The sequence below is a fragment of the Chitinophagales bacterium genome (assembly GCA_017303415.1).
Lineage (GTDB): Bacteria > Bacteroidota > Bacteroidia > Chitinophagales > Chitinophagaceae > SpSt-398.
Genome location: JAFLBJ010000001.1, coordinates 1,095,756 through 1,153,426 on the forward strand (window position 1 = coordinate 1,095,756; position 57,671 = coordinate 1,153,426).

The window sequence follows — 57,671 nt, forward strand, 5'->3', positions numbered from 1 at the left end:
AAGCCTGCCGGTTCAGGAATTGTGAACCTTCCCTATTTGGATCGTGCGGCAAGTCCGGAAAAAGGAGCCCTGGTGTACACTGCCAAATGTCAAAGTTGTCACGGAGCCGATGGTCAGGGACAAATTGACCCCACTGCTTACGGTTATGCCTATCCGCCTTTGTGGGGAAAAAACAGTTACAATACCGGGGCTGGAATGTTTCGCGTGTCACGATTGGCCGGCTATGTGCGGGATAATATGCCCTTTAATCAATCCAGCCATGGTGCGCCTGCCCTCACCGATGGGGAAGCCTGGGATGTAGCGGCCTTTGTCAACTCCCAACCGCGACCGGTAAAGGATCTTTCCGGTGATTGGCCGGATATTTCAAAAAAACCATTGGATCATCCATTTGGTCCTTATGCCGATGGATTTTCTGAACAGCAGCATAAATACGGGCCGTTTGGACCAATCGAAGCAGCCCGTAAAAAGAACTAAGCCCGGTTTTCACAGTTAAACGATTGCTATGCCCCAACCTCATGTCCCCCAGTGCCGGTGTAATTCCTGTGAGCAGGAAGTTATTTCCCGGGCAGAGAAAGAGATACATGTAAAAAATTCCTTGCAGGGTCGTCGCGATTTTTTACGCCAGGCCGGAAAGGTAGGACTGGGAATTGGAGGTGGTTTGGCGCTATCACCCCTGGCCGCTTCGGCCATGAACGGTGAAGATGCCCGGTATCAGCAACAGCAAATAGATAAAAGCCATGCCATTCGGGATGGGAAGGCGCAAAGACTTACAATTCTTCATACGGCCGATATTCATTCCCAGTTGATGGTCCATGATGAATTTTTTTGGGAAAACAATGCTCCGGTGTATCGTTCCCGAGGAGGTTTTGCCACCTTGAAATCCATGATCGACACCCTGCGAAAGAAAAATCCGGGAAATACACTCGTAATAGATGGGGGCGATTGTTTTCAGGGTGGAGGTGTAGCAGCCCTAAGCGAAGGCAAGGCCATTGTACCCTTGATGAATCATATCGGGTATGATATCATGCTCCCGGGAAACTGGGAAGTAGTGTATGGCAAAGAGATGATGATGAAAGATATGTTTGGCTATGATGGGGCAAAGGTTTGTGCCAATATGTTTCATGAAACCGATGATGAATTCAAAGGGGACCTGATCTTCCCGCCTTACTATGTACAACAGATAGCGGGGTTACGGATCGGGTTTATCGGATACAATGACCCACTCACACCTAAGCGTCAATCGCCAGCGTATAGTGCGGGAATCCGCTTTACCGCACCCGAACAGAATGTAGCCAAATACATTCGCTTGTTGAAGGAGTATGAACAGTGTGATATGGTATTCCTGCTTACGCATATGGGTCTTGCCCAACAGATCGGGCTTTCCAATAAACAGGAGGTGAAAGGGGCTGACTTTATTTTGGGTGCAGATACACACGAACGTGTACGTGAGCCCATTTCCGGAGCCTATTCCAAAGTTACCGAACCAGGTGCTTTTGGTTCCTTTCTGGCCCGGTTGGAGGTGGTGGTGGAAAAAGGCGAAGTAAAGGAAACGAATTACCAATTACTGGATGTTGACCCGGCACGGTACAAACCCGACAGGGAGATGCAAAGATTGGTGGAGAAGGCCCGGGAACCCTATAAGGAGAAACTGGATACGGTGATAGGGTATACCAAAACACCGCTGGTGCGGTATTTTGTGATCGAGACACCGATGGACAATTTCATCACAGACGCCATCATGTGGAAGTTCAGTCCGGATATTGCGTTAAGCAATGGCTTCCGATTTTGTCCCCCATTGGTTCCAGACCCCGAAAAAGGGGTAGCACCCATTACCCGTGATTATCTCTGGAGTATGTTGCCCGTGGATAGCGAGGCCAAGATCGGTCGTATTACTGGTAAGCAACTGCTTGACTGGCTGGAGAAAGAGCTGGAGAATGCATTTGCTACCGACCCGGCCAAACGGTTTGGTGGCTGGGTGGTCCGGTTCAAGGGCATGGAGGTCAATTTTACCATTGGGAATGCCAGGGGAAAAAGGGTAAACAGCGTAACGGTCAAAGGTCAACCGGTGGAACCGGAGAAGACCTACACCTTTGTTGCCTGTGAAAGGGAAGGAGATCCTGATACAACGATTTGCCGGGTAGATGGGGTTAAAGAACCACGCCGGTTGGGAGCCACCTTACACACCATAATCGAAGAATATCTGGCCGTTCATTCCCCTGTTTCACCAGTACTGGAAGGCCGGTGTACCGCAACCGACGCTCCGCAAACCCTGCTGACCCAGTTGATGGGCTTTGGCTATGAATTCAGATAGGCAGGACCCTGAAATCAAAATAGACCCACCTGCTTTTTTCTTTGGTGACAGTTATCACATAAGGGAACTATTTTTCCCTAAATGACACCGAATCATTTTACTGTTTGATACATATCATTCCTGTCAATGAGGCAACTCGTTATACGGGAACTATTCTGGTTGGAATTTTACGCTACAAAACACAACCAGATGAAACAACTTGTCATACTCGGTGCAGGCACAGCGGGAACCATGATGGCCAACCATCTCACTCATGAACTGGATACCGATCTGTGGAAGATCATCGTGATCGATGAAAAGACCGAACACCACTATCAACCCGGATATCTTTTTCTACCCTTTGACATTTACAAACCTTCCGATATTGTAAAGACCATTGAGGAGTTCATTCCCAAGAAAGCTGAATTGGTCAGAGGCACCATTGACCGGATCGACCCTAAGAATAACCGGGTGTTGATGACCAATGGGACCGAGATCGATTATGAAGTACTCATTGTGGCAACCGGTGCCAAAATTGCCCCGGAGGAAACCGAAGGCATGAAAGGTTCGGAATGGCACAAATCGGTATTTGATTTTTATACGTTTGATGGGTCACTTGCACTTCGCGATAAACTCCGTCATTGGGAAGGTGGTAAATTGGTGGTACATATCACTGAAATGCCGATCAAATGTCCCGTGGCGCCCCTTGAGTTTGCCTTCCTCGCCGATTCTTTTTTCAAGAATAAACACATGCGCGATAAAGTGGAGATCACCTATGTCACTCCCTTAAGCGGGGCCTTTACCAAGCCCAAAGCCACCGATGCCCTGGAGCATTTGTTGCATGAAAAACATATCCAGATCGAAAGTGATTTTGCGATCGAGCGGGTGGACAATGAAAATAAAATGATCGTTGACTATGGTGGTCGCGAGATACCATTTGATATCCTGGTAACCGTTCCAACCAACAAAGGTGACGAAGTGATCGAACGTTCGGGAATGGGAGACGATCTGAACTATGTACCCACCAACAAGGCAACGCTGCAAAGCAAGGCGTATGAAAATGTATTTGTATTGGGTGATGCCAGCAATATTCCTGCCTCCAAAGCCGGATCGGTGGCTCACTTTGAAGCAGAGATCCTGACCGAGAATATCCTTCGGTATATCAAAGGCGAGCCCCTGAAAGAAGAGTTTGATGGCCACGCCAACTGTTTTATTGAAACCGGAAACGGAAAAGCCCTGCTGATCGACTTTAACTATACCCATGAACCGGTGGAAGGTTCATTTCCCTTCCCGGGTGTAGGACCCTTGCGGTTGCTCAAGGAAAGCCGGATGAACCATATGGGTAAACTGGCCTTTCGCTGGATCTATTGGAATGTATTGCTGAAAGGCACCCATATTCCCTTTGTTTCGCCAACCATGTCGGAAGCGGGAAAACATTATGAATAACATTTTTTAAAAATTATAAACTACTAATATGGAAAGAGTCATTGCCGGCAAAACAATAGCCGTAAACGAAGAAGGATACATGACCGATTTTAAACAGTGGGATAACAGCGTAGCTGAAGTATTGGCCTCTGAAGCCGAGATCACACTGAGTCCAAGGCACTGGGAAATTCTCAGCTATCTGCAGACCGAGTTTAAAAATGAGGTTCCTCTGAGTATCCGCAAAATCGGGAAAAGCGGGGTGGTAGACATCAAGGAGTTCTATCAATTGTTCCCCAAGGCTCCGTTGAAAACAGCCACCAAGATCGCTGGAATTCCGAAACCCGCAAGTTGTATCTAACCTTAAAATTCAATTTTATGAGCGAGAATAATGGCGAGATCCGAAAAATGATGATCATCCTTTCCAAAGCGACCCTGGAGAATGTGTATGCTGCTTTTGTTTTAGCCAATGGGGCCCGGATGGAAGGCATTGAAGCCGAACTGTTCTTCACCTTTTTTGGACTGGAAGCCGTACACAAGAAAAAACTCCAGAACCTGCACGTGGCTACCGTTGGTAACCCGGCAATGCATATTCCGACGATGATCGGAGGCCTGCCTGGCATGGAAGCCCTGGCTACAACCATGATGAAAAAGGAAATGGACAAGATCGATATGCCGGGTGTGGGAGAATTCCTGGAAATTCTCTCCGATTCAGGGGTACGGATGTGGGCCTGCCGTCTGGCCATGGATATGTTCCATTACAAGAAAGAGGATCTGTTTGAAGGCGTTGAAGAAGTAATTACTGTGGGGGATTTTTATAAGAAAAGTGAGGGAGTTGGAACACATATGCTGTTTATTTGATTCCTGATCCCAGGCTTACTGCTTAATACACCGGCCCAATGCTTGCATTGGGCCGGTGGCGTTATGAACCACTTGGTGGATATTTGAAATATATTTTGTACTTTAAGGTAACAATTAAACCTTTGCTACGGTTAATGCTCTGCTGATGTAGTGCCTCTGGTGTTTAGAATGAAAATGTACCTTATGCTTTGCACCGGTATCAGCCCTTATTTTTTAATCAACATGAGTGGAAAACGGAGGTAACTCACAAAAGCACGAATCATGAACGAAGCCATAACTATTCTCATCGCGGATGACCATAAACTCATCCGCGAAACCTGGTCCTTTCTACTCAATGCCGACCCCCGATTTAAAGTCATCGCCGATACCGGGGACCCTAACGAAGCCATTGAACTGGTAGCAAAACATAAGCCCCAGGTCATTTTATTGGACATTAATATGTCACCCATAGACGGGTTTGAAGTCGCTCACCAGATTCATGAGCGAAATCCTCAGGTTCATATCATCGCTATCACCATGTTTTCCCAACCCGCCATTGCCAAGAAAATGATGAAAAGCGGGGCATCTGCATATGTCACCAAACAATCCAGCAAGGATGAGATGATCCGCGCTATTTTGGAAGTGGTGAATGGGCAAAAATATGTTTGTGAGGATATCCGTAACCTATTGGCTGAACAAATGATGGCGGAGAAAGTAACACCTTCGGTGAACGACCTTTCCCAACGGGAATTGGAGATCGTTACCTATATTAAAAAGGGGCTCTCTTCCAAGGAGATCGGCGCACAGTTGCAGATCACCACCAAGACCATTGAGGTACACCGCTATAATATCCTCAAAAAATTAAGGTTGAAGAATACTGCCGAATTGATCAATGTGGCTATGCAGGCCGGACTCTGAGCTACATATAGATCCTTTCAATCGCGTCCTTATATTTCTCCATGATCACCCTTCGTTTAAGGGAAAGTTTCGGGGTCATTTCACCTGTTTCCACACTCCATTCATTCGCGAGCAGTTCAAAGCGTTTCACCTGCTCAACATGGTTAAAATATTTGTTGAAACTATCCACGAGGTCTTTATAAAAGTCAATAACCCGGGGGTGGCGGATCATTTCTTCATTGGTTGTATACGCTACATTATTGTGGCGGCACCAATCCTGCAGGTTGGGGAAGGAAGGAACAAGCAATGCGCCAACGAATTTTCTTTCCGGTCCAACTACCAGTGCCTGTTCAATGAAGAGTGATTCCTTCAGCCTGTTTTCGATCGGTAAGGGGGCTACATATTTGCCTCCGCTGGTTTTAAACAGTTCTTTTTTACGATCGGTGATCTTCAGGTATTTGTCCTCTACCATGGTGCCTATATCTCCTGTACAGAACCATCCATCCTGAAAGACCTCCTGAGTCAGGTCGGGCCTTTTGTAATAACCCATCATGATATTGGGGCCCTGGCAAAGGATTTCTCCATCCTCAGCGATCTTAACCAACACGCCATCAATAAGTGGACCTACTGAGCCAAACATCCGATTGCTCTCTTCAAAACGGTTTACGGCTATCACCGGGGAAGTTTCAGTCAATCCATATCCTTCCATAATGGTGATCTGTGCCGCGGTAAAGATCCGGATCAACCGGACCTGACAAGCAGCGCCCCCGGTTACGATACATTTGATCTCGCTTCCCAGGCCTTCCCGCCATTTACTAAATACCAGTTTATTGGCCAGGGCCAATTGAAAACTGTACCAGGAACCCTGGTTTTTGTTGATCTCAAATTTCTCTGCCAGTTCATGCGCCCAGAAAAATAATTTTCGCTTTAATCCGGTGAGCTCATTCCCTTTTTGCATGATCTTATCATACACTTTTTCCAGCAGCCGGGGAACCGTTGTGAACATATGAGGTTTTACCTCTTTCAGATTTTCTGCGATCGTTTCCAGACTTTCTGCATAATAAATGGAGGTACCGCGGAAAAGATAGAGATAGGTCACCATCCGTTCGAAAATATGATTGAGGGGGAGAAAGCTGAGAGACCTCATTTGGTCACCCGGAGGAAAACAGGGAATACAGGAGATCACATTACTCAGAATATTTTCATGCGAAAGCATTACCCCTTTGGGTGTACCCGTAGTTCCGGAGGTATAGATCAGCGTAACGAGGTCTTTATACCCGATCCGGTCTGAAATGGGTTTGATGGCCTCTATCCGTTCGGGCGTTGATAATTCAAGCACCTCTTTCCAATGACGGGCATTGGGGACATGGTCAAAAGTGAATATATCCGCCAGACTATGCACATGATTTTTGATACTCAGCACCTTCAGGAATGAATCCTCATCACTGACAAAACAATATTTTACGTTGGAGTCTTTGAAAATGAATTCGAGATCATTTACCCCGATGGTAGGATAAACGGGCACCAATACCGCACCGATCTGTTGTACGGCCAGGTCCAGCAGGACCCATTCGGGACGGTTGCGGGAGATGATGGCGATCTTATCTCTGCCCTCTACCGACATATCATTTGGACCAACACCCAGGGCCAATAAACCCGCACTGAGCTTGTCTACCAGGTCTTTAACATCGGCAGTGCTGTATTTTTTCCATTCTCCTCTTTCTTTCCCCGCCAGCATATCGGGTAAACCTCCTCTGTCTGCCTGGACAGCCAGGCAATCAAACAAACGTGTGGGTTGGTTCATGCAATCGTAGATTAGAAAGACAATTTATTGAAAAAAAAATTAATGGAGAAGGGGGGGGTGGGTGTTGGATGACAGATGACGGAGGACAGATGTGGGATGTTGGATGTTGGATGACGGATGACGGATGACGGATGACGGAGGGCGGGGGTGGCTGTGCGAGACCTCCGGTCTCGCACCATTCTCCCGTCGCCTCTGGCGACAAGCCTTTAAGGGCTAATTCAAATATTTGAACTAAACTCGAGTCGCCGGAGGCGACAAGAGAGAAGTGCGAGACCGGAGGTCTCGCACAGCCACCCCCGCCCTCTGTCATCCGTCATCCGTCATCTGTCATCTGTCATCCGTCATCCCTCATCCAACACCCAACATCCCCTCCCCCCACCACAAATCCCCCTCATTTCCTACCTTTGACCCCCATGAAAATGCATAATTTCAATTCCGGCCCATCGGTCTTACCTCAGGAGGTTTTCGAACAGGCAAGCCGGGCCATTCTCAACTTTAATCATACAGGTCTCTCGATTCTGGAAATCGGCCATCGTACCCCACTCTTTCAGGAGGTGATGGATGAAGCCATTGCGCTTGTAAAGGAATTGATGGGGCTTGATGAATCACATGAAGTACTTTTTCTTCATGGTGGTGCTTCAACCCAGTTCTTTCAGATCCCCATGAACTTGTTGGATGATAAAGCAACAGCCGCCTATCTGGATTGTGGCACCTGGGGTACCAAGGCCTATAAGGAAGCCAAATTGTTTGGTAAGGTGGAGGTTGTGGCCAGTTCTGCGGATAAAAATTATACCTACATACCCAAGGATTATCAGATACCCGAAGATGCTTCCTATTTCCACTATACCACCAATAATACGATCGAAGGGACCCAAATGCATGCGATACCCGATACGCATGTTCCCCTGGTGGCCGATATGAGCTCTGATATCCTGAGCCGGAAAATGGACTGCAACCGGTTTGCCCTGATCTACGCCGGAGCACAAAAAAATATTGGTGCCGCGGGTGTCAACCTGGTCATCGTTAAAAAGGAAATCCTGGGCAAAGTTAGCCGGGCAATTCCTTCGATGATGGACTACCGCAACCACATCACCAACGGGTCGATGCTGAATACACCTCCCGTATTTGCTGTATATGTTTGCCTGCTAACCCTGCGCTGGTTAAAAGCACAAGGGGGTGTAGGAGCCATTGAAAAAAAGAACGAGGAAAAAGCAAAACTCCTGTACGATACCCTGGATTCCCTTCCTCTTTTTCAACCCAAAGTAGCCCGGGAAGACCGAAGCCTGATGAACGTGGTGTGGACCATGGAAGACGAAGGTCTCGAGAAGGAGTTTCTGGCTGCCTGTAAAGCGCAGGGTATGGTAGGCGTAAAAGGCCACCGTACGGTAGGAGGATTTCGCGCCTCCCTATACAACGCATTGACCCTCGATAGCGTCATAGCCCTGACCGATCTGATGAAAGATTTTAGTAATCGCTACGCCAGCTAAACCGGATATAAAATTGTAACCCCATGGCCCTTATTCAACCTTTCCGTGCCTTAAGACCCAAGGAAGAACTCGCCAGGCAGGTCGCCTCCCGGCCTTATGATGTACTTAATTCAGAGGAAGCCCGCGATGAAGCCCATGGCAATCCGCATTCCTTTTTACATGTGACCAAATCGGAAATAGACCTTCCTGCAGGTACAGATATCCATAGCCAGGTGGTCTATGATCAGGCGGCCAAAAACCTGCAGCAGATGATCAGCACGGGTGTTTTGGAACAGGAAGCAATGGCCTGCTATTATATTTATCAATTGATCATGCCTGCGCGTCCCGATCTCGGGGTAGATGGAAACGCGCAAACCGGATTGGTTTGTGTGTCCTCTGTAGAGGATTATTTTAATGATGTGATCAAGAAACATGAATTCACGCGCCCTGAAAAGGAGAAAGACCGGATCGATCATATGCGTACCATTCGGGCGCAAACCGGAAATGTATTCCTGGCCTATCGCGATGTGACCGAGGTAAATGGATTGATCAATGGTTGGAAAACAGCCAACAAGCCTGTTTATGATATCACTGCCGATGATGGTATTCGTCATACTGTATGGTGTATCAATAACCCCTCCGTGATCGGTTCCATCACCCGGCTTTTTGAAACAGCAGTACCGGCAACCTATATCGCCGATGGACACCACCGCTGCGCCTCGGCCGCCAAAGTAAGCCAGTTCTTTCCGGAGAAACCCAATGCACAATACTTCTTAACTACCATTTTTCCTGAAAGCCAATTGGCAATCATGGATTATAATCGTGTGATCAAGGACCTGAATGGGTATAGCCCGGAAGAATTCCTCAGCGCTTTGCAGGAAGATTTTTCCCTTACCCAAAGTCCCGTACCGGTAAAACCCGCACAACTTCATGAGTTTGGCCTCTACCTGGATGGGAAATGGTATATCCTCACCGCTCTTGAAGGAACCTATGCCCATGATCCGATCGGTGTGTTGGATGTTTCCATACTTTCCAACAATGTATTGGACAAATTGCTTGACATAAAAGATCAACGCACGGATAAACGGATCGATTTTGTAGGCGGTATCCGGGGTTTGAAAGAACTCGAGAAAAGAGTGGATAGCGGAGAAATGAAACTGGCATTCAGTTTGTACCCTGTTACCATGGCCCAGCTTTTCGCCATTGCCGACAGCGGAAACGTTATGCCCCCCAAAAGCACCTGGTTTGAACCAAAACTGAGGGATGGATTGCTAACGCACCTGATTGACTAAAGGCAGTTTTCCTGTAACCCTAACTTTTGCATTTTTATAAAAGATCACCAGGATCAATTTCACTAAATTGCATCTATGAAGCCTATTGGCCTGATAATAACCTTGCTATTCAATGCCTTTCTAGCCTTTGGCCAGGAAAGCTACCTGGAAACAGCCCGCACTTTTATGCGGTCCGGAGATTTTGACAACGCTATTGTTGTGTTGAACCGGGGATTGCAGCAGGACAAAAAAAGCCTGGAATTACAAAAGGAATTGATCCAATGTTATTATTTCAAGCGTGATTATGTCAAAGCAGTGGAAGGGGTTAAATCCATCATTGATCGTGAAGATGCGGATGTGATTACTTTTCAGATAGCGGGCAATGTGTACAAGGCTCTTGAAGATGCCAAGGAAGGGGATAAAATATATAAAAAGGGCTTAAAGAAATTTCCCAAAAGCGGCCCACTTTATAGTGAATACGGCGAATTGCTCTGGGCCAAAAAGGACTATGCCGCCATTAACTGGTGGGAGAAGGGCATTGAGCTGGACCCCGGATATGGCGGGAATTATTATAATGCAGCCCTGTTCTATTTCTATACAAAAGACAAGGTATGGAGTCTTATCTATGGCGAGATCTTTGTGAATATGGAGAGTCTCTCCCGCCGGGGAGCCGCCATGAAAGAACTGCTGCTTAAAGCCTACAAAGAGAAATTATTTGCCGAAGTAGACCTGCTCAAAGGAGAGGAAAAAAACAAGAGCCCTTTTGCCAAATCGTTTCTTGAATGCATGGGCAAACAAGCTTCCCAACTGACCCAGGGCGTTAATACCGAATCCCTGACCATGATCAGAACCCGTTTCATACTAGAATGGTATGAGAACTATGCAGGTCAGTTCCCTTTTCGTTTGTTTGATTTTCACCAGCAATTACTCCGCGAAGGGTTGTTTGATGCCTATAACCAGTGGTTATTTGGTGCTGTAGAAAACCTTCCTGCTTTTGATGCATGGACAAGAACCCATGCAGAACCCTATGCCCTTTTCACCAAACTCCAAAAGTCAAGCGTGTTTCGGATGCCTGCCGGGCAGTATTATCAGGTGAGGTAGCGGGTGGTGGATGACGGAGGACAGATGACGGAGGATAGATGACAGATGACGGATGACAGATGACGGAGGAGGGATGTTGGATGTCAGATGACAGATGACGGATGACAGATGAGGGAGGAGGGATGTTGGATGTTGGATGTCGGAAGGGAGTTGAAGGGTGGAGGGAGGCTGCGTAAGACCTCCGGTCTAGCACCATTCTCTCGTCGTCTCTGGCGACAAACAATTTCAAACTTTTTTATTAGTTAGAGTATTAAACTCGGGTCGCCGGAGGCGACAAGACAATCGTGCGAGACCGGAGGTCTCGCACAGCCGCCCTCCGCCCTTCAACTCCCTTCCGACATCCAACATCCAACACCCAACATCCAACATCCAACATCCAACGTCCAACATCCCTCCTCCCTCATCTGTCATCCGTCATCTGTCATCTGACATCCAACATCCCTCCTCCGTCATCTGTCATCCGTCATCTGTCATCTGTCCTCCGTCCTCCGTCCTCCCCCCTAAGCCTAAAACCCCTCCTCCTTCAACACCGGCATCCCTGCATCTACCCAGGCGGTGAACCAGAAAGAGGCTACGGCCAGTATGGAGGCACGCATACGCCGCTCCACCATACCCTTCATGCGTTGATCATAGGCCTGGGAAAAGGCGGAAGAATATTGTCTGATCAAAACTCCTTTTCGCTCTTCGAAAGCAAATTTCTGATCAGGTGGAAATTGGCTGGTCAACTGCCGTTCCATGGTCAACACCGTATCTGAAGCCTTTCCACTTTCCTCCACCCTTTCCCAGATGAATTTACCCGGGTCATCTATATATATAGCCTTACCTATAAAGAAATCCCATTCTTTTTCGGCCAACAGTTCTGGAATTCGACTCTCCCATAATCCGTGAATTCCTTTTTGACCGGTGTATTGTCCGTTGTGGTTGCTACAGGCATGCAGGGGTACATGTGCATCAGCGATATAATGCCCGATCTCGGCAGCTAACTTAAGCACCCGCTTGGGGTCATGGTCATGAAATGCTTTGGTCAGTCGCCGAAGCATGGTCTGTACCCACCAGGGAACGATCCCATGCTGTTGTAAACTATCGGCTGAAAATTTCTCCACCGCTTTTGACCAGGACCGCGGCAGGGAATCCCAGGGAGGTACACCATATCGATCGAGATCGATATAATGCCGGGGTCCTTCCTCAGGTATCATATACCGGCGATTGTCTGGATCCACCGCATGCGTGGACAGGTATTCAATGTGTGGTTTGAAAAAGACCACCATCTCCGGGGGCAATAAGTAAACAGCATACCGGTTGATCAATTGATGACCATAAAATCCCCAGTATAGAGGTGTGGTCATGAATAATATAGGTAAAGAATAGGGCACGGATCATTATTTCCGTACAAAGAAAGCAAGGAATTGAAAGTGGTGTTCGAAATTGAACCCGGAAGAAAATGATATTATCCTCGTGACTTAACGAGGATTTTCCCCTTCATGTGCGGTGACAGGATCCTGTATATGCACCACTCCACCGGTGACGGCAAATTTCATGGCATCACCCGGGGCAAGATCCTCCAGACGACGTATGCGGCTTCGCCTGATAAGATAGACCTGTCCGGCAATATTATAACCCTGAGGCACATACGCGGATACATATTCTGCCCCTAATTCAAACTGATGAAGATCCTCATTTGTCAAAAACCCTACCATCCATACCTCCTCGGAATGTACATTGACCAGAATAGGTTTATCAAATTTTCGCTTATCCCCGGCAAAAGCTTCAAAGAAATCCTTTACCGAGGTATAAATGAATTTTATCCCCGGGGTACGCTCCAACACCTTTTCAAATATTTCTACAAAACGCCCCACCACAAAGAAGGAGGAGATATAACCAATCAGGATGATGAGGACCATGATGATACCAAAACCAATACCCTTGGGCAAACCTTTGACCGTTTTTATCTCCAATACCCCATCCCCGTTTGAGTCCACCGCAATTTGTTTAGTGGTACCCAATATTTGCGGGAGTAATTCGTCAAGAAAATTGAACAATGCCACGATGGCCCAAAAAGAAATGGCAATGGGGGCCATGATCAGTAAACCCTGAATGAAATATCGAAGTAATTTCTTATATGTAAAGCGCCCAATAGCTGAGGGTTTGGGGTTCATCTTTTAGGATTTAGATGTAAATATAAGCTGTGCAGGCCCAAACCGCCTGTGAAACAAGAAAGCCGCCCATCCAAAAATTGTAAAATTAATACCGGAAACTTTGGCAACGTTAATAGTTTCCATAGTTTTGCCCCCCGAATATTACAAATGGAGGTAAAAGACAGAATACAGGAAAAGGCGCTTGAGATGTTCATGCGGTATGGGATCCGGTCGGTGTCGATGGACGAGATCGCGGGTCAATTGGGTATGAGTAAGAAGACCTTATACCAACATTTTGTCGATAAGGATGAACTGATCGAGGCGGTGGTAGCGGATGATGTGAGCAAGGGGGAGCAGGATTGCCTGAACAGTTGCCAGATGGCCGGGAATGCGATCGAAGAGGTTTTCATCCTGATGCAATCGGTACTGAAGCAGATCCGGGAAATGAATCCGGTAGTGATCTATGACCTGCAGAAATTTCATCCCAAGGCCTTTCGTCATTTTGAGAAGCATAAGAATGAGTTTATCCTGTCCATGGTAAAGCAAAACATGGAAAGGGGGATCAAAGAGGAATTGTACCGGGAGGATATTTCGATCGATATCCTGTCACGCTACAGGCTGGAGAGCATGTTCATCCCTTTTAATATGGATGTGTTCCCTCCGTCAAAGTATGAAGTGGCCTCTGTGACCCGGGAGGTGATGGTGCATTTCACTTTTGGCATTGCGACATCAAAAGGGCATAAACTGATTCAGAAATACCTAAAAGAATTTTCTATTTAATAAATAAGGATCTATGAGGACACTACAATCAACTGCTACCTTACTCCTAATCCTGGCCCTAACGATCATTGGAATACGATCGGAGGCGCAGGAGCGGCATGAATTCTCACTGGCGCAGTCGGTGGAATATGCCAAAAAGAACAGCGCCCAGGTAAAGAATGCCTTACTGGCGGTAAAAAATCAGGCCGAGGTGAACCGCGAGGTGACCGCCGCCGCTTATCCCAGTATCAATGGTACCCTTGGAGCCACTTATAACCCCAATGTGGCTACTCAGTCATTTCCCAACTTTATTGCCGCCGCCACCTATGGTGTTTTGGAGGCAGAAGGAGTGAAGGACGGAAACGGGAATACCATTGTTTCCCCGGCTGATTTTGGGTTTATCCAGGCTCAATTCGGTACAAAATATTCTTCCAGTGTGGGTTTAACCCTAAACCAGCTCTTATTTGACGGGCAGGTATTTGTTGGTCTACAGGCCCGGAGAACCACGATTGAATGGGCTGAAAAGAACGTGGAAGTAACGGAAGAGAATATCAAAGCCAATATTCACAAGATCTATTACCAACTCCTTGTCAGCAAAAGACAATTGGAATTGCTGGATGCGAATATCGGATTGGTGGACAGCCTGGCCCGTACTACCCGGATATTGTATGACAATGGCTTTGCGGAAAAACTGGACATTGATAAACTTCAGGTACAAAAATCAAATCTGCAAACAGAAATGACCAAGGCCCTGAATGGGATTGAAACCGGTTACCTCGGATTGAAAGTGCTGATGGGAATGCCGGTAAAGGATACCCTGGTGCTGACCGATGTACTCACCGATGATATGATCAAGGAAGGGGGATTGGAACTGGGTCAATTCAATTACACCGACCGCCCCGATTACCAATATGCGGAAATCAGCCGGAAGCTGAGTGAGTTCAATGTACGCCGGTACAAACTCAGCCAGATACCAACGGTCAGTCTTTCGGGTGCCTATTTGAAGAATGCACAACGGAATAAGTTTGATTTCTTTGGAAGGGGTGACTGGTTTACGATCTCCAATGTCAACCTGAATATCAATGTGCCCATCTTTAATGGATTTTCGACCAAGGCCAAGATTGCACAGGCACAGATCGCGGTACAACAGGCCAATATCCAGATTGATGCGATGAAAAACATGATCGATCAGGAAGTGGAAGCGGCCCGAATCAGTTATCGCTCCGCGTTGATCACCCTGGATGAGCAGAAGAAGAATATGGAACTGGCAGAGAAAGTGTACCAGCAAACCAAGAAGAAATTTGAAGTGGGAACCGGTTCAGCGCTGGAGATTACGCAGTCACAGACCGAATTAAAATCGGCCCAAACCAACTATATCAGCGCCCTGTACGATGCTATCATCGCCAAGGTGGATTTTCAAAAAGCAACCGGAAAACTCTAAACCAACTACCATGAACGCTAAAAAATATCAAATGCATACGCTGATCAAAACTACAGGGGCTGCCCTGTTTCTTGTATTCCTCGTATCCTGCGGGGGAGCCGGCAAAGACGAAAAGTCTGCGCTGAATGATAAAAAAGCCACGCTGGAAAAATTAAAAGCAGACCAACGGGGTATGGCCGCAGAAATTTCCAAACTGGAAGAGGAGATCAAAAAACTCGATCCTTCTGCCGCACGGGAAGAAAAAGCCAAACTCGTAGCATTGACTACACTGACCAATGGCGATTTTACTCATTATATTGACCTGCAAGGAATGGTCGAGTCGGAAAATATCGCTTATGTCACTCCACGTGGAATGGGCGGACAAGTAAGAGCTATTTATGTAAAACAAGGGCAAATGGTGAAGAAGGGTCAGTTGCTGTTAAAATTGGATGATGCCCTTGAACGTAAACAGATCGATCAGGTGGAAAGCCAATTGGTTTTTGCGGAAGACCTGTACAAACGCCAGCAAAACCTGTGGAGCCAGAACATTGGAACCGAGGTTCAATTGCTATCCGCGAAGAATAACGTGGATCAGTTAAAGAAACAACTGGCCCTGGCCCAGGAGCAACTCTCCTATACCAATGTATATGCCGAAATGAGTGGCGTAGCTGACCAGGTTAATATCAAAGTAGGGGAAACCTTTTCCGCTACTTCCGCTGCCATGGCAGGTATCCGCATCGTGAATTCCAATAACCTGAAGGCGGTAGTAAAAGTTCCGGAGAATTACCTTGGAAGGGTAGGTGTAGGAAGTGTAATGGAGGTTGTTTTACCCGAATCAAACAAGACCATCAATGCACGTATCAATGTGGCTGGTAAGATCATCGACCCCCTGAGCCGTTCCTTCTATGTAGAAGCACCGATACCAGGAAATAATTTCCGTCCCAATCAGATCGCCCTCGTTCGTATTCAGGATTATTATACCAAAAATACGATCACGATCCCGGTGAATACCTTGCAAACCGATGTGCAAGGGAAGTTTGTACTGGTAGCTGTAAAGGAAGGAAACAGACTTACCGCCCGCAAAAAGCGCGTAGAGATCGGAGAAATTTATGGGGATAAACTGGAAGTGAAGAGTGGATTGGCAGAAGGCGACCAACTGATCGTCGAAGGTTTCCAGGGATTGTATGATGGGTTACCCCTGACCACTTCGGCGAAATAAAACCGTCTCAACCTTTAATCAACGTTTATGAGTGCTATCGATAAAATAAAAGAAAAATTCAAGGAGTTCAAACCGACGACCTGGAGTATCCGAAACAAAACCTCGATCTATCTGATCATGGTCTTTGTTACACTCGCTGGTGTTTTTCAGTTTGTTACTTTACCCAAAGAGCAGTTTCCAGACATTGTTATCCCGACAATCTATGTGCAAACGGTTTATGTAGGGAACTCCCCCAAGGATATGGAAAACCTGGTGACCCAACCGATCGAAAAAGAGATCAAAGGGATCACCGGTGCCAAGATCAACAAGGTAACCAGTAATTCGCTTCAGGATTTCTCGGCGATCATTGTTGAGTTCAATACGGATGTCAAAACAGATGTGGCCTTGCAGAAAGTGAGGGATGCGGTAGATAAGGCCAAGGCCGATCTGCCAACTGATCTGACCCAGGAACCAACTGTACTGGAAGTGAGCTTCTCCGACCAACCGATCATGTATGTGAATGTGAGTGGGAACTATGATGTGGTTCGTCTGGATAAATATGCGAAAGACCTGCAGGATAAACTGGAAGAACTTACCCAGATCAATAGGGTAGATATTGTCGGCTCTCCCGAACGGGAATTCCAGATCAATGTAGATAATAATCGGCTTCAGGCCTCAGGGGTCACCTTTGACGATATTGCCAATGCAGTAGCGCGGGAGAATCTCGATATATCGGGTGGTTTGCTGGAAGTGGGAAATATGAAACGCACCCTTCAGTTGAAAGGACAGCTCAAGACCGTTTTTGATATTCAGAAGATCGTACTGCGGAATAATCAGGGTTCACCTGTTTATCTGAAAGATGTGGCTCAGATCAAGGATACGGTTAAGGAAAAAGAAAGCTATGCGCGTTTGGACGGTACCAATGTGATCACCCTCAATATCATCAAACGTTCAGGGGAGAACCTGATCGAAACCTCGGATGCAGTGCGGAAAGTGGTGGATGAATTAAAAGGCGCCCAGTTTCCTCCCGATCTGAATGTGGTGGTTACCGGCGATCAAAGTACAGCGGCGCAGACCTCCTTTAACGACCTGGTGAATACGATTGTACTCGGGTTCATATTTGTATTGGTGATCCTGATGTTCTTCATGGGTGTGACAAATGCCTTCTTTGTGGCCCTGTCGGTGCCATTGAGTATGTTCGTTGCATTTATCTTTCTGCCGGCGGCTGACCTTATTGTTGGGTCACATGTTACCCTGAACTTTATCGTGTTGTTCGCCCTGTTGTTTGGATTAGGGATCATTGTGGATGACGCCATTGTGGTGATCGAGAATACCCACCGGATATTTGTACAGGGCAAAGGAAAGATCAGTTCCGAGAAATCGGCGATCATGGCGGCAGGAGAGGTATGGATACCTGTATTAGCGGGCACACTTACAACGCTTGCGCCATTCTTCCCGCTCCTGTTTTGGCCTGGCATCATTGGTAAGTTCATGATCTATCTGCCAACGATGCTGATCTTTACCCTGACCGCCTCGCTTATCGTGGCCTTTATCATGAACCCCGTGTTTGCGGTGGATTTCATGAACCATGATGAAGAAGATAATAAGAAACCCCGGTCCGCCATCTTCCGCAGTCCCATCTTCTGGGTAGCTGTAGGATTGGGCGTTCTGCTTGATCTTGCCGGGTTTACTTTCCTCGGTAACCTCATATTGTTCCTGGCATTGTTGGGTGTATTGGATAAGTATTTGTTGGAAAGAATGGTAAAATATTTCCAGGACCACGCGCTTCCCTGGATCATGGGTCATTATGAAACCCTGCTTCGCTGGGCGTTGAAAGGGTGGAGACCTGTTTGGTTGCTGGTAGGTACATTTGGATTGCTTATTTTTTCCGTTGTATTATTTGCAGTGCGTAAACCTCCGGTTGTTTTCTTCCCCGGAGGTGATCCCAACCAGATCTATGTTTATCTGAAACTGCCCGTAGGTACCGATATTGAATACACAGATTCTGTGACCAAGTCGATGGAGCAAAAAGTGTTCAAGGTACTGGGTATGGAAAATAACCAGAAAAACCCGCTGGTAGAAAGCGTGATCGCCAACGTTGCCGTAGGTGCGAGTGACCCCACTTCAGGGGATCAGAGCACACGTCCGGAACGTGGACGTATCCAGGTCTCTTTTGTAGAATTTGAAAAAAGACATGGAAAATCAACTGCTCCATACCTGGATTCCATTCGTGCGGTGATCAAAGGCGTACCTGGTGCAGAGATTACGGTGAGCCAGGAACAGAATGGCCCGCCCACCGAACCTCCTGTCAATATTGAAGTAGCGAGCGAGAATTTTGATGAATTGATCAAGACAGCCGTTTCACTTAAAAACTACCTTGATTCAATTCAGGTTCCCGGTGTGGAAGAATTGAAAATGGATGTAGACCTTACCAATCCGGAGATCACACTGACCGTTGACCGGGAAAGGGCATTGATCGAAGGGGTTTCCACCGGACAGATCGGTCAACAGATTCGTACGGCCCTGTTTGGACGAGAAGTCTCCAAGATCAAAGATGGCGAAGATGAATATAAGATCCAGTTGCGCACCCAGGAATTGCAGCGTAAAAACCTGGTTGACCTGCTGAATATGAATATACGCTTCCAGGATATGGCGGCCGGAGGAGCTGTGAAAAGCATCCCCATGACCTCATTGGTAAAGGCGGAGCTTACAAGCACCCTGGGTAGTGTAAAAAGAAAGGATCATAAACGGGTGATCACGCTTACCTCCAATGTATTGGAAACACAAGGGTATACCCCAACAGCGGTGAACGCCGAATTAAAGAACTATATCGCTGACTTTAAAGGCAAACCCGATGGGGTGAATATCGCTCAAACCGGTGAAGGCGAGCAGCAGCAGGAAACCGGGGAGTTCTTAGGAAAGGCCCTGGTCATTGCCCTGATGCTGATCCTGTTTATCCTTGTTCTCCAATTCAACTCCATCAGTAAATCGGTGATCATCCTGACAGAGATCCTGTTTAGTGTGATCGGGGTTTTGCTTGGATTTGCCATAACAAAAATGGAGGTGTCAGTGGTTATGACCGGTATCGGTATTGTAGGATTGGCAGGGATTGTGGTGAAGAATGGTATCCTGGTGATCGAGTTTGCCGATGAACTTCGGGCACGTGGTATGCGCACACGGGAAGCTGTGATCCAGGCAGGACGCACGCGTATCATCCCTGTGTTGCTGACTGCAGTTGCGGCCATCCTGGGGCTTATTCCCCTGGCAGTCGGATTGAATATCAATTTCGTGACCATGTTCTCGGACCTGAACCCGCATATCTTCTTTGGAGGTGATAACGCCGTGTTCTGGAAGCCGTTGTCCTGGACCATCATCTTCGGGTTGATCTTCGCATTCTTTATGACCCTGATGATCGTACCGAGTATGTACCTCATCGCGGAAAGACTGAGAAGACCCATGCGCCGGCAGTTTGCAGGTAAATGGATATCCTTCCTCGGTATACCTCCGCTGACCTTGGTATTTATCCCCTTGATGTTCATCTCCATGTTCATCCACCGCGCATCGGTTGCACGCCGTCGCAGGAAACTGGGGAAAGGAGCGGATGAAGCGTTTGTGGGAAGCTGGTTCTAGGGAAATAGAAAATAAGGAACAGATAAATAAGAAATAAGGAAGTAAGGGAATGACCTCTTACTTCCTTATTTCTTATTTATCTGTTCCTTATTTTTTTCCTCCCATGCAGCACCCCCGGGGCCATGAGTGTCTCTAATACATAGTTGGTTTTACCCGGCTAAGGCCGGGAAGGTGAAATATAAGCGACCCCCAAACTCTTTTCTGACTGCTTATGCTTATCCGGGGGTCGCTTTTTTTATGACTCTCCTCTTCAAATTAAGTCTCCGCAAATTTTTTCCGCAAATTTCTTCCCGTTAAATACCCGCCATACGGTATTGCCGATATCCTTCTCCGATAGGATATTTATTCCCTAAATAATTAATCATGAAAGGAACGATCTGGATCGGCCTGGCGCTGTTGGGTGCCACTGCCTGTAACAATGCCGAAGTAAAGGTAACGGCAGGGAAAGAGTCACTGCCCTCCAAGCCAGCGGATATGGCCTCTGTAAAGGGTATATTGAGTGGCCACACTTATACCATGGCTAAAACAGGGGCGTTATCACCCTTTGATTTAGATAAAGAAAAGGAGGTGGAGTGGTTTGATGACCAAAAGGACACAACCCGTTTCTTTCGTGAATTTCAGGCGGGTCTGATGAAGACTGCATTCCGGTTTGAAATGGATTCCCTGGTCGAGTATAATAATGAGGGCAAGATGATCAATGGGAAATGGAGTCTGGATACCCTTTATGATGAGGGAGAGGACCCCGGAATGCGGTTAAGGGTGCATTTTCTCGACAGTACAGGTAGTTTTGGTTTCCCTGGCTCAAATGGGCCGATGGAAATGACCTATAGTTTTCGGGTTCTGGGGTGTGATGAAAAGGGGTTGTTGCTGGAATTACCCCGGGAGTTCAACCGGAGAAAGGTTGTTGGATTGTTGAATACGAAATGAACCACATTGATCTAAATAAAAAAAGGTGCACCGGAGGGTGCACCTTTTTATTTTGAACGTCAGGGTTTTTTAGAATCCTTTCTGCGATTTCACCGGTTTGCCATCCACATCCAGTTCGATGATCTCGTAACCGAATTTTTCGAGGGTGGGTAATACTTTGGCTTTATCTCCCACGAGCAGGATATTCATCTTGCTGAGGTCGATCCATTTCTTAGCAAAGGCGCTCAGTTCCTCTTTTGTCATGTTCTTGAGGATCTGGTTTTGTTTATCTACATAATCAGCAGGCAGATCATATTCCAAAATGCGACCGATAAATCCGGCTTTTTGGAATCCGGTTTCATACCGAAGGGCATCGATCTGTCCCAGGGCACTTTTCATAAAGGTCATTTCATCATCGGTCAACCCTTTTTCCTGGAAATCTTTTAATTCCTTGATGACTTCACTCAGGGCGCTGTCGGAGGCGGCGGCTTTGATACCGGCGCTGAAAGAAAATTCTCCGCTGTATTTGTCGCCACTGAATCCGGAGCGTGCTCCGTAGGTCCAACCTTTGTCTTCACGCAGGTTCAGGTTCAGGCGGCTGTTGAAGGCTCCACCCAGCGGATAGTTCATCAGGAATGAACGATAATAGTCGCCTGTTGCATCGTATTTCAGGTTGGTCAGATAGCCAACACGGAATTCGGATTGGGCGGCATTCTTTACATCAACAAAATAGACCTTTGTTTTTTCAGCAGCCGGAGCTGTTTTGATCTCAGGAATAGTGATCTTCTTGTTTGGCAATTTGGATAAGAAGCTCAGCTTAGGTAAAACTTCACTTTCTTTTACATCACCCACCACTACTACATCCACTCCTTGTGAGGTCATATAGTTATCATAGTATCCCTGAACATCTTCGATGGTAAATGTTTTGACGGTTTCTTCTGTGCCGCTTTCACTAATACCCAAGATATTATTCTCGCCGTAGTTGATCTTATCAAATACAGCAGAGGCAATAGCGGCTGGTTGCGATTTTATCTGCTTAAAGCTTTCCAGCGTTTGGCGCTTCAGGCGGCTAAAGGCGTCATTGGTGAATTTGGGTTGGAGGATACGTTCTTCCAACAAGGCCAGGGTGGCATCCAGGTTCTTGGTCAGCGAGAACAACTGGAAGGTAATGCCATCGGTGCCACTAAACACACTGATCGTGCTACCCAGTTTCTCCAATTCTTTGCTGAAATCCTCGGCGCTCCGCACTTTGGTGTCTTCATCCATCATGCTGGCAAAGAAGGAAGCAAGACCTGCTTTACCCAGGTTATCAGCCTGCATCAGGTGACCACCAGGTATTTTCACCGAAATATTTACGGTTGGGAGTTCATTGTTTTCAGCACCGATCACCCGTACTCCACCATTGATATCTTTTTTCCAAAAAGCGGGCACTTTTACCACGGGGTTGGGTCCGCTTGATGGTTGTTTGGTGCGGTCAAATTTATCCTTGGCCTTTACATATTTCAAACCATCGTAGCCATAAGAGGGAGGGGTATAGTTATCGGGGTTCACCTTATAGTTGTCGTTACCGGTAGTTTGCGCTTCCTGACCTTTGGTGAGTACACTCAATACTACACAATGTTTGTTCTTCACGTATTGTTTGTACACCCGCATAACATCTTCTTTTGTTACGGAGCGGTACATGTTCAATTCCTTACCGATCAGGTTGGGATTGTCATGGAAGGTTTCGTAAGCGGCCAATTGCGCAACTTTTCCCGAAACACTTTGCAGGCTGTTCATATACTGTGCCTCCCGTTGGCCAATGAATTTGGCGATATCCTCATCAGTGATACCACGGGCTTCAAAGCTATCCAATGCGTTGTTCAGCAGGGAGTACATATAGGCCAGTGATTTGCCAGGATAGGGAACAACCTGGAACATGAATTCACCGGAGAGTTCGGAGTTGGAATGGTTAACACTCGCCGCAAGAGCCAGCTGTTTTTTTACGAGTTGCTGATAGAGTACCGAGTTATTGCCTTGTCCAAGTACTTCGGCCAGGCAATCCAGGGCAGCCATATCAGGATGCTGATCGGCCACGGTAGGGTAGGCTTTCAGCATTACGGGTACACGGGCATAATTATCAACGTAAGAAACAAAACGGTGCTGGTTCAGTTCAGGAATCATCTTTGGCATATCATCCACACGGGGGCCGGAAGGAATGGAACCAAAATATTTTTCTACCAGTTTCACTACTTCTTTGGGGCTGACGTCACCGCCAATGGTGATCGTGGCATTATTCGGGCCATACCAGCGAAGGAAGAAATTTTTCAGGTCGTTCACATCCACACGATCCAGGTCTTCCACATAACCGATGGTCAGCCAGCTATAGGGGTGACCGTAGGGGTACATGGCCTGGGATAATTTTTCAAAAGCCAGTCCGTAGGGACGGTTGTCGTAGTTCTGACCTCTTTCATTTTTTACAGTAGAACGCTGGATCTCAAATTTTTGCTGTGTTACGGCATCCAACAGAAATCCCATCCGGTCGGCTTCGAGCCAGAGCATTTTTTCCAACTGGTTGCTGGGAACTGTTTCAAAATAGTTTGTCCGGTCGCGGTTGGTGGTTCCATTCAGGGTACCGCCCGACTCGGTTACGATCTTGAAGTGCTGCTCATCGCCTACGTTGTCACTTCCCTGGAACATCATGTGTTCAAAGAAGTGGGCAAAGCCGGATTTTCCGATCTCTTCACGGGCAGAACCTACGTGGTAGGTCACATCCACCCGAACCAGGGGATCTGAATGATCCTCATGGATGATCAGGGTAAGCCCATTTTTCAATTTGTATTTCTCATACGGGATAACGATCTCGTCTCCCTTCCTTGTTACTTTTTCCACCAGTTTGGTCTGGGCCAGCAAAGAGCTGCTCAGTACCAATGCCAAACAGGTAGATAGGAAAGTACTTTTTTTCATCTGATGAACTTTTGGTTATTAGAATGGGCAGGTCTGCCCGGGGCGGCAATTTAAAGGAAACCCCGCTTTAATCCATGCCATTTATCACAATAATAACTATGTGGAGCCTTGATCTTCGGTATTTTTGCTAAAAATTACACAGTTATGAGCGAATACAGCCGAACAAACCATGAAATAGACTACCGGATCCTTGGGGAGGAGATGCAATGTGTGGAGATCGAACTTGACCCCCGGGAAACCGCGATAGCGGAAGCGGGGTCGTTTATGATGATGGATGACGGGATACAAATGGAGACGATTTTTGGAGATGGCACAGGGCAGGAGAAAGGTTTCCTTGGAAAACTTCTCTCAGCCGGCAAGCGCGTGCTCACCGGGGAAAGTCTTTTCATGACCACCTATACCAATACCGGTTCTGGAAAGAAGCGGGTGAGTTTTGCTTCTCCTTATCCCGGTAAGATCATTGCGATGGACCTGCTTCGCCTGGGAGGAAAAATGATCTGTCAGAAGGATTCATTCCTTTGCGCTGCCAAAGGCGTTTCCGTGGGAATTGAATTTCAGCGAAAACTGGGAACCGGTTTGTTTGGTGGAGAAGGGTTCATTATGCAAAAACTGGAAGGGGATGGAATGGCTTTTGTCCATTCCGGCGGACATGTGATCGAGCGAGAATTGCAACCCGGAGAATTACTTAAGATCGATACCGGATGTATTGTTGCTTTTACCCCCTCCTGTGATTATGACATCCAGTTTGTGGGAGGAATCAAGAATACGTTATTTGGAGGAGAAGGGGTTTTCTATGCCACCCTGCGCGGACCAGGTCGTGTCTGGATCCAGTCGCTTCCCATTAGCCGTCTTGCCAGTCGTATCCTCGCTTACGGTACCTACAACAGAAAAGAAGAAGGAAGCTTGCTGGGAGGATTAGGGAATTTGTTGGATGGGGATGGTAGGTAAAAATCGTGAGATGTGAATCGTGAGACGTGAGAACAAACTCACCTCTTACGATTCACATCTCACGATACTTCTTATGGCTGCGCAAAACTATTCCGCGGTCCGCCAGTTGCAAAGGTGGCCAGCATACGGGATTTCTGCCCTAAGCTGAACATATACATACAAGCATCATCGGAGTAGTCCATATAGTTCATGGTCATTTCTACGGGAGTTCCTGTACAGGTGCTCTTATGACCTGCAGCGGGGCAACCATAGTTAGCCGTGTTATGCAGCGGGGTATCACCCACCTGGTCGTTGCCACAAGTAGCATCACCCCAGATATGGCGGAGGTTCAGCCAATGGCCTACTTCGTGGGTTGCAGTACGGCCTTTGTTGAAAGGCGCAGCGGCAGTACCAGTACGGCCGGTTGCATTATCATCCAATACCACACCATCTGTAGAGGAAGCACCACCGGGGAATTGAGCATAACCCAGGATACCACCACCCATGTTACATACCCAGATATTGAGTTTGGTTGTGGGGCTGGTAGGATTGATACCACCTTGCGCAGATTTTTTCATCGCATTGTTTGTGGTCCAACTTGTTTTGTTGGTCTGTTTACGGATCACCTGATCAAGTACAAACCGGATCTGAATATCGCCCGACTTTACACTTTGGTAAGTAGAGGTCAGGTTATAGTCGGCATTGGTTGCACTATAATCTTCGTTCAATACATCGATCTGTGATTGTAACTGGGCCAGGGAAACATTTTGTGCCGCTGTGCGATACAATACATTGAAAACAACCGGGATTTCAATGATTCCATTGGCGAGCAAACGTTGTGATTCCGGGCTCTCAACGAATTGTTGCGTAAAACGTTCGATAGCCGCCATCCGGTCAGCCAATCCCGGATCTTCCTGTAATTGTTGTTGTAAAACTTCATTCGAGAAACAGATCCTTTGCGAGATAGCCGATTCTTCGGCCTGGATCTCTTCTGCAGGGCCTGCGGATTTTTTACAAGCCGCTACGAGCAAGACACCTCCTAAGAGGAAAGCAAGGGTTTTTTTCATAAATACGCGTGTGGTTTGGTTAAAAAAAATGATTCATCAATATATATTTTTTTAAATTTCATATAACAACTGTTAGCCAAATATTATAACAACAATGTTGCAAACCGTGAAAAAAGGTAGCTTTGCTAAGTAATTCTTCTTAATCCATTTGCACGTATGGAGTCATTTTCCGGTATATATTATCTCGGCGAGGGTCAACCGCAATCAGTGCGTGTTTCTTTTGGGCTACAAAAAATGACCATCCATTTTGAGGATGGCACGGGACGTGAGGTATTCTGGTATTATGACAAAATTCTCCGGCAGGCATTTCAGCAGGTGGGTACCACCCGGGTCAAATACCTGGGCATTCCGCTTCAAACGATCGAGGTGAACCACCCAGGGTTTGCCGAGGCTTTGCAACAAAAATTGGGGAAGAATGACCGGTCCTGGTTACGTAAGACATTTGGGAATGGAGCCTCGACGCTGGTAAAGGTCCTTCTGGTCCTACTGGCCTTGATGGTTTCTTTTTATATCTGGGGAATTCCATTTTTGGCGGAAAGGCTTGCGAGGCGGGTGCCTGTTTCATATGAGGAAAAACTGGGGGACGGGATGATGAGCACCCTGCTTTCCGGGTATACCACCAATGACCGACAGACCCTGCTGCTCAATGATTTTTTTGCTGAGATGAAGATCGAAACGGCCTATGATATCCACATCACGGTGGTGAAGGAAGATGTAGCCAATGCCTTTGCTGTACCCGGGGGCAATATTGTGGTGTACGACCGGTTGCTCAATGATATGGATAATTACGAGGAACTGGCAGCGCTTTTATCACACGAATTCACGCATATCCAGAACAAACATACCACCCGATCCCTCTTCCGCTCTTTGGGCTCCTCCCTTTTTCTTTCCATGCTCTTTGGGGATATGGGCGGGGTGATGAACCAGGCAATGCTTCAGGCCGACCAGTTAAAAACACTCAACTACTCACGGAAACTGGAGAAAGAGGCCGACCTGGACGGGCTTAAAATTCTGGCCGATAGAAAGATCGACGGAAATGGGTTTGTGGGATTATTTAAACTTTTGGAAAAGGAAGTACAGCAATCGGGCGAAGATGTCCCTGCCGAATGGATCAGCTCCCACCCCGACCTCAAAAACCGGATCGAATACATCAAAGCAGACCCGATGTTCAATAAGAATGGCGTAGCGAAGAACGAGACGTTGGAGGCTTTGTTTCAGCGGATGAAGGAGGATAGATGATGGAGGACGGAGGACGGATGTTGGTTGTTGGATGACAGATGACGGATGTTGGATGTTGGATGTTGGAAGGGAGTCGAAGGGGCCGAGGGTGGCTGTCATCAGTCATCAGTCATCAGTCATCTGTCATCCAACATCCGTCATCTGTCATCCGTCCTCCGTCATCTGTCACCCTTCATCCCCCCATTAAACCTTCCCCCCCAACCCCAGTCCAACCCCCCATGTCACTATCCCTTAAAACCAGGAATCACCACCTCATGTGGAGGGCCGGTTTTGGCCCTTCTGTGGAGCAATTGGCCGACCTGGACACCCTATCTCCCGCCCAATTATTTAAAGCCCTGCAGCAATCTTCAAAAACCACTCCCGCGTATATGGATGTGGCAGGGGACTACCTGGACGGATTAAAGGCCGGGTTGGAAGAGGCCGGCCGCCAGCAAAAGAAAGAGCTGAGCCAGGAAGAGAAAAAGAAAATGCAGCAAATGTCGAGGGAAAGGATCCGCAGCCTGAACCTGACCTGGTTCAAGGAAATGGTGAATTCGGACGCCCAGCTTCGCGAAAAATTCGCGCTCTTCTGGCATGGCCATTTTGCCTGTCGCAACCTCAATGTTTATTACCAGCAAGGGTTACTGGACATTCTTCGCAAAAATGCACTGGGAAGTTTTAGAGATATGTTGCATGCCGTTTCCAAATCAGCGGCCATGCTCAACTTTTTAAATAATCAACAAAACCGGAAAGACCATCCCAATGAAAATTTTGCCCGCGAGGTAATGGAACTCTTTACCCTGGGACGTGGAAACTATACCGAACAGGATATCAAGGAGGCCGCCCGGGCCTTTACAGGTTGGTCGGCCAACCTGCAGGGGGAATTTGTATTTCGACGGTTTCAACATGATACCGGGATAAAGACCGTTTTGGGCCGAACCGGAAACCTGACGGGAGAGGAGGTTTTGGACCATTTACTGGCGCAAAAACAAACTGCCCGGTTCATTACCCGCAAACTGTATCGGTTCTTTGTCAATGAGCAGGTGGATGAGGCAAAAGTGGAATGGTTGTCTGAACGTTTCTATCAAAGCAATTACCAGATCAGTAAACTGGCCGAGGATATTTTTACCAGCGATTGGTTCTTTGACGAAAAAAATACCGGAAATCATATCAAATCACCCGTTGAGCTATTGGTAGGTATCCAGCGCATGTTGCCCATGCAACTCGAGAATGAAGAAAGCCTGTTGTTTTTACAGAAAGCCCTGGGTCAGATTTTGTTCTATCCTCCCAATGTGGCGGGTTGGCCCGGAGGTAAATCATGGATCGACAGTTCAACATTACTGTTGCGGATGCGGATACCCCAACTGATCGTGGATGCGGATGAATTGAATATACGCGCCAAGGATGACGATGACCAGCAAATGGGAAAAAGGAATGATGCGGATAAAATGCTGGTAAAAGGAATGAACAGAAGGGCATTGATAAAAGCAACGATCGATTGGAAGACGTATAACGAACAATACAGCAAAACAGAAAAGGATAAACTGGTGGATAGCATTGTGGGAAACCTGCTGATGGCAGACAGCCAGATCAATGGTTCATTGATCGTTCAGTTCAGTAATTCCAAAAGCCGGGAGGATTTTGTCCGGTCGGTAACCTTGCAGTTAATGAGTTTGCCGGAATATCAGCTTGCATAGCAAAAAGACCGCGGTAGGAAGTCCGGAGTCCAGCTTCGGACTTCCTACCCCGGTCTCCGGACTTAGAACATCCGATATCGAAAAAAAAATAACGTTACAACCATGGTACGAAGAAGAGAGTTTTTACAATTGGGTTCCCTGGCCACGGCTTCACTTTTGGTGCCGCGTTTTTTAAAGGCTTTTGACGGAAAGGCTGTTGTGCCCAAGGGTAACAGGGTATTGGTAATCTTGCAGCTCAGCGGAGGGAATGATGGATTGAATACCGTCATTCCTACCTACAATGATATTTATTATAAGGAGCGCCCCCGGCTGGGAATTGAAAAGACCAAGGCGCTTGCTCTTTCGGATGAAGCCGGTCTTCACCCTTCACTGGTAGCCTTCAAAGGCTTGTACGATGAAGGCGAATTAGCCATCCTCAACAGTGTCGGTTATCCCAATCCGGATCGTTCCCATTTTCGGAGCATGGATATCTGGCATAGCGCAAGCGACAGCCGCGATTATTGGAACAATGGTTGGGTGGGCAGGTATCTTGATGCGCAATGTAGTGGTTGTGATAAACCTACCTATGCTCTTGAATTGGATGATATGTTGAGCCTCGCGCTGAAGGGCGAACAAGTCAATGCCATTGCCATGCGCGATCCACGCCGGCTTTATGGTACCGCCAATGAACGTTTCTTTCGGGAAGTAATGAAGCAGCATGTAGACGAACCCGGTGAGCAACCTGTGGACTATTTATACAAGACCATGGCCACGACGCTGTCTTCTGCCGATTATATTTTCCAGCAAAGTAAAATGAGCCCCACCAAGGCTGTTTACCCGCAAACTCAGTTAGGTACCGATCTCAAAACCATCGCCTCCCTGATCTACTCAGATATCAACACCAAAGTATATTACCTGTCATTGGGAAGTTTTGATACCCATGTCAACCAGCAGTTTACCCAACAACGTTTATTTACAGAAATGAACGATGCGATTGCTGCTTTTACCAAAGACCTGAAAGCCAACGGTCGTTTCGACGATGTGATGCTGATGACCTTTAGTGAATTTGGAAGAAGGGTATCACAAAATGCCAGCGGGGGTACCGATCATGGAACGGCCAACAATATGTTCTTTGTAGGTGGTGGGTTGAAGAAAAAAGGATTGATCAATGCCTTACCCGATCTCAGTGATCTGGAGGAAGGTGACCTGAAATACAAGGTGGATTTTAAATCCGTCTATGCTACAGTGTTAAATAAGTGGCTGGGAGCGGATGACGCGGCCATCCTGAAACAATCCTATCCTCATCTTTCCTTTATTTGACAAGCGGATCAGGCAACACCTTTTTCTTTCATGACCTTGTTGAGCCAGCGCAGCATCATGAAGCAAACCAAGGCAGCACCCATGAGCAGGAAAAAATTCAACCAGAAGTAATTACTCTTATGGTCATACTTATCCCACATGGTGGCCAGAACACCGGATAATTTATTGCCGATCGAGGTAGAAACAAACCAGCCCCCCATCATCAGTGAGCTGATACGCAATGGGCTCAATTTGGATACAATGGAGAGCCCCATTGGACTTAGCAATAATTCACCTACTGTGATCACTCCATAACTGGCGATGAGCCACCAGGCACTTGCTTTCTCTCCTCCGTTTTGACTCGCATAAACGGCTCCTACCATCACCAGCGCAGATAACCCGCTGATAAAAAGCCCAAACGCGATCTTGGTCGCAGTGGATGGTTCCTTGCCCTTTCGTCTGCGCCATGCAAAAAAGGAAATGATCAAGGGAGTTAAGAGGATCACCCAGCCGGGGTTGATGGATTGACTCAGATTGGTGGCCCAGAGACTGATGGATTCTTTCTCAGCGGGTTTTTTTTGCTCGGGGATGTTCTTAAAATAGGGCGGATAATTGTATTCAAAAAGGATCTTCCCATTTTCCTTTTGCAACCGGAACTGGTCATCGTACACAGGAACGGAATCTTTTGCATAAACAACCTGTTTGGCCAGGATCAGGTTATCAAATACTTTTTGTGTAGTGCCTGTCACCTGTCTGTCCGTATAGCGGTCGGCCCAGGTATTAAGGGCAGAACCATTTTGTTTAAAAACGGCCCAGAACAATATCACCACGGCAAAAATGGCCAGCAGCGCGGCAATGGGTCGCTTCTCTTCTTTTTCTGCCTTGAAATAAATGGTACTGTAAAAATATATGACAGGGATACAGGCAAAGATGAAGGCGTCCGTGGAATCGGAACCAAAGATGGTGCCCGGTATCAACCATCCAAGCACCCCGGCCGCCACGGAAGGAGCGAGGATAAGCAACACGATCCGTGTAAAAGGCATATCACCTTCTTTCAATTCTTTTTTAACATCGTAAGACCGGTAATGGCGTAATCCAATGATATACGTGATCACTCCAATAAACATACCCACCCCCGCGGCAAAGAAGGCAGCTCCCCATCCGTAAGTGATGTACAGTACCGCGCTGATAAAATTGCAGATGAAGGCACCGATATTGATGCCCATATAAAATATATTATAGCCCTCATCCTTACGCGCCACATGTTCCGGGGTATTGTACACATTACCCAGCAATGTGGAGATATTGGGTTTAAAAAAACCATTTCCAATGATCACCAGGGTCATGGAGACATAGAGGATCGGGAGGCTATGAATGGACATCAGGCAATAGCCCAATCCCATCATCAATCCACCGGCAATGATGGATTTAGTGTATCCCAGGAAGCGGTCGGCCAGAAGCCCTCCCAGAAAAGGCGTGAGGAAAACGAGTGCGATAAATGTACCATAGAGATCAGCAGACTCCGCTTCGGTCATACCATACCCTGCCTTTACATCTTTAAGGTAAAGGGTAAAGATCCCGATCATCAGGTAGTACCCAAATCGTTCCCACATTTCAGAAAAGAAAAGAAAGGGCAGAGCTTTGGGGTGATTCTTCCACATGGACAATCGTTTTGGTGAATGAATGATGAACAGTGATCAGGATTTACCTTACCCCGTGCATCATTTTTTTCATCATCGGTGTTAAGGAGTACAGGAGAAGACCTGCGGCTCCACACAGGATCACAAACAACATGAAGAAATCATACAGGCTTTTCAGTGTGAACCCGACAAACTGAGGATAACCCACCGTGACAATATTCTCCTTTTTGATCAGCTCCAATTGTTGGGCGCTGAGAGTTGTGTCTGTTGATTTTAAGATCTTTTCAAAATCAAGGTTGAATTCACGGCCCTTATCATAGTCTACAGTCGTCGCGATTTTATTCTTGGCCAAGGTAAACAGTTGGTCTGGTGTGGGATCAACTTCTTTATCCAGAATTCCTTTCAGGTTGATATTCTCTTTATCCATTTTCACATAGGCTTCTGTAGTTGGGGGAAGCAGGGCACCCAATACACCTGTGAGTACATAACCGCCTGCGTTTCCGAGGAACCATACACCCATGAGCAGCGAGGCAAAACGTTTGGGGGCGAGTTTGGCCACCAGGGAAAGTCCGATCGGTGACAGACAGAGTTCACCCCATGTATGCAGGAGGTAAAGGATGATCATCCAGATGATGCCTACTTTCCCGCTAATCCCCAATCCTTTTACCTGGGTAGCGATAATAAAATAACCCAGGGCGATCAGCATAAGTCCCCAGGCCTGTTTGACCGGGGAGATGGGTTCCAGTTTTCTTTTATTCATCCAGATCCATAACAGACTGAAGGGAATGGCAAAAGCCATCACAAAGATCCCGTTGAAATTCTGAACCATGCTTGGGGGCATGGTCCAACCCAGGATGCGGGTATCGGTTTGGTTATCGGCAATAAAGGTCAGGGACGATCCTGCCTGTTCAAAGGCCCCCCAGAAGAACATCACAAAGAAGCAGACGATATAAAGTACCCAGATCCGGTCGCGTTCTATTTTCGTGATCGTTTTATCCGATAGGATGAGATAGCCAAGGCTGATACCGGCGGCAAAAATGAAGGGATAAAGCCATTTTTTGATGACTGAATCGCCAGGGCCCGCCATCAGCAGGTGCAATCCATAGGTAGCGGCAACCAGCAATACAATGGAAATGATGATACTGGTGGTCGTAAACTTGGCGCTTTCAGATTCTCCTTCGGGTATATCTGATTTTTTGGGCCGGCCTCCGATCGCTTCTCCCTGTGGAGTGATAACATATTTATTTTTTAAAAAATAGAAGGAGATAGTACCAACGAACATGGCGATACCGGCAGCGAGAAATCCCCAACGGAAAGCCGACAGGTCACGCACGCCATTGGTTTCCACATCGCCAAAGAATGGACAGATGAATTGCCCCAGGGTAGCCCCTACATTGATACCCAGGTAAAACAGGGTAAAGGCAGAGTCCAGTTTATTCTTTTGTTCTTTGGGATAAAGGCTCCCCACCATGGAAGAGATATTGGGTTTGAAGAAACCATTACCCAGGATAATGGCCAGCAAGGCCAGCCACATGATATTCGTTGAAAGAGGCAGGTTGGTTTTGAACAAACTGCCACTAAAGAATAATAACAATTGACCAACCCCCATTGTGGCACCGCCAAGCAGAATACAATTGCGGTTGCCCAGGTATTTATCCGATATATAACCACCCAGCATCGGGGTGAGGTAAGAAAGTCCAAGGAAACCCCCATAGATAATTGAGGCTTCCTGCTTACCCATCATTAAGGCTTCAGCCAGAAAAAGGGAAAGCAAGGCCCGCATGCCATAGAAATTGAAGCGCTCCCACATTTCTGTTGTAAACAAAACCCAAAGACCCTTCGGATGACCGGAGGTGGTTGAAGTTGAAGTCATACAGCTTGTTTTGATGAATTGATCTGGATCACAATATATTAATGCTGAAAAGTAAACAATTTCTTTTACTCACAAATATTTCATGTTATCTTTAACAGCCTTATCCGATATTCGCAGGACGTATTAAAAAACACTTCAGTCCGTAATGAAAATCTTACTGTTAGGCTCTGGCGGCCGCGAACACGCAATGGCATGGAAGATTAACCAAAGTGTTTGGGCCAATCCCCTTTTTATCGCTCCCGGCAATGCCGGTACCGCTCAATGCGGACAGAATGTCGATATCGATATTGCTGATTTTGAAGCCATCGAAAAATTTTGCCTGGATGAGGTCATCAAAATGGTGGTCGTTGGACCAGAAGAACCCCTGGTAAACGGGCTCTATGATTATTTCCAATCCAAACCCGGGTTAAAGGATATTATGTTCATTGGTCCATCCAGAGAAGGCGCCCAATTGGAAGGATCCAAGGCTTTTGCTAAAGCCTTTATGAAGCGGCACAATATTCCCACCGCAGCCTATCAGGAATTTACACAGGAAAATTATCAGCAGGGCATGGAGTACCTGCGGGCACATCCCTTACCTATTGTTATTAAGGCAGATGGATTAGCCGCCGGAAAGGGTGTGGCCATTTGTCAGAACCATGTAGAGGCCATGGCTGAGTTTGAATTGATGGTGAAAGAATTGAAATTCGGAGAAGCCAGCCGCAAAGTAGTAGTCGAAGAATTTTTGACCGGAATCGAACTCAGTGTTTTTGTGCTGACCGATGGGAAACACTATGTCACACTCCCGGAGGCCAAAGACTATAAACGTGCCAAAGAAGGGGATTCCGGACTGAATACCGGTGGTATGGGTGCCGTTAGCCCTGTACCCATCGCTACCCCCGGCTTTATGCATAAGGTGGAAGAAAGAGTGATCAAACCAACCATTGCCGGATTAAGCAAGGATGGGATCGATTATAAAGGGTTCATCTTCTTTGGACTGATCAATGTCAATGGTGATCCGTTTGTGATCGAATACAATTGTCGTCTGGGTGACCCCGAAACCGAAGTGGTATTGCCCAGAATGAATAATGACCTGGTTGGATTATTTGTTGCTACAGCCCGTCAGGAATTGGATAAAGTGCGTATGGAAACAGATCCCCGTGCCGCTGCAACGGTGGTGGCCGTTAGCCGGGGCTATCCTGGCCCATATGAAAAAGGCTACGAGATCACCGGACTGGATGGAAAATACGGTAAACAATCCATGCTCTTTCATGCGGGCACCAAGATGGAAGATGGGAAAGTGGTGACCAATGGAGGACGGGTATTCTGTGTAACCTCTTTTGGCGAAACCATCAAAGATGCCGTGGATTCCTCGCTGGAGATACTCCATCATACACAATTCGACGGCATTTACTATCGGCGCGATATCGGCTATGAGTTTATTCCGGCTTATTAAGCGGATGGCTAACTTTGCGGACTAAACGATCCTTATGCCGGCCAACGATGTGCATTACCACGATTATTTGCAGCTTGATAAAATACTCAATGCCCAGTTCCCCGAAAGCATAAAAAGAGGTGAGCCGGCACATGATGAAACCCTTTTCATCATTATTCACCAGGCCTATGAACTATGGTTCAAACTCATTCATCACGAAGTAGATTCAGCCATCGGTATCCTTCGCCAACCAGAAGTGAATGACAACTCCCCGGAATTGCAAACATTGGTTCATCGTCTTCAACGTGTAGTTACTACACTCCGAGTATTGGTTCACCAAATCGATATCATGGAAACCATGAACCCGATGGACTTTCTTGATTTTCGGGACATGTTGCGTCCTGCCTCCGGATTTCAAAGCTGGCAGTTTAAGGAACTCGAGGCAAAACTGGGTTTGAAATTTGAGCACCGACATGGCAAGGAGTACTATGTTTCTCAACTACGACCTGAACATGTCGGGATCATCAAAAATGCGGAGGAGCAACAGTCGCTTTTACAATTGCTCAATGAATGGTTGGAGCGGATGCCATTTTTTGACCAGGCCCATAATTGGGCGGAGTTCAGGACCTCGGGTCCTGTAGAGAAAGGCATGCATCCATTCTGGCAGGAATACAAATACCGGTTGACGCAAAGTCTCGCAGAAGCGGAGAAAGGAAACCTGCAGGCCTTTGAAGAAGTTTTTTTTAATGGAACAGATGCTGAGCGTACCTTATCTCCGGCCTCTTGCCGTGCTGCTCTCTTTATAATGTTATACAGGGGGTATCCTTTGTTGCAATTGCCCTATCAATTATTGAATGTGTTACTGGAAATTGATGAGCAACTGAGTAACTGGCGTTACCGCCATATGAATATGGTTCACCGGATCATTGGCACCCGGATCGGCACGGGAGGAAGCACAGGGAAGGATTATTTGCGTGCCGCTGCAGACAAGCATTATATCTTTAAAGATATTGCCCGGTTAACGAGTTTTCTGATTGAGCGGAAGCGGTTACCTGAGTTGGGAGTGGAAATGGAGCGCAAGCTGGGATTTATAATTTGAAGATTGGAAGATTTGACACGAATTATGACGAATGAGTCGAATGACACGAATTTTATTTAATCAATTCGTGACATTCGACTCATTCGTTTCAATACGTGCTTATGGGTAAAACGTGTTAAGGCTTAATTGCCGAATGTATACCTCACACCCAATCCTCCCCAGCCGCCATAGAATCCACGACCGGAACCAAATTCAATGGATGGTTGCCAGTCAAGCGAAAGGTTGATCGGGGCGTTGTTGAATTTATAATCCAGGCCGAGCACCCCATCTACTCCGAAATAGGCACCATCGCCATATTTGGAATTATAGAAACCGACGTGGGCACCGGGTCCGATATACCACCGGAGGCCACCGGCATTGCTGATATCTCCGTGGATCTCATACAGTCCCGTAAAGCGGGCGCCCTGGCTCCAAAAATATCCGATCAGTTCGCCGGCATTTTGTTCGTTAAAAAAGTGTTTCAAGGTGATTCCACCTCCATCCCAGAACTTAACACCCAGGGCTGTGGTATAATCCTGTGCTGAGCTACGGGTAACGGATACGGTGAGAAAAATGACTGCCGCTACGATAATCTTCTTCATAATTACTGGTTTAGGTGACGAAATTAGGATGATGTAACTGGTTAATCTACCACCAATTATCCACTATTGTGCCAAAATCAGCCAATCGGGCCTGCAATTTTTTTGAAATAAAAATATATGGCGGCGATAAACGCGGCCAGTGCCGAGATAAGGAAGGGTAAGGGGCTGCCTCCGAGGCCCCAGAGCAGTCCTGCGGTACTGCTGGCAACCAGGCTGGCCAGACTTTGCCCCGAGGTGAACAAGCCGATCGCAGTTCCCGTATCAGTTTTTGGGGCAAAACGCGAAATCCACGCCTTGGCGAGTCCGTCAGTGGCCGCGGCAAAGATCCCATACAGGAAGAAGAGAAAAAGAAGCACGGGCGTGGAGTTGGACAGGGCAAAGCCGCTATAAACAACGGCAAACAGGATCAGCCCAAGCACCATCACCGGGCGGTATCCTTTTTTATCGGCCAGGGCTCCCATGGGGAAGGAAAAAAGGGCGAAAATGGCATTATAAAAAATGTATGCGCCGATCGTGAGGGTGTCACTACCAGTCACTTCCCGGGTTTTTAACAGCAAGAAGACATCGGAGCTATTAAAGAGGGCAAAGAATAGTAAACCGGCTACTAGTTTCCGATAGCCCGGGTCAGCTTTTTTCCAATACCCGAAAAAGGAGAAGAAACCTTTTCTCCCCAGGGTAGATGAAGGGGAGCGGGTTTCTTTGAGTAAAAAGAGCAAGGCAACGGCTACCAGGCCAGGTAAGAAAGCCCAATAAAACAGTGGCCGGTAATCACCCGGGAGAAAGTGAAGAAACAACAGGGCGATCAATGGCCCTGCTACCGCACCTGCCGTATCCATTCCCCTATGAAAACCAAAGACACGGGCCCTGTTTTCGGGGCTGGCCGCTGCGGAGAGCATGGCATCCCGGGCGGCCGTGCGCATTCCTTTCCCCAGACGGTCTACGGTCCGGGCACCAAATACCCAGAGCGGCCAGGCAAAAACCACCATTAATGGTTTAGAAAGCGCACTTAGCAAATATCCTCCCCGGATATAGGGTAAACGCCTTCCGGTTTCATCGCTGATTTTACCAAAATACCCCTTGGTGATACCGGCAGTACACTCGGCCACTCCTTCCAGCAGCCCGATCAGGAATAGGGAAAACCCCAGATCCCGGAGATAAAGCGGTACCACAGGGTACAACATTTCGCTCGCCACATCGGCGAACAGGCTCACCAGGGAAAGTATCCAGACGGTTCGCGACATGACTTGAAGTTAATGGTTTGTATATTCAAAATATTACACCAACTTTGCACGCATAAATCCAACCTGAATAAATGGGACTTTTTAACTGGTTTACACAAGAAATTGCGATCGACCTGGGTACAGCCAACACCCTGATCATACATAATGAAGAAGTGGTAGTGAATGAGCCGAGCATTGTTGCCCTCAATAGAAATAACCCTAAGGAAGTACTTGCTGTGGGGAAGAAGGCATTGATGATGCACGAAAAAACCCATGAGAGCATCCGTACCGTTCGACCGTTGAAAGATGGCGTGATCGCCGATTTCAACGCCGCGGAATTAATGATCCGCGAATTGATCAAACTCGTTTATCCCAAGAAACCGTTGTTCCCTCCCAGTTGGCGGATGATGATCTGTATCCCATCTTCTATTACGGAAGTAGAGAAGCGTGCGGTACGTGACAGCGCTGAGCAGGCCGGAGCAAAAGAAGTATATCTCATTCACGAACCCATGGCCGCTGCACTCGGTATCGGTATTGATGTAGAAGAACCCGTGGGTAATATGATCATTGATATCGGTGGTGGTACCACAGGTATCACAGTAATTGCGCTGGCGGGTATCGTGTGTGATCAGAGTATCCGTATTGCCGGTGATGAATTCACGGCGGATATTATGGAAGCCCTTCGTCGCTATCATAGCTTATTGATCGGTGAACGTACATCGGAGCAGATCAAAATTCAGATCGGTGCCGCGATGAAAGATCTCGATAACCCTCCGGATGATATTCCGGTTAATGGTCGCGACCTTGTGACCGGTATTCCCAAACAGATCATGGTGAGTTACCAGGAGATCGCGGAGGCATTGGATAAAAGTATTTTCAAAATCGAAGAAGCCATATTAAAAGCATTGGAGCAAACACCACCCGAACTGGCTGGAGATATTTATCGCCGTGGCTTATATCTTACCGGTGGTGGAGCTTTGTTACGCGGACTGGACAAACGTCTTAGCCAAAAGATCAAACTTCCCGTACATGTAGCCGACGACCCGCTGAAAAGTGTGGTACGGGGCACCGGGATCGCGCTTAAGAATTACGACAGGTATCCTTTTGTGATGCGGTAAACCGGTCGCCACGTGCTGACCTCACCCCCTTATGCGAAATGTCATTCTTCTACTTCGGCGGTATTCTACCTTCATCAGTTTCCTGGTGCTGCAACTGATTGCCCTGTCTTTTCTTTTTTCCTATAACCGGTATCAGCGTGCGCGCTTTTTGGGTGTGGCCAATGAAGTAACCGGCCGGGTAAATATGCAGGTTGATAAAGTAGATGACTATTTTCACCTCCGGGAGGAAAATGTGCGTGTTCACCGGATGAATGATTCGCTGCTCAATTTGCTCTCCTCCAATTTTATGACTCCCGACAGTTCACGAAAACTCGTGATCGATACGGTAAGCTATGATACCACGGGTCGCATGCGGCAATACTATTGGCGTGAGGCCAAAGTGGTGGCCAATTCCACGATCAAGGACAAAAATTATATTCAGATCAACCGGGGTGCTAACCAGGGGATCAAGGATAATATGGCCGTGGTAAGTTCGGATGGGACCCCGGTAGGGGTGGTGGCCAATGTGAGCGCCAACTTTAGTCAGGTCATGAGCCTGTTGCATGTACAACGGTTTACCTATGTCATGATGAAAAGGAGTAAGACCACTGGTCGCCTGGAATGGGATGGCAAGGATGCCGGAACACTGATCCTTAAAAGGGTGCCCCGCAGTGACTCCATTTCCGTTGGGGATACAGTGATCACAAGCCCCTTTGAACTGGGTAGTTTTCCTCCCGGTTTATTGGTGGGAACGGTCAGGGAGATCGATAATGAAAAGGCCTCTGGAGATTATATCCTGAAGATCAAACCCTTTGTGAATTTCAGACGGATTCAACAGGTGTTTGTGATCGAGAATCTCTTTTATGAAGAACAAATCAAGCTGGATAAGGACACCCGCAAAAAGGTAGAGGAATCACAAAAGAAAACGAATTGAGCGATCTGTTAAGAAATATCATCCGCTTTGTACTGTTCATCGGTATCCAGGTTTTTGTGCTGGATAAAATACCCCCATTGCACCAGGCTTTTGTACCAATCCTTTATTTCCTGTTTATCCTCTGGCTGCCTTTTTCCCTGTCGCGGTTCTGGTTACTTGTCATGGGTTTCCTTACAGGGCTTACACTGGATTATTTTACCCCTTCACCCGGGCTGCATGCAGCGGCCTGTGTACTCATTGCCTATGTAAGGCCCTTTCTGATCAATGTCCTTACCCCGCGCGACAGCACCGAATTCAACTACCGGGAACCCTCCCCCAAAGCCATGGGATGGGCACCTTATAGTGTGTACATCATTGTGCTGGTACTCCTGCACAATAGCTACCTGGTCTTCCTGGAGTGGCTGCAGTTTGGATCCTTCTGGCTCTTTCTCGTAAAGATACTCGGTACCTCTGCGGTAAGTTTGTTACTCATTTTTACGGCTGAATTGTTGTTTCCCCGCAAAATGAAGTTTCGCACCAATGTGGCTTAACATATTTTTTTTCATTGGCTATTGAATTTGATTTTTTTGAATTGTAGCTTTGACTACTAATTTCGAAACTTACCTTACGCTACACCCTCCCTTATTATGTCTGTGTTCAACCAGTCGCGGAGCCGAATCATACGTCTTATTTTCCTGGCAGTATTCATTGTCATAACGGCTCAGTTATTCAACCTGCAGGTCATTTCGGGTAAATACAAGAAACTGGCGGATGAACAGGCGATTCTAAAAAAGATCGTATATCCTTCCCGTGGGATCATTTATGACCGGAAAGGCCGCGCCATCCTGAATAATATCAAGATGTTTGATCTCATGGTGACTCCGGCCGAGGTTAAGAATATAGACACCCTTACCCTTTGCCGCTTGCTGGCGATCGATACCATCGAATTCAAGAAAAGGATCAAGACCTCGATCGACAAGAACAAAAGTTTCCGGCCGTCCGTCTTTGAACCGCTGTTGACCGCCGATAAACTGGCCGTCATCGAAGAGAATATGTGGCGTTTCAGCAACGGTTTTTTTCTCCAGGAACGCCCCGTTCGTTTGTATCCTTACAATGCCGCTGCACATATTCTGGGGTATATCGCTGAGGTGAACCAACGGGAGATCGAGCGCTCGGGTGATTTTTACCGGATGGGTGACTATATCGGAAAAAGCGGTCTCGAATCCTATTATGAGAATATCCTGATGGGTGAAAGAGGCGTACAGTTTCTGTTGCGGGATAATTTCAACCGCGTACAAGGCCCCTATGAGAATGGCGAATTTGATACAGCCGCTGTGGCCGGCAGAGGGTTAAGGACCTATATCGACATTGAATTGCAACAGCTCGCCGAGAAAATGATGACCAATAAGGTTGGGGCAGTGGTTGCTATTGATCCCAAAACAGGCGGTATATTGGCCATGGCGTCGGGACCAACGTTTAACCCCAACGATCTAACCGGTTCAGCCTTTTCAAAGAACTACAGCAAACTGGCCCTGGATGTATCCGGTCCGTTACTCAACCGGGCCATCAAGGGGCAATACCCTCCCGGTTCCACCTTTAAACCGATTGGTGCCCTGGTGGCATTGGAAGAAGGTGTTATTGATGCGAATTTCGGCTATCCCTGTACGGGGAGGTATTATGCCTGTGGACATGGAAAACCAGCCTGTACACATAGCAATGCCGGACACGCCGCAAACCTCCGTCTGTCCATTGCCAATTCCTGTAATTCCTATTATGCCCATATCTACCGAATGACAGTGGACAATCCCAAATACGGGAGTGTGAAAAAGGGCTATGAGAAATGGCATGACTATATGAACCTTTTTGGGCTTGGGGTAAGGCTGGGAATAGACCTGCCGAGTGAAGACAAAGGGAATATCCCCGATTCAGCAGTTTACAATAAGGCGTACCGCAGCGCCTGGAACTCCTGTACCAACCTAACCCTGGGAATTGGCCAGGATATGATGCTGGCGACTCCCCTGCAATTGGCCAACGCCATGTGCATGATCGCCAATAAAGGATACTATTACACGCCCCACCTGGTGGAAAAGATCGATAATGAAACAGCACAGGATACGATTCTCAAACCATTCCGGGTACGGAACAATGTATTGACCCATTTGTCGAATGAACTTTTTGAAGAAGTGATCAGTGGTATGCAGGATGTGGTAGAAACAGGAACAGCCCGGTCTGCGGCCATACCCGGTATTAATGTATGTGCCAAAACAGGTACCGCGGAGAACTTTATTATTCTTGACCGCCGGAGAATTCAATTGAAAGATAACTCGGTGTTTGTCTGTTTTGCCCCAAGGGAGAATCCGAAGATCGCCATTGCGGTTGTGGTTGAAAATGCCGGATTTGGGGGAACCTGGGCCGGTCCTATCTCGTCGATCCTGATGGAGAAATACCTGAATGATACCCTGCGACCAGAACGGCTGGCAAAAGTGGAGGAGCTCGCCAACGCGAATATCATGCCTTCCTACCTGAAACGAAAACAGTTCATTGAAGATTCAACCCGGGCTTATTGGTGGTTCAAAACAACAAAGGACAGTAATTATATTCGTCGTTTTATCAGTTTTGGACAAAGACAAAAGGACCCTTCTCCGCCAAAACTTCCCAAAAGACAGTTGATCGTGATGAATATACCCGATGATAAACAACGAAGAAACACTACTCCATGAACCAACGTAACCCTGCCATATCCAAAGGAACCGACTGGGCATTGGTCTGGTTATGGTTCTTTCTGTCACTCGTTGGCATTCTTGCGATCTTTGCGGCTACCTACCGGGAAGGAAACCCCATTGTATCTTCTTTTCTTGGATTTAAGACAGACTATAGCCGGCAATTCTATTTCTTCCTCGCTGCGGGGATGATCGCGTTGGTCATCATGCTGATCGATAGTAAATTCTTTACTGCTACGGCCAACCTTTGGTATGCCATGGGTATACTGTTGATGTTATCGGTATTTGCCATTGGTACAAGTGTGAAAGGAACCGAATCCATCATCCGGCTGGGCTCTTTTCAGTTTCAACCGGCAGAGTTTTGTAAGATCACCGTAGCATTGGCCCTTGCCAAATACTTATCCAGGGTGGAAACGGATTTTAGCAAAACAAGGGCGCAGCTCATTGCTGCCGGTATTGCCTTGTTGCCTGCCTTGTTGAGCATTGCCCAAAAAGAAACCGGATTGGCGCTGGTCTATTTTTCTTTTTTTATTGTGATGTACCGGGAAGGGCTTCCTTCCTCCATTCTGATCATCGGTTTTTCAGCAGCGGTTTTGGTCGTTGCCACCCTGCTGGTGGAGAAGAACCTCCTCGCGATCATTTTAACGGCACTTGCGTTGGTACTCTTGTATTTTCTCCGCCGCCAATTAAAACGGCAACGCGGCCTGCTGCGAAATGTAGTAATTGTCTGGTTTCTCTGTGTGGGATTGGTTCGATTTGGGGTGCCGTTTATTTTCAAACATGTTTTACAGGAACACCAGGTGGAAAGGATATTTTCTACCATAGGCCGTGATATCCCTGCTGAATACATGAAACCCGGAGGGGATAAAGAATCGGGGGCTTCCAAAAAAGACACCGACTATAATGTAAAACAATCCAAGATCGCGATTGGTAGTGGCGGGTTTATTGGAAAAGGGTTATTAAAGGGTACGCAAACCCGTTATGATTTTGTTCCCGAACAGCGGACCGATTTTATCTTCTGCACCATTGGAGAGGGTTTTGGGTTTGTGGGGAGTTTTGTCTTGTTAGGGCTTTACCTCGTTCTTCTCTTCCGTATCGTAGCCGTTGCCGAACGACAACGAAGTGTGTTCAGCCGTTGTTATGCCTATGGAGTAGGCTCTGTATTCTTCTTTCACATAGCCATTAACGTGGCCATGACTGTAGGGTTAGCCCCGGTGATCGGGATACCATTACCTTTTGTCTCTTATGGGGGTACTTCTCTTTTAACCAACACGATTCTATTGTTTATTCTGGTTAGACTGGATGCCGACCGACAAATGGTTTTGCGCTAATTCCTTTGTGTCGACACAAAGGGTTTGGGATTGCGGAACAATTGTACCTTTACGAAATGAGAATTATCTCCCTCGCCGAAGGCAATTTCACAATCGACAAGTCTAAATTATTCGTTCCCTTTCATCCCGATGAACATGATCTGCAATCCCGGCCCACCGGAAGCTTACTCGTGGAAGTACAACCTTTTGTGGTGGTCACGGAAAAGGATGTACTTCTGCTTGACACCGGATTGGGGTTTGAGAAAAACGGACGTCTTCAACTTCATGCCAACCTGGAAGCCGTTGGTATTTCCCCCAGTCAGGTAACAAAAGTGCTGATGACGCATTTGCATAAAGACCATGCAGGGGGATTGACGAATGAGGATAAATTAAGCAGTCGCTACCATTTGAATTTCCCTGATGCCACGCATTATATTCATGAACGTGAAATGGAGTTTGCCTTTGAAAAAGGGTTTCCCTCTTACATACCTGCTGAGTTGGAGGAACTGCGCGGTTCGGATAAGGTTGTATTGTTAAAAGAAGATTCAGGGTTTATTGACGGGTATATTGAGTATCGGTTAACGGGCGCCCATTCTCCTTTTCATCAGGTTTTTTGGATACGGGAGGAGGAGGAAACAATTTTCTTTGGCGGGGATGATGCACCGCAATTGCAACAGATGAAACACCGGTTTGTGGCCAAATATGATCATAATGGAAAACTGGCGGCAGAACTCAGAAAGCAATGGTGGGAAGAAGGAAGAGAAAAAGGGTGGAGGTTTTTGTTCTATCACGACATTCGAGCAGCGGTTTGGTCCGGGGAGAACATGTAGAAAATTAGAAATAAGGAAGTAAGAGATGTTGTCTTTTACTTCCTTATTTTTTATTATAAAAAAATGGCCCGCCCTGAAAAGAGCTGGCCGTTGCTAACCTATGAAAAACACCAGGTTCAAAGATACAGTAAAAATGATTTTATTCCTTGTTTAGAACGCTTCCGCCCCGGCGCCGTATCTGGAGATTTCGGCGTTCTGCTTCATCTTTCAGGGCTTTGCGAAATTCAACAGCGGCTTTTTCCACTTTATCAGGATCTACGCGTTCCGGTCTTTCTTTGACGGTCTGACGGAATTGTTCGCGATAGCGGAGTTTGATCTCAATGACTCTTTGACGTTGTTTCAGCTGATCATTGGGGAATTCCCGGCGTGCCTGGCGGATCTCATTGAAATAACGGAGGAACAGCGGGAAGGTACGGTCAGCTTCATCCTTGGACAGGTTCAGGCGCTGCTGCATGTATTCGCGGAAGCGTTCTTTCACCTTTCCATTGGCATCCTCATCTCCCTCATCCTGGGCATGGAGCGCGGAGAAGGAAAAGAGAAGCATTCCTAATATGTATAAAATCTTTTTCATTTCAAGTCTGCATATGATTCTTTAATGTCAGTTCATTTCATCGGGTAATACTTCCATGAAATCGAGCAGTTCCTTGTCGGAAACGTCATTCAGATTGGTATTCCCCGTATTGGCAATGGGTTCCTGTTTGGTATCTACGGCGGCAATCGCTTCGGTCAGGTCAAGAAAATCATCCACCTCTTCTTTGCTGATCTCCTGGTTCTTTATGTCCTTACCCAATTGCTTGGCGATGGCTGTTTCCGGGTTTACATTCGACCGGTTGTTATCCAACAGCCGGATTCCGCCGATAACCACTGCACCGGTGATAACTGCGGCTATGGCATATCGCATGATGCGGTTACCCATTGACACCACTTTGGCCGGTTTTCCGAATGGTTGTTCTTTGGTTTCGGAAACAGGGATGGCGATGTTCTTTTCAAAATAGCCCGCAGGCACTTCGTAGGGAGTCTGCTTTCTCAGGCTGCTCAGCAAGGGAGACAGGCTTTCCAGCTCTTCCTGGCTCCGGATTCGGTTCAATACCGTTTCCGCCAGCCCTTCGAAATACCCTTTTGGCACAACAAAAACATTTTCAATGCTTTGTGTGGCAAGAGTGCTCTCCAGGGAGGCCAGTTCTTCTTGTATGTCTCTTTGCTTTTTCATGATCTGTTTACTTAGGACAATCTATCTACCCCAAAGTTTAATGATTTTTTATGTAGTCCTCGATTTTCTTGACCGCATGGTGGTAGCTCGCCTTTAGCGCGCCTTCACTGGTTTCCAAAACCCGGCTCATTTCCTCATAGGGCATTTCATCATAATACCGCAACTGGAACACAATCCTTTGTTTTTCAGGTAGTTGCTGTATAGCCAATTGGAGCCTCCATTCTAACTTGTTGGCATCGAAGTTCTGTTCTGCACGGATCTTGTTTTCAAGCCCTGTTTCTACCTCACTTAAAGAAACAGATGCCCTTTTTTTCTGTTGTTCCAGATAGGTCAGGCATTCGTTGGTAGCCACCCGGTAGAGCCAGGTATAAAGCTGACTGTCTTCCCTGAATTTTTCCAGCCCATTCCACACCCGGATCAGCACATTTTGCAATACATCATTGGCATCATCGTGGTTGACCACCATTCGGCGCAGGTGCCAGTAAAGTTTTTCCTGATATTTCCGGATGATAGCGGTGTATGCCTTTTCCCGCGTGGCGGGATCGCGGAACTGCTCTAATAATTCGGTATCGCTGGGGTTCGGCAAAGGCATTGGTGGAGGTATAAGGATTAAAAATACAGTTTGAAACTGAAATATAAAAACCCTCGCGTCTTAGCGGTTAATCTTACCACAAAGGCGCGAGGGCGTTAACGGGTGCTGGAGGTAAGTTATTTTCGGGAAATGGCTTTTTCCGCTGCTGTGACGATATCGCTGATATCCAGTCCGTATTTTTTCATTAGTTCTTTTGGCGTTCCACTTTCACCAAATGTATCCTGTGTTCCGATGAACTCAATGGGAACAGGTATGTGTTTAGCGGCAACCTGTGCAATGGCATCACCCAATCCGCCAATGACATTGTGTTCTTCAGCGGTAACGGCGCATTTGGTCTTTTTCAGCGAAGCGATCACTGCTGCTTCATCCAATGGTTTGATGGTATGAATGTTGACCACTTCTACGCTGATTCCTTTTTCCTGGAGTTGTATTCCGGCCTGGATGGCATTCCAAACCAGGTGGCCACAGGCAAAGATGGTTACATCGGTTCCTTCGCTGAAGAACTGTGCCTTACCGATCTCAAAGGGTAACTCAGAAGTGAATATGGGCCAGGAGGGGCGTCCAAAGCGGAGATAAACAGGTCCCTGATAATCGGCAATTGCAATGGTAGCGGCCTTTGTTTGTGCATAATCGCAGGGAACGATCACGGTCATGCCCGGCAGCATTTTCATTAGGCCGATATCTTCCAGTATCTGGTGGGTAGCACCATCTTCACCGAGTGTAAGTCCGGCGTGGGAGGCGCAAATTTTTACATTCTTGCCGCTATAGGCCACACTCTGCCGGATCTGATCATATACCCGACCAGTAGAGAAATTGGCAAAGGTGGTGGTGTATGGAATTTTTCCGCCGATGGTTAATCCCGCGGCGATACCGATCATATTTGCTTCGGCGATACCACATTGGATAAAACGTTCCGGAAATTCCTTTATGAACTGATTCAATTTCAGTGAACCGGCCAGGTCAGCGGTGAGCGCTACCACGTTCGGGTTTTTTTTGGCTACTTCAGCAATTCCGTCCCCGAAGCCGCTTCGGGTGTCTTTGTTTCCGATCGATTGAATGTCTTTGAGCATGTTGATGGTTGTTTTCTTATGCCAGCGGCTAACAGATATGGTTCATTAGCTTTCGGCGTTTATGAATTTAAAATGGTTAATTCAGTTCCGATTTTCCCCGTGTAAATACTGTTTCATCCTGCTTTAATTTCATTTCCCATTTCCAGGCGCTGCTGATCATTTCTTCCAGGCTGTATTGAATGGTCCATCCCAGCAGGTCGGAGGCAAGGTCGTTATTGGCATAGATCGCCACCACATCACCGGAGCGGCGGGGGCCGATACGGTAATTGAGTTTTTGACCGCTTACTTTTTCAAAGGCTTTGATGGCTTCAAGTACGGTCACGCCATTTCCGGTTCCCAGGTTGAAAACTTCACAGCGGCTGTCATTTTTGTCGTTCTCCAGGTATTGGAGGGCGAGGGTATGCGCATGTGCCAGGTCGGATACATGGATAAAGTCGCGCAAACAGGAACCATCGCGGGTGTCATAATCGTCGCCATACACTACAAGCATGGGAAGTTTGCCAATAGCTGTTTGGGTAATGGCGGGAAAAAGGTTTTGAGGTTTACCCATGGGCATTTCACCGATCTCAATGGAAGGGTGGGCGCCTACGGGGTTAAAATATCGCAGCAGGATACACTGGGTATCGTTGGCCTTTGAAAATTCATTCACGATCTGCTCACCCATTTGTTTGGTATAGCCATAGGGAGAGGCTGCCGGTTTGGGTGGGGTTCTTTCTGTTACCGGTATCTCATCCGGATTGCCATACACCGTACAGGAGGAGGAGAAAACAAAATGCGGGGTTTTGAATTCCTGTGCGCATTTCAACAGGTTGATCAGCGACATCAGGTTATTTTCAAAGTAAAGAAGAGGCTGTTCAACCGATTCACCCACTGCTTTATAAGCCGCAAAATGAATGATTCCCGTGAGGTCAGGGTTTTCCTGAAAGATTGCAAACGTATCATCAAAATTGCAGAGGTCTACACGGTAGTTCTTTACTCTCTTTCCCGTTATCTTTTCCACGCCATCCAGGATCTTGCTGCTCGACCGGGAATTATTGTCAACGGAAATTACTTCATAGCCATTCTCGATAAGGTCAACCAGGGTATGCGAACCGATATAACCACATCCTCCCGTTACCAGGATTTTTGCCATAGTTCAAATTTGTGGGCAAAATTCAGCATTTCTTTCTAGATAAAAAACCGGACGATAAGATAAACTCCGGCAGCCAGCAATCCGCTGATCGGGATTGTCAGAATCCACGCCCATAAGAGGTTGACTGTAACTCCCCAACGCACCGCTGACAGGCGTTTGGTAGCGCCTACCCCGATTATTGAACCGGTGATGGTATGGGTGGTACTGACCGGTATTTTTAGGGCTTCCGTAACAAAAAGGGTGATGGCACCCGCCGTTTCTGCGGCTACCCCTTCAAATGGGGTCACTTTGGTGATTCGGGTACCCATGGTCTTTACGATCTTCCAGCCTCCGCTCATGGTACCCAGACCGATGGCTGAATAACAGGCCAGGGGCACCCAAACGGGCATTTGATCAAACCCGCCGATGGAGCCGTGAGCGATCAGGGCGGCCGTGATGATACCCATTACTTTTTGGGCATCATTTCCTCCGTGACCGATACTAAACGCGGCAGAAGATACCAGTTGAAGTCTCTTAAACCAGGAATTGGCCTTGTTGGCATTCAGATTGCTCAGGTACATGGAAAAAGTGGCCATAATGAGCATGATCAACGAAAGGAGAATCCACTTAAAGTTGGAACCATGGAATACGACTCTCCAGAAATACGTATCAAAATCGGATTTGAGTTTCTCCGGTCGGGTTTCCAGGTTAAATATGAGGAAGACCACGACACCTGCCATGACGGTAATGGAAATGATCTTGGGCAGCCACCCTTTTTGAAAGGAATGGATGAACCAGAGTGAAATTATAAAGGCAGCGATCATACCGACCACCGGAGCGAGGAATATGAAAATGGCAGTTTTAAAAACCGGATCTGCATTTACCGAAGAAAAGGTTCCGGCATGGGCAATGGCGGCTCCGGCAAATCCTCCGATCAGGGTATGCGAAGACGAAGAAGGGATACCAAACCACCAGGTAAACAAATTCCAAACGATGGCAGCCACCAGACCTGAGAAAATGACAGGCAAGGTGATAAAATCTTGTTTCACCGTTTTAGCGATCGTATTGGCAACACCGTGATCTTTGAAAATAAAAAAGGCCAGAAAATTAAATGCGGCAGCCCAAAGTACAGCCTGAAAAGGGGTCAAAACCTTGGTGGATACCACGGTAGCTATCGAGTTGGCCGCATCGTGAAATCCATTGATATAATCAAAAACCAGGGCGAGGGTGATGATAACGATCAGGAAGGTCATTTACGAATATTTAATGATGATCGACTCGATCACGTTACTGGCATCCTCACATTTATCGGTCACGATCTCCATAACCTGGTAGATCTCTCTTTTCTTGATCACCTCTTTGGCATCTTCTTCCATGGCAAATAACCGTTCAATACAAAGGTCAAATACATCATCGGCCTGATTCTCCAGACTGTTGATCTTGACCAGTGATTCGGTTACCTGGCGGAGGTTTTTCATGTCGCGTAATCCACCTACCGCTTTACGCACCAACACCGTTCCCTGCTCAATCATATCGGCAAACTTTTGCATACCGGTATCATTCGGGTTCACCCGATAGAAATTGATCTTTTTGGCAGAGGCATAAATGTAATCCGCGATATCATCCAGAGAAGTAGCCAGATAGTGGATATCCTCACGATCAAAGGGAGTGATAAAATTCCGGCCAAGCTCTGTGAATATCCGATGAGTCAGGTCATCATTAGCATGCTCGAGGTCTTCCACCTCAATGATCAGGGCGGCCCTTTTATCAAAATCAGGCTCCGCTACGATATCCTTTAATTTCTGGCCCATGATGGCCCCGTTGTCGGCCACCTTTTCGAACAACTCATAAAATATGAGGTTCTTTGGCATAAAGATCTTGAGAAATGAGTTGAGGCCCATGGTAGAAATTTTGCGCAAAGATTATGTTTTGGTGGCCCAAAGTATATGAAATTCGATTTTGGTAACAATTTCTTAATACAGTCCTTTTTCGCCCCAATTACCTTTGCGAAATATTAATTTTTCATGAACAAATCGTTAACTGGTTCATTGTTAATAGCTTTGGTTATCACAGGATTGTGTTTGCCCGCCACAGGCCAGCGGTACCTGACCGGGTTAGATTCATCCCTATTCATAAAAGATACGGTCAGACCGTTTCTGAAACGGTTTGGAAACCTTCGGTTTTCGGGCTATATACAACCACAATATCAGGTCATAGAAAAGGATGGGGCCGCTACATATGGTGGAGGTGATTTTTCAGCTCAATCACGAAACAGGTTCATGTTACGGAGGGCCCGGATGAAGATCGATTACCTGGCGCTTACAGAGGACAGGCTTCCTAAAGCGCTGTTCACTTTCCAAATGGATGTAACTGAGAGAACGGTCAGAGTCAGAGATATGTTTGTTCGCTTGTATGAAACCAAAGGGAACCAGTTTTCACTTACCACCGGGATCTTTGCCAAGCCCTTTGGTTATGAAGTGAACGTTTCTTCATCCTTTCGCGAAACACCAGAACGGGGGCGAATGTCGCAAATTCTGATTCCATCCGAACGGGATCTGGGGGTCATGATCAGCTATGAACCTCAGCGCCCGGGAAAAAATAAACACCAGTTGCGTATTGATGCGGGTGTATTCAATGGCCCGGGATTGTCTGCTACAACGGATTTTGATAATAAAAAAGATCTGGTAGCCCGAATAACCTATGAACCCCTTCACAGAGAAGGCATCCAGGTTCATGGTGGCCTGTCGTTGATGCGGGGAGGATGGAAGCAATCCTCAAAATATGTTTACACGACAAGGGAAACAGGAGGGAAGGAGGATTTTTATGTGGACTCTGCCATCTCCAATGTGGGAAAGACGGCACCCAGACAATACTATGGTGGGGATGTGCAGGTGAGGTTTCCTGTCCACCATGGCGGTCTTGAACTGCGGGGTGAGATCTGGTTTGGAAAACAACCCGGTACGGCCACTTCAACCATTAACCCCGGAACGCTTCCTGCTGGTCCGACCTATATCCGTCAATTCAGCGGTGGTTTTTTCTACCTGATCAAGGACCTGGGCCAAAAAGGGCATCAATTGCTGGCCAAATATGATTGGTATGACCCTAACACTAAAATACAGGGCAAGGCCATCGGACTTAACAATAGCTTTACATCGGGCGATATAAGTTATCAGACCTGGGGGCTGGGCTATTCCCATCCGGTTACAGAGAATGTCAAATTGGTTCTTTACTATGAACATGTTGTAAATGAAGCAACTAGCTATGCCGGGTACACCACCGACCTGCCAGATAACCTGTTTACCTGCCGGCTCCAATTTCGGTTCTAGATCGACCGGGTTAACATTCCGGTAATATTGGCATCACAATTCGATAATATTCGCGTAATACCGCAATAACATTGGGGTGGTTGCTTTGCAGCGAAATTGGAAGATATGCTGCGAATAAAACTGGTCCGGTACGTTGCTCTGTTCTTGTCCCTGTTCATGGTGGTACAACTCCATGCACAGTCTGTTAAGCTCAACGGTAAAATTGTTAACGAGAAAAATGAACCGATTCCTGGTGCCACTATCCAGGTAACCGGTGTATCCGGAAGCTATATTGCAGACATAGAAGGACGTTTTTCCGTAAGCCTGAACCCGGGTAAATACACCATCGCTGTTTCAAGCGTGGGTTTCAATTCCAAAGAAATCTCGGACATCGAGGTAGGGCAGAACATGGATAACTCCATCACGATCGTTTTGGACAGACAAGTGAAAACCGGAGAGAATGTGGTTGTCCGATCCACCCGCAAACAGGAATCCACTGCCGCTTTATTGACCTTTCAGCGCAGCAACCCCGCTCTTTCCAGTGGTCTGGCTGCTGACTTTATCCGCCGCACACCCGATAAGAATACAGGTGAGGTGTTGAAGCGTGTGTCTGGTGCAAGTATCCAGGATAACCGCTTTGTGATCATTCGTGGTCTGAGCGACCGCTACAATGCCGCGATCATCAATAATGCACAATTACCCAGCACAGAGCCGGATAAGAAGGCTTTCTCTTTTGATGTATTCCCTGCTACGCTGGTAGATAATATTATCATCAATAAAACTGCTACACCTGAACTGACCGGTGAGTTTGCCGGTGGTGTGGTTCAGATCAACACCAAGGATGTTCCTTCCCGGAATACATTGAGTGTAGGTCTTACAATCGGGTTCAACACACAATCTGCCTTCAAAGATTTCACCAGCAACGAACGTAATGGCACCGATTGGATGGGTTTTGATGACGGTACGCGGAGTATTCCTGCCGGATTCCCAACCAGCCCCCAGGCCTATCGCGTTTTGGGTGCCAACCCCACCGGTTTCAACCAACAACTGGCCATCAGCCGTCTATTTAATAGTGATGTTTATAAAAGGAAGACCACTACAGCCGCTCCCAATCAAACCTATAGTCTGACCTGGGGTAATGCGACCAAGTTCAAGAATGGTGGCACATTTGGTTCGGTAATCTCCCTTATCTACCGCAATAGCATGTTGGTGTATGATGTAACAAGACAGTTACATGAAGACAACGGCTCATTGCTCGTTCAATTGAATGACCGTCAAAATCGTTACGGGGTTAACGTGGGTGCTATTGCCAATTTTACCTATGTAAAGGGCAAGCATAAGATTTCTTTTAAGAACCTGTTCAACCAACTTTTTGAAGATAATTTCTACACCCGTACCGGTTTCTCAGTTGACCGCGTACAGGATATTGAATTCAGTTCATCCGTACTCAACCAACGCAGCCTCTACACCGCCCAGTTGGAAGGCGAACATCGTCTCACCAACAGTGGAGTGAAATTGACCTGGAATGGAAATATTGGTTACAACTGGAAGATCCAACCCGATCTTCGCACCCAATCATATTTCCGCTCACAAGGCAGCGCCGATCCTTTTGAAATGAACGATGATGATACGCGTCGTTTCGACAGCAAATTGAAGGACTATAGTTATGGTGCAGTAGGTAGCCTGGAGATCCCCTTTAAGATGGCCGGAAATAGCCAGAAATTTAAAGCGGGTGGTTCGACCCTGATCCGTATCCGTGATTTCCGCAGCCGGATCTTCCGCTATATCCCTGCTTCTGCAGCACAGTTTGATAACAGCAAACTGGAGCTTCCATATGATCAGATCTTCCTCCCCTCCAATATTTCCAACAACGGGTTCATCATTGAAGATTTTACCAATAACCAGGATAAATACTTTGGTGTTTCCATCGTAAATGGCATGTACGGTCAGTTTGATAATAAGTTTGGTGACATGGTGCGTTTGGTTTGGGGTGTGCGCGTAGAAAATTTCCAGCAGTTCCTGACCACTAAAGATGTTACGGCGAAGCGGGTAGTAGTGGACAATGAGAAATGGGACGTATTGCCTTCTTTTAACCTGACCATCAGTCCCGATAAAAAACAAAATATCCGTCTCGCCGGTAGCCGTACCGTTAGCCGTCCAGAGTTTCGCGAAATAGCTCCGTTCTCATTCTTTGATTATGAAGTGAACTATGCGGTGAATGGTAACCCCGATCTTCAACGTGGTACCATCCTGAACGGCGACATTCGGTATGAGTTCTACCCCAAAGGTGGTGAGGGTGTATCCATCGGCGCCTTCTACAAATTCTTTAATGATCCCATCGAACTTCGTCTGAACCCTTCCAGCGTACTTGACCGTCGTAACTATCAGTTCCAGAATGCAGATGAGGCCTATGCGCTTGGTGGAGAGATCGAAGTACGGAAAGCGCTTGATTTTATCAGTGATGATCTCGAGGTATTCAATGTATTTGCCAACCTGACCTATATCTATTCCAAGGTAACCCTGGCTTCTACATCGGGTAGTGGCGCTACTGAATCAACCAACCGACCCTTGCAAGGCCAGTCGCCTTATCTGATCAACCTGGGTGTACAATATAATAGTGAGAACGGCAATTGGAGTGGTTCGCTCTTGTACAACCGTATTGGTCAGCGACTCGCACTGGTGGGTATCAATAACCTCGGCTTCCCCGATGTGTATGAGCGCCCCCGTAACCAGGTTGACCTGCAATTGACGCGGAAGATCATGAACAACCGGGGAGAGCTTAAACTGACCTGGGCCGATATGTTGAACCCGGCCTATTATTTCTATGAAAACGTAGACAGCAAAAAAGCATTCAAGGAAGGAACGGATCGCCTGTTCAATAGTTTCAAACCCGGATCGACGATCTCACTTGGGTTTACGTATGATTTCAATCTGGGGAAGAAGGGGTAGCAGCGTTTTGCTATTAGCTGTTAGCTATTAGCTTATAGTTTCAGAAAGAAGAGTTCTTAAATATTGGAAGTAAAATTTTTTATTAATAAAACACAAAAACTAATAGTTAAAGGCCAACAGCTGATAGCTATTCAGAAGCAAAATCAAACTTGTATGAAGCAATTCCTCCTGGCAGCGTTTGTACTTACCACTGTAGTAAGCGTTACATCCTGCGTAAAGGTGAATTTTGATGAGACCGAGGTAACGGCTCCGGTTGATTCCACCAGCAATGTCATTACCGGAAAAGTTACTACCAGCCGGTTTTATGCCCGTGGTACCTATATCCTGAAAGGATATGTATATGTTACTGAAGGCGCTACCCTGACCTTTGAATCTGGTTGTGTTGTGAAAAGTGATATTACCGAGAAAGGGGCTTTGATCATCGAGCGCGGCGCCAAGCTGATTGCTGATGGTACAGCTGCCAATCCGATTGTTTTTACCAGTGGTAAAGCGGCTGGTTCACGTGCGCCTGGTGACTGGGGTGGTATCATCCTGCTGGGTAAAGCACCCACTAACCGTCCTCTTGACCCGGCTCCAACGATCGAAGGAGGTGTTGCCCGTCAATATGGTGGAACTGATCCGCTGGATGAAAGTGGTATCCTCCGCTATGTACGTATCGAGTTTGCCGGTATCGCCGCCGAACCCGGATCTGAGATCAATGGGTTGACCTGTGGTGGTGTTGGTTCCGGTACCATCATTGAAAATGTAATGGTCTCCTTTGGGAATGATGATGCCTACGAATTCTTTGGTGGCACGGTGAATGCGAAACGACTGATCGCTTTTGCCACTGCCGATGATGATTTTGACTTTGACTTTGGTTATACAGGAAAGATCCAGTACGGTGTTTCCTGCCGTAAGCCTGACTTCGTTGATGCAGGTGATGCAGGTAATGCCATTGAGTGCGATAATGACGGTTCTGGTACAGCTGCTACCCCGAAGACCAAACCCCAGTTGAGCAACTTTACCTTTGTTGGCCCCAATAATGCCGCTGGTACTGCAGCCAACCACAACTTCTCCAACCGCTGGCGCCGGGCCACGCAGTTCATCCTGCGTAACTCCATCCTGATGGGTCACCCCGATGCCGGTTTCTCTCTGGAGTCTGATGCAACCATTAACGACTACTATATTAACAACCTTTCTGAATTCAAAAATAACCTGGTGCATGCCAACAGCACACCGTATAAATCAGGTAATGCAGCCATCGCTACCAACGCCCAGTTACAAACCAAGGCAGAGAGCGAAGGTTGTATCACCTATGCGGATGCCGCTTCCATTCAACTGGAAAGCCCTTTCTATAGCACCAGCCCCAACTTTTTACCTAAAACCGGCTCGCCCGCACTTACTGGCGCAAGCTATTCTGGAATGAACTCCTTCTTTACCAGCGGTACATTTATCGGTGCCTTTGGTACAACCAACTGGGCGACTGGCTGGACGGAATGGGATCCGCAGAATAAAGTGTACAACTAAGACCAGGATTTTGGGATTGTGCGGATGTTTAGGATTTGTGTGGAGTAATTTGGATTGATGAGATTTATTTTTGATAGATTAGGCCGGGATGGTTTATTTTGAACTACAATTTTTCAAATGAAAAGAAGTTCAAAAAATATCATCCCGGCTTTTTCATGGAGGAATACTAGTCGGTTTAAATTCCCCGTGAGATCAATCCTTTTCATCCTCCAAATCCTGGTAACTGGGTGTGGGAGTAAAGGCACCCCCGCTCTCATGCCTGAAATTTCAACTGCTGATTCAGCGGCTGTTCTCTATTATACTACACCTGGTAATCCCCGTTTCTATACATTTTCCAAATCCACCGATACGGTTCAGTTGCGCCTGATCTCGAGCAATGTCAACCAGGCTGCCAAACCCATGAAATCAGATTGCGCCACTGAAGGCAAGATCTTTTTTTACAGGGGGAAAGAAGAAGCTTATACCGTTTACTTCAGCACAGTGGAGGATTGCTCCCGGCTTTATTTTATTCGCACGGGTGAAAAGTTCTATGTTCCCCTGAAGGAAGAAGTGAAAAAGATATTGGAAGAGTGGAAAAAAGGGGCAAAAGAGCCCGCGCCCGAGAATTGACCGCCCCCGAAACTGAATTCTTTTTTAGCCCGGCAAATATTCTATTTTAGCAGCGGATGCTGACCAGTTCCCACCAAAGACCGATTCTGTCGGTTGCCCTTATTTTGATTACCAGTTATTTATTTCTCACGGCTTGTGAGCGGGAATTGTCATGCGAAGACTGTAAGGTAGGTAACCTGCCACCCGTGGCCAATGCAGGGCACGATCTGGCAATCAGCTTACCGCAGGACAGTATACTATTGGATGGTCGGGCATCGACCGATCCGGATGGCCAGATCATACGGTTTAAATGGACGAAGGTCTCAGGTCCTGCATCCTATTCCATACAAACCGATGCGCAATCCACCACC

At 47.1% G+C, this 57,671-nt stretch carries 47 protein-coding genes (2 of these 47 cut by a window edge); 31 read left to right on the forward strand and 16 right to left on the reverse strand.

Annotated elements, in window-relative coordinates; translation table 11 throughout:
• From J0M30_04870 to J0M30_04895, 6 genes are all read left to right on the forward strand, one after another.
• Positions 1 to 474, forward strand: partial view of a c-type cytochrome gene (locus J0M30_04870; GenBank protein MBN8666815.1) — the 3' portion only. 513 nt of this gene lie to the left of the window's left edge; only the last 474 of its 987 coding nucleotides appear in the window; its start codon lies off the left edge, out of view; the stop codon is at positions 472 to 474.
• A 28-nt stretch (positions 475 to 502) separates the two neighbouring features.
• Positions 503 to 2,311, forward strand: coding sequence for a bifunctional metallophosphatase/5'-nucleotidase (locus J0M30_04875; GenBank protein ID MBN8666816.1), 1,809 nt, complete (start codon positions 503 to 505; stop codon positions 2,309 to 2,311).
• 189 nt (positions 2,312 to 2,500) lie between these two features.
• Positions 2,501 to 3,736: an FAD-dependent oxidoreductase gene (locus J0M30_04880; GenBank protein MBN8666817.1), complete on the forward strand. Its 1,236-nt coding sequence runs from the start codon at positions 2,501 to 2,503 to the stop codon at positions 3,734 to 3,736.
• A 28-nt stretch (positions 3,737 to 3,764) separates the two neighbouring features.
• The gene (locus J0M30_04885) at positions 3,765 to 4,073 is read left to right on the forward strand and encodes a TusE/DsrC/DsvC family sulfur relay protein (protein MBN8666818.1); all 309 of its coding nucleotides are present in this window, start codon (positions 3,765 to 3,767) and stop codon (positions 4,071 to 4,073) included.
• A 17-nt stretch (positions 4,074 to 4,090) separates the two neighbouring features.
• Positions 4,091 to 4,573: a DsrE/DsrF/DrsH-like family protein gene (locus tag J0M30_04890; protein MBN8666819.1), complete on the forward strand. Its 483-nt coding sequence runs from the start codon at positions 4,091 to 4,093 to the stop codon at positions 4,571 to 4,573.
• Between the two features lie 261 nt (positions 4,574 to 4,834).
• Entirely contained in the window at positions 4,835 to 5,470 is a 636-nt protein-coding gene (locus J0M30_04895; protein ID MBN8666820.1) for a response regulator transcription factor, read from the forward strand.
• A 1-nt stretch (position 5,471) separates the two neighbouring features.
• On the opposite strand, the gene J0M30_04900 is transcribed toward J0M30_04895, so the two are convergent.
• Positions 5,472 to 7,253 carry a long-chain fatty acid--CoA ligase gene (locus J0M30_04900; GenBank protein MBN8666821.1) on the reverse strand — a complete coding sequence of 594 codons (1,782 nt, stop codon included), beginning with the start codon at positions 7,251 to 7,253 and terminating at the stop codon, positions 5,472 to 5,474.
• 413 nt (positions 7,254 to 7,666) lie between these two features.
• Between J0M30_04900 and serC the strand changes: the two genes are divergently transcribed.
• The 3 genes from serC to J0M30_04915 all read left to right on the forward strand — a co-directional run bounded on the left by serC (position 7,667) and on the right by J0M30_04915 (position 11,091).
• Positions 7,667 to 8,740: a 3-phosphoserine/phosphohydroxythreonine transaminase gene (gene serC / locus J0M30_04905; GenBank protein ID MBN8666822.1), complete on the forward strand. Its 1,074-nt coding sequence runs from the start codon at positions 7,667 to 7,669 to the stop codon at positions 8,738 to 8,740.
• A gap of 23 nt (positions 8,741 to 8,763) precedes the next feature.
• Positions 8,764 to 10,011, forward strand: coding sequence for a DUF1015 domain-containing protein (locus J0M30_04910; protein MBN8666823.1), 1,248 nt, complete (start codon positions 8,764 to 8,766; stop codon positions 10,009 to 10,011).
• Between the two features lie 75 nt (positions 10,012 to 10,086).
• A complete protein-coding gene (locus tag J0M30_04915; protein ID MBN8666824.1) occupies positions 10,087 to 11,091 on the forward strand; it encodes a tetratricopeptide repeat protein in 1,005 nt (334 codons plus the stop codon).
• 506 nt (positions 11,092 to 11,597) lie between these two features.
• On the opposite strand, the gene J0M30_04920 is transcribed toward J0M30_04915, so the two are convergent.
• Positions 11,598 to 12,437 (reverse strand): S1/P1 Nuclease, encoded by an 840-nt coding sequence (locus J0M30_04920; protein ID MBN8666825.1) that lies wholly within the window; start codon positions 12,435 to 12,437, stop codon positions 11,598 to 11,600.
• Positions 12,438 to 12,551: 114 nt separating this feature from the next.
• Complete coding sequence (locus tag J0M30_04925) at positions 12,552 to 13,247, reverse strand: DUF502 domain-containing protein (GenBank protein MBN8666826.1); 696 nt, start codon at positions 13,245 to 13,247, stop codon at positions 12,552 to 12,554.
• 147 nt (positions 13,248 to 13,394) lie between these two features.
• Here J0M30_04925 and J0M30_04930 point away from each other — a divergent pair, with 147 nt between their 5' ends.
• From J0M30_04930 to J0M30_04950, 5 genes are all read left to right on the forward strand, one after another.
• Positions 13,395 to 14,006 (forward strand): TetR/AcrR family transcriptional regulator, encoded by a 612-nt coding sequence (locus J0M30_04930; GenBank protein ID MBN8666827.1) that lies wholly within the window; start codon positions 13,395 to 13,397, stop codon positions 14,004 to 14,006.
• Positions 14,007 to 14,019: 13 nt separating this feature from the next.
• A complete protein-coding gene (locus J0M30_04935; protein MBN8666828.1) occupies positions 14,020 to 15,426 on the forward strand; it encodes a TolC family protein in 1,407 nt (468 codons plus the stop codon).
• 31 nt (positions 15,427 to 15,457) lie between these two features.
• Positions 15,458 to 16,624: an efflux RND transporter periplasmic adaptor subunit gene (locus tag J0M30_04940; protein ID MBN8666829.1), complete on the forward strand. Its 1,167-nt coding sequence runs from the start codon at positions 15,458 to 15,460 to the stop codon at positions 16,622 to 16,624.
• Between the two features lie 27 nt (positions 16,625 to 16,651).
• Positions 16,652 to 20,233: an efflux RND transporter permease subunit gene (locus J0M30_04945; protein MBN8666830.1), complete on the forward strand. Its 3,582-nt coding sequence runs from the start codon at positions 16,652 to 16,654 to the stop codon at positions 20,231 to 20,233.
• Between the two features lie 363 nt (positions 20,234 to 20,596).
• Positions 20,597 to 21,160, forward strand: coding sequence for a hypothetical protein (locus tag J0M30_04950; protein MBN8666831.1), 564 nt, complete (start codon positions 20,597 to 20,599; stop codon positions 21,158 to 21,160).
• Between the two features lie 69 nt (positions 21,161 to 21,229).
• On the opposite strand, the gene J0M30_04955 is transcribed toward J0M30_04950, so the two are convergent.
• Positions 21,230 to 24,085: an insulinase family protein gene (locus tag J0M30_04955; GenBank protein ID MBN8666832.1), complete on the reverse strand. Its 2,856-nt coding sequence runs from the start codon at positions 24,083 to 24,085 to the stop codon at positions 21,230 to 21,232.
• Positions 24,086 to 24,229: 144 nt separating this feature from the next.
• On the opposite strand from J0M30_04955, the gene J0M30_04960 reads away from it, so the two are divergent.
• Positions 24,230 to 25,033: a TIGR00266 family protein gene (locus J0M30_04960; GenBank protein MBN8666833.1), complete on the forward strand. Its 804-nt coding sequence runs from the start codon at positions 24,230 to 24,232 to the stop codon at positions 25,031 to 25,033.
• A 71-nt stretch (positions 25,034 to 25,104) separates the two neighbouring features.
• Here the strand turns inward: J0M30_04960 and J0M30_04965 are convergent, their stop codons facing one another.
• Positions 25,105 to 26,079 (reverse strand): zinc metalloprotease, encoded by a 975-nt coding sequence (locus J0M30_04965; protein MBN8666834.1) that lies wholly within the window; start codon positions 26,077 to 26,079, stop codon positions 25,105 to 25,107.
• 156 nt (positions 26,080 to 26,235) lie between these two features.
• Between J0M30_04965 and J0M30_04970 the strand changes: the two genes are divergently transcribed.
• The 3 genes from J0M30_04970 to J0M30_04980 all read left to right on the forward strand — a co-directional run bounded on the left by J0M30_04970 (position 26,236) and on the right by J0M30_04980 (position 30,293).
• Positions 26,236 to 27,318, forward strand: coding sequence for a M48 family metallopeptidase (locus J0M30_04970; protein MBN8666835.1), 1,083 nt, complete (start codon positions 26,236 to 26,238; stop codon positions 27,316 to 27,318).
• A 218-nt stretch (positions 27,319 to 27,536) separates the two neighbouring features.
• Positions 27,537 to 28,994: a DUF1800 domain-containing protein gene (locus J0M30_04975; protein MBN8666836.1), complete on the forward strand. Its 1,458-nt coding sequence runs from the start codon at positions 27,537 to 27,539 to the stop codon at positions 28,992 to 28,994.
• A 102-nt stretch (positions 28,995 to 29,096) separates the two neighbouring features.
• Complete coding sequence (locus J0M30_04980) at positions 29,097 to 30,293, forward strand: DUF1501 domain-containing protein (protein ID MBN8666837.1); 1,197 nt, start codon at positions 29,097 to 29,099, stop codon at positions 30,291 to 30,293.
• Between the two features lie 8 nt (positions 30,294 to 30,301).
• On the opposite strand, the gene J0M30_04985 is transcribed toward J0M30_04980, so the two are convergent.
• Entirely contained in the window at positions 30,302 to 31,933 is a 1,632-nt protein-coding gene (locus J0M30_04985) for a peptide MFS transporter (protein MBN8666838.1), read from the reverse strand.
• A gap of 43 nt (positions 31,934 to 31,976) precedes the next feature.
• Positions 31,977 to 33,785: a peptide MFS transporter gene (locus tag J0M30_04990; GenBank protein ID MBN8666839.1), complete on the reverse strand. Its 1,809-nt coding sequence runs from the start codon at positions 33,783 to 33,785 to the stop codon at positions 31,977 to 31,979.
• A gap of 145 nt (positions 33,786 to 33,930) precedes the next feature.
• Here J0M30_04990 and purD point away from each other — a divergent pair, with 145 nt between their 5' ends.
• Positions 33,931 to 35,220, forward strand: a complete 1,290-nt coding sequence (purD, locus tag J0M30_04995) for a phosphoribosylamine--glycine ligase (GenBank protein ID MBN8666840.1) — start codon at positions 33,931 to 33,933, stop codon at positions 35,218 to 35,220.
• 34 nt (positions 35,221 to 35,254) lie between these two features.
• The gene (locus tag J0M30_05000; protein ID MBN8666841.1) at positions 35,255 to 36,298 is read left to right on the forward strand and encodes a tryptophan 2,3-dioxygenase; all 1,044 of its coding nucleotides are present in this window, start codon (positions 35,255 to 35,257) and stop codon (positions 36,296 to 36,298) included.
• Positions 36,299 to 36,420: 122 nt separating this feature from the next.
• Here J0M30_05000 and J0M30_05005 read toward each other — a convergent pair whose 3' ends face one another.
• Both J0M30_05005 and J0M30_05010 read right to left on the reverse strand, forming a co-directional pair.
• Positions 36,421 to 36,879 (reverse strand): hypothetical protein, encoded by a 459-nt coding sequence (locus J0M30_05005; GenBank protein MBN8666842.1) that lies wholly within the window; start codon positions 36,877 to 36,879, stop codon positions 36,421 to 36,423.
• A 77-nt stretch (positions 36,880 to 36,956) separates the two neighbouring features.
• A complete protein-coding gene (locus J0M30_05010; GenBank protein ID MBN8666843.1) occupies positions 36,957 to 38,120 on the reverse strand; it encodes an MFS transporter in 1,164 nt (387 codons plus the stop codon).
• A 71-nt stretch (positions 38,121 to 38,191) separates the two neighbouring features.
• On the opposite strand from J0M30_05010, the gene J0M30_05015 reads away from it, so the two are divergent.
• The 6 genes from J0M30_05015 (at position 38,192) to J0M30_05040 (ending at position 44,969) form a co-directional block, all read left to right on the forward strand.
• A complete protein-coding gene (locus tag J0M30_05015; protein ID MBN8666844.1) occupies positions 38,192 to 39,217 on the forward strand; it encodes a rod shape-determining protein in 1,026 nt (341 codons plus the stop codon).
• Between the two features lie 31 nt (positions 39,218 to 39,248).
• A complete protein-coding gene (locus J0M30_05020; GenBank protein ID MBN8666845.1) occupies positions 39,249 to 40,130 on the forward strand; it encodes a rod shape-determining protein MreC in 882 nt (293 codons plus the stop codon).
• Entirely contained in the window at positions 40,127 to 40,660 is a 534-nt protein-coding gene (locus J0M30_05025; protein MBN8666846.1) for a rod shape-determining protein MreD, read from the forward strand. The genes J0M30_05020 and J0M30_05025 overlap by 4 nt, the downstream gene beginning before the upstream one ends.
• Before the next feature lie 96 nt (positions 40,661 to 40,756).
• Positions 40,757 to 42,829, forward strand: a complete 2,073-nt coding sequence (mrdA, locus tag J0M30_05030) for a penicillin-binding protein 2 (protein ID MBN8666847.1) — start codon at positions 40,757 to 40,759, stop codon at positions 42,827 to 42,829.
• Complete coding sequence (gene rodA / locus J0M30_05035) at positions 42,826 to 44,160, forward strand: rod shape-determining protein RodA (protein ID MBN8666848.1); 1,335 nt, start codon at positions 42,826 to 42,828, stop codon at positions 44,158 to 44,160. The genes mrdA and rodA overlap by 4 nt, the downstream gene beginning before the upstream one ends.
• 56 nt (positions 44,161 to 44,216) lie before the next feature.
• Positions 44,217 to 44,969 (forward strand): MBL fold metallo-hydrolase, encoded by a 753-nt coding sequence (locus tag J0M30_05040; GenBank protein MBN8666849.1) that lies wholly within the window; start codon positions 44,217 to 44,219, stop codon positions 44,967 to 44,969.
• A 139-nt stretch (positions 44,970 to 45,108) separates the two neighbouring features.
• On the opposite strand, the gene J0M30_05045 is transcribed toward J0M30_05040, so the two are convergent.
• The 7 genes from J0M30_05045 to J0M30_05075 form a co-directional block, all read right to left on the reverse strand.
• Positions 45,109 to 45,540 carry a hypothetical protein gene (locus J0M30_05045; GenBank protein MBN8666850.1) on the reverse strand — a complete coding sequence of 144 codons (432 nt, stop codon included), beginning with the start codon at positions 45,538 to 45,540 and terminating at the stop codon, positions 45,109 to 45,111.
• 27 nt (positions 45,541 to 45,567) lie between these two features.
• Positions 45,568 to 46,179: a hypothetical protein gene (locus J0M30_05050; protein ID MBN8666851.1), complete on the reverse strand. Its 612-nt coding sequence runs from the start codon at positions 46,177 to 46,179 to the stop codon at positions 45,568 to 45,570.
• A gap of 37 nt (positions 46,180 to 46,216) precedes the next feature.
• Positions 46,217 to 46,771, reverse strand: a complete 555-nt coding sequence (locus J0M30_05055; GenBank protein ID MBN8666852.1) for a sigma-70 family RNA polymerase sigma factor — start codon at positions 46,769 to 46,771, stop codon at positions 46,217 to 46,219.
• 116 nt (positions 46,772 to 46,887) lie between these two features.
• On the reverse strand, positions 46,888 to 47,841 hold the full coding sequence (locus J0M30_05060; GenBank protein MBN8666853.1) for a transketolase family protein: 954 nt from the start codon (positions 47,839 to 47,841) through the stop codon (positions 46,888 to 46,890).
• Positions 47,842 to 47,917: 76 nt separating this feature from the next.
• Complete coding sequence (gene galE, locus J0M30_05065; protein MBN8666854.1) at positions 47,918 to 48,973, reverse strand: UDP-glucose 4-epimerase GalE; 1,056 nt, start codon at positions 48,971 to 48,973, stop codon at positions 47,918 to 47,920.
• Positions 48,974 to 49,008: 35 nt separating this feature from the next.
• Positions 49,009 to 50,205, reverse strand: coding sequence for an inorganic phosphate transporter (locus tag J0M30_05070; protein MBN8666855.1), 1,197 nt, complete (start codon positions 50,203 to 50,205; stop codon positions 49,009 to 49,011).
• Positions 50,206 to 50,853 carry a DUF47 family protein gene (locus J0M30_05075; protein MBN8666856.1) on the reverse strand — a complete coding sequence of 216 codons (648 nt, stop codon included), beginning with the start codon at positions 50,851 to 50,853 and terminating at the stop codon, positions 50,206 to 50,208.
• A 123-nt stretch (positions 50,854 to 50,976) separates the two neighbouring features.
• On the opposite strand from J0M30_05075, the gene J0M30_05080 reads away from it, so the two are divergent.
• From J0M30_05080 to J0M30_05100, 5 genes are all read left to right on the forward strand, one after another.
• Positions 50,977 to 52,278 (forward strand): porin, encoded by a 1,302-nt coding sequence (locus J0M30_05080; protein MBN8666857.1) that lies wholly within the window; start codon positions 50,977 to 50,979, stop codon positions 52,276 to 52,278.
• A gap of 105 nt (positions 52,279 to 52,383) precedes the next feature.
• Positions 52,384 to 55,206: a TonB-dependent receptor gene (locus J0M30_05085; protein MBN8666858.1), complete on the forward strand. Its 2,823-nt coding sequence runs from the start codon at positions 52,384 to 52,386 to the stop codon at positions 55,204 to 55,206.
• A gap of 153 nt (positions 55,207 to 55,359) precedes the next feature.
• On the forward strand, positions 55,360 to 56,712 hold the full coding sequence (locus J0M30_05090) for a hypothetical protein (GenBank protein ID MBN8666859.1): 1,353 nt from the start codon (positions 55,360 to 55,362) through the stop codon (positions 56,710 to 56,712).
• Positions 56,713 to 56,967: 255 nt separating this feature from the next.
• Entirely contained in the window at positions 56,968 to 57,321 is a 354-nt protein-coding gene (locus J0M30_05095; protein MBN8666860.1) for a hypothetical protein, read from the forward strand.
• 56 nt (positions 57,322 to 57,377) lie between these two features.
• Positions 57,378 to 57,671 carry the 5' portion of a hypothetical protein gene (locus J0M30_05100; protein ID MBN8666861.1) on the forward strand. The gene runs 1,710 nt beyond the window's last position, so 294 of the gene's 2,004 nt are visible here — the first part of the coding sequence; it begins with the start codon at positions 57,378 to 57,380; the stop codon falls past the right edge of the window.

Bases quoted from the DNA above. Each gene is read 5' to 3' on its own strand.
- serC (MBN8666822.1), top strand. From the start codon at position 7,667: ATGAAAATGCATAATTTCAATTCCGGCCCATCGGTCTTACCTCAGGAG.
- J0M30_05070 (MBN8666855.1), bottom strand. From the start codon at position 50,205: ATGACCTTCCTGATCGTTATCATCACCCTCGCCCTGGTTTTTGATTAT.
- J0M30_05045 (MBN8666850.1), bottom strand. From the start codon at position 45,540: ATGAAAAAGATTTTATACATATTAGGAATGCTTCTCTTTTCCTTCTCC.
- purD (MBN8666840.1), top strand. From the start codon at position 33,931: ATGAAAATCTTACTGTTAGGCTCTGGCGGCCGCGAACACGCAATGGCA.
- J0M30_04960 (MBN8666833.1), top strand. From the start codon at position 24,230: ATGAGCGAATACAGCCGAACAAACCATGAAATAGACTACCGGATCCTT.
- J0M30_04980 (MBN8666837.1), top strand. From the start codon at position 29,097: ATGGTACGAAGAAGAGAGTTTTTACAATTGGGTTCCCTGGCCACGGCT.
- J0M30_04965 (MBN8666834.1), bottom strand. From the start codon at position 26,079: ATGAAAAAAACCCTTGCTTTCCTCTTAGGAGGTGTCTTGCTCGTAGCG.
- J0M30_04910 (MBN8666823.1), top strand. From the start codon at position 8,764: ATGGCCCTTATTCAACCTTTCCGTGCCTTAAGACCCAAGGAAGAACTC.
- J0M30_04945 (MBN8666830.1), top strand. From the start codon at position 16,652: ATGAGTGCTATCGATAAAATAAAAGAAAAATTCAAGGAGTTCAAACCG.
- J0M30_04975 (MBN8666836.1), top strand. From the start codon at position 27,537: ATGTCACTATCCCTTAAAACCAGGAATCACCACCTCATGTGGAGGGCC.
- J0M30_04915 (MBN8666824.1), top strand. From the start codon at position 10,087: ATGAAGCCTATTGGCCTGATAATAACCTTGCTATTCAATGCCTTTCTA.
- J0M30_04950 (MBN8666831.1), top strand. From the start codon at position 20,597: ATGAAAGGAACGATCTGGATCGGCCTGGCGCTGTTGGGTGCCACTGCC.
- J0M30_04885 (MBN8666818.1), top strand. From the start codon at position 3,765: ATGGAAAGAGTCATTGCCGGCAAAACAATAGCCGTAAACGAAGAAGGA.
- J0M30_04925 (MBN8666826.1), bottom strand. From the start codon at position 13,247: ATGAACCCCAAACCCTCAGCTATTGGGCGCTTTACATATAAGAAATTA.
- J0M30_04935 (MBN8666828.1), top strand. From the start codon at position 14,020: ATGAGGACACTACAATCAACTGCTACCTTACTCCTAATCCTGGCCCTA.
- J0M30_04955 (MBN8666832.1), bottom strand. From the start codon at position 24,085: ATGAAAAAAAGTACTTTCCTATCTACCTGTTTGGCATTGGTACTGAGC.
- J0M30_04930 (MBN8666827.1), top strand. From the start codon at position 13,395: ATGGAGGTAAAAGACAGAATACAGGAAAAGGCGCTTGAGATGTTCATG.
- J0M30_05015 (MBN8666844.1), top strand. From the start codon at position 38,192: ATGGGACTTTTTAACTGGTTTACACAAGAAATTGCGATCGACCTGGGT.
- J0M30_04890 (MBN8666819.1), top strand. From the start codon at position 4,091: ATGAGCGAGAATAATGGCGAGATCCGAAAAATGATGATCATCCTTTCC.
- J0M30_04920 (MBN8666825.1), bottom strand. From the start codon at position 12,437: ATGACCACACCTCTATACTGGGGATTTTATGGTCATCAATTGATCAAC.
- J0M30_04900 (MBN8666821.1), bottom strand. From the start codon at position 7,253: ATGAACCAACCCACACGTTTGTTTGATTGCCTGGCTGTCCAGGCAGAC.
- J0M30_04990 (MBN8666839.1), bottom strand. From the start codon at position 33,785: ATGACTTCAACTTCAACCACCTCCGGTCATCCGAAGGGTCTTTGGGTT.
- J0M30_04985 (MBN8666838.1), bottom strand. From the start codon at position 31,933: ATGTGGAAGAATCACCCCAAAGCTCTGCCCTTTCTTTTCTTTTCTGAA.
- J0M30_05010 (MBN8666843.1), bottom strand. From the start codon at position 38,120: ATGTCGCGAACCGTCTGGATACTTTCCCTGGTGAGCCTGTTCGCCGAT.
- rodA (MBN8666848.1), top strand. From the start codon at position 42,826: ATGAACCAACGTAACCCTGCCATATCCAAAGGAACCGACTGGGCATTG.
- J0M30_04970 (MBN8666835.1), top strand. From the start codon at position 26,236: ATGGAGTCATTTTCCGGTATATATTATCTCGGCGAGGGTCAACCGCAA.
- J0M30_05055 (MBN8666852.1), bottom strand. From the start codon at position 46,771: ATGCCTTTGCCGAACCCCAGCGATACCGAATTATTAGAGCAGTTCCGC.
- J0M30_05050 (MBN8666851.1), bottom strand. From the start codon at position 46,179: ATGAAAAAGCAAAGAGACATACAAGAAGAACTGGCCTCCCTGGAGAGC.
- J0M30_05080 (MBN8666857.1), top strand. From the start codon at position 50,977: ATGAACAAATCGTTAACTGGTTCATTGTTAATAGCTTTGGTTATCACA.
- J0M30_04880 (MBN8666817.1), top strand. From the start codon at position 2,501: ATGAAACAACTTGTCATACTCGGTGCAGGCACAGCGGGAACCATGATG.
- J0M30_05095 (MBN8666860.1), top strand. From the start codon at position 56,968: ATGCCTGAAATTTCAACTGCTGATTCAGCGGCTGTTCTCTATTATACT.
- J0M30_04875 (MBN8666816.1), top strand. From the start codon at position 503: ATGCCCCAACCTCATGTCCCCCAGTGCCGGTGTAATTCCTGTGAGCAG.
- J0M30_05090 (MBN8666859.1), top strand. From the start codon at position 55,360: ATGAAGCAATTCCTCCTGGCAGCGTTTGTACTTACCACTGTAGTAAGC.
- J0M30_05085 (MBN8666858.1), top strand. From the start codon at position 52,384: ATGCTGCGAATAAAACTGGTCCGGTACGTTGCTCTGTTCTTGTCCCTG.
- J0M30_04940 (MBN8666829.1), top strand. From the start codon at position 15,458: ATGCATACGCTGATCAAAACTACAGGGGCTGCCCTGTTTCTTGTATTC.
- J0M30_05040 (MBN8666849.1), top strand. From the start codon at position 44,217: ATGAGAATTATCTCCCTCGCCGAAGGCAATTTCACAATCGACAAGTCT.
- mrdA (MBN8666847.1), top strand. From the start codon at position 40,757: ATGTCTGTGTTCAACCAGTCGCGGAGCCGAATCATACGTCTTATTTTC.
- J0M30_05075 (MBN8666856.1), bottom strand. From the start codon at position 50,853: ATGGGCCTCAACTCATTTCTCAAGATCTTTATGCCAAAGAACCTCATA.
- J0M30_05020 (MBN8666845.1), top strand. From the start codon at position 39,249: ATGCGAAATGTCATTCTTCTACTTCGGCGGTATTCTACCTTCATCAGT.
- galE (MBN8666854.1), bottom strand. From the start codon at position 48,973: ATGGCAAAAATCCTGGTAACGGGAGGATGTGGTTATATCGGTTCGCAT.
- J0M30_04895 (MBN8666820.1), top strand. From the start codon at position 4,835: ATGAACGAAGCCATAACTATTCTCATCGCGGATGACCATAAACTCATC.
- J0M30_05060 (MBN8666853.1), bottom strand. From the start codon at position 47,841: ATGCTCAAAGACATTCAATCGATCGGAAACAAAGACACCCGAAGCGGC.
- J0M30_05000 (MBN8666841.1), top strand. From the start codon at position 35,255: ATGCCGGCCAACGATGTGCATTACCACGATTATTTGCAGCTTGATAAA.
- J0M30_05005 (MBN8666842.1), bottom strand. From the start codon at position 36,879: ATGAAGAAGATTATCGTAGCGGCAGTCATTTTTCTCACCGTATCCGTT.